The 57,671-nt window shown below is 48.9% G+C and carries 45 protein-coding genes and 3 tRNA genes (2 of these 48 only partly in view); 29 read left to right on the plus strand and 19 right to left on the minus strand.

Translation table 11 applies throughout. The features are described from left to right. Positions 1 to 1,480: the 3' portion of a 2-isopropylmalate synthase gene (gene leuA, locus LPA26_RS01765; protein ID WP_229007101.1), read on the plus strand. 206 nt of this gene lie to the left of the window's left edge; the window shows 1,480 of its 1,686 coding nt (coding positions 207-1,686); the start codon falls outside the window, past its left edge; its stop codon occupies positions 1,478 to 1,480. A gap of 36 nt (positions 1,481 to 1,516) precedes the next feature. Here leuA and LPA26_RS01770 read toward each other — a convergent pair whose 3' ends face one another. From LPA26_RS01770 to purB, 11 genes are all read right to left on the minus strand, one after another. Next, positions 1,517 to 1,864, minus strand: coding sequence for a hypothetical protein (locus tag LPA26_RS01770; protein ID WP_229007102.1), 348 nt, complete (start codon positions 1,862 to 1,864; stop codon positions 1,517 to 1,519). Positions 1,865 to 1,946: 82 nt separating this feature from the next. Beyond that, positions 1,947 to 2,825, minus strand: a complete 879-nt coding sequence (locus LPA26_RS01775; protein ID WP_229007103.1) for a M23 family metallopeptidase — start codon at positions 2,823 to 2,825, stop codon at positions 1,947 to 1,949. Continuing rightward, positions 2,822 to 3,496, minus strand: coding sequence for a protein-L-isoaspartate(D-aspartate) O-methyltransferase (locus tag LPA26_RS01780; protein ID WP_229008311.1), 675 nt, complete (start codon positions 3,494 to 3,496; stop codon positions 2,822 to 2,824). Before LPA26_RS01780 ends, LPA26_RS01775 begins: the two co-directional genes overlap by 4 nt. 5 nt (positions 3,497 to 3,501) lie before the next feature. Further along, positions 3,502 to 4,251, minus strand: coding sequence for a 5'/3'-nucleotidase SurE (gene surE / locus LPA26_RS01785; protein WP_055829249.1), 750 nt, complete (start codon positions 4,249 to 4,251; stop codon positions 3,502 to 3,504). 147 nt (positions 4,252 to 4,398) lie between these two features. Beyond that, entirely contained in the window at positions 4,399 to 4,776 is a 378-nt protein-coding gene (locus LPA26_RS01790) for a DUF2069 domain-containing protein (protein ID WP_229007104.1), read from the minus strand. Beyond that, the gene (locus LPA26_RS01795; protein ID WP_229007105.1) at positions 4,773 to 5,498 is read right to left on the minus strand and encodes a HugZ family protein; all 726 of its coding nucleotides are present in this window, start codon (positions 5,496 to 5,498) and stop codon (positions 4,773 to 4,775) included. The genes LPA26_RS01790 and LPA26_RS01795 overlap by 4 nt, the downstream gene beginning before the upstream one ends. Positions 5,499 to 5,518: 20 nt before the next feature. Continuing rightward, positions 5,519 to 6,109 carry an NAD(P)H:quinone oxidoreductase gene (gene wrbA / locus LPA26_RS01800; protein ID WP_229007106.1) on the minus strand — a complete coding sequence of 197 codons (591 nt, stop codon included), beginning with the start codon at positions 6,107 to 6,109 and terminating at the stop codon, positions 5,519 to 5,521. Beyond that, positions 6,106 to 6,894, minus strand: a complete 789-nt coding sequence (locus LPA26_RS01805; protein ID WP_229007107.1) for an NYN domain-containing protein — start codon at positions 6,892 to 6,894, stop codon at positions 6,106 to 6,108. Before LPA26_RS01805 ends, wrbA begins: the two co-directional genes overlap by 4 nt. A 14-nt stretch (positions 6,895 to 6,908) precedes the next feature. After that, positions 6,909 to 10,196, minus strand: coding sequence for a translocation/assembly module TamB domain-containing protein (locus LPA26_RS01810; RefSeq protein ID WP_229007108.1), 3,288 nt, complete (start codon positions 10,194 to 10,196; stop codon positions 6,909 to 6,911). Further along, positions 10,196 to 11,938, minus strand: a complete 1,743-nt coding sequence (locus LPA26_RS01815) for an autotransporter assembly complex family protein (RefSeq protein WP_229007109.1) — start codon at positions 11,936 to 11,938, stop codon at positions 10,196 to 10,198. The genes LPA26_RS01810 and LPA26_RS01815 overlap by 1 nt, the downstream gene beginning before the upstream one ends. 184 nt (positions 11,939 to 12,122) lie before the next feature. After that, complete coding sequence (gene purB / locus LPA26_RS01820) at positions 12,123 to 13,493, minus strand: adenylosuccinate lyase (RefSeq protein ID WP_055871320.1); 1,371 nt, start codon at positions 13,491 to 13,493, stop codon at positions 12,123 to 12,125. A 213-nt stretch (positions 13,494 to 13,706) separates the two neighbouring features. Here purB and LPA26_RS01825 point away from each other — a divergent pair, with 213 nt between their 5' ends. The 7 genes from LPA26_RS01825 to LPA26_RS01860 all read left to right on the plus strand — a co-directional run bounded on the left by LPA26_RS01825 (position 13,707) and on the right by LPA26_RS01860 (position 27,771). Then, positions 13,707 to 14,378, plus strand: a complete 672-nt coding sequence (locus LPA26_RS01825) for a transglutaminase-like cysteine peptidase (RefSeq protein ID WP_055871323.1) — start codon at positions 13,707 to 13,709, stop codon at positions 14,376 to 14,378. Positions 14,379 to 14,532: 154 nt separating this feature from the next. Continuing rightward, complete coding sequence (locus LPA26_RS01830) at positions 14,533 to 16,458, plus strand: EAL domain-containing protein (RefSeq protein WP_229007110.1); 1,926 nt, start codon at positions 14,533 to 14,535, stop codon at positions 16,456 to 16,458. Between the two features lie 137 nt (positions 16,459 to 16,595). Further along, positions 16,596 to 18,740 (plus strand): type I secretion system permease/ATPase, encoded by a 2,145-nt coding sequence (locus tag LPA26_RS01835; protein WP_229007111.1) that lies wholly within the window; start codon positions 16,596 to 16,598, stop codon positions 18,738 to 18,740. A 4-nt stretch (positions 18,741 to 18,744) separates the two neighbouring features. Beyond that, entirely contained in the window at positions 18,745 to 20,157 is a 1,413-nt protein-coding gene (locus LPA26_RS01840; RefSeq protein WP_229007112.1) for an HlyD family type I secretion periplasmic adaptor subunit, read from the plus strand. 3 nt (positions 20,158 to 20,160) lie between these two features. After that, positions 20,161 to 20,841: a response regulator transcription factor gene (locus LPA26_RS01845; protein ID WP_055829221.1), complete on the plus strand. Its 681-nt coding sequence runs from the start codon at positions 20,161 to 20,163 to the stop codon at positions 20,839 to 20,841. A gap of 214 nt (positions 20,842 to 21,055) precedes the next feature. Continuing rightward, complete coding sequence (locus LPA26_RS01850) at positions 21,056 to 22,864, plus strand: TolC family outer membrane protein (RefSeq protein WP_305080449.1); 1,809 nt, start codon at positions 21,056 to 21,058, stop codon at positions 22,862 to 22,864. A gap of 302 nt (positions 22,865 to 23,166) precedes the next feature. Continuing rightward, entirely contained in the window at positions 23,167 to 27,771 is a 4,605-nt protein-coding gene (locus LPA26_RS01860) for a retention module-containing protein (protein ID WP_229007113.1), read from the plus strand. A gap of 141 nt (positions 27,772 to 27,912) precedes the next feature. On the opposite strand, the gene LPA26_RS01865 is transcribed toward LPA26_RS01860, so the two are convergent. The 6 genes from LPA26_RS01865 to LPA26_RS01890 form a co-directional block, all read right to left on the minus strand. Beyond that, positions 27,913 to 29,373, minus strand: coding sequence for a bifunctional 2-methylcitrate dehydratase/aconitate hydratase (locus tag LPA26_RS01865; RefSeq protein WP_229007114.1), 1,461 nt, complete (start codon positions 29,371 to 29,373; stop codon positions 27,913 to 27,915). Between the two features lie 144 nt (positions 29,374 to 29,517). Then, complete coding sequence (gene prpC / locus LPA26_RS01870; protein ID WP_229008312.1) at positions 29,518 to 30,684, minus strand: 2-methylcitrate synthase; 1,167 nt, start codon at positions 30,682 to 30,684, stop codon at positions 29,518 to 29,520. An 18-nt stretch (positions 30,685 to 30,702) separates the two neighbouring features. Next, positions 30,703 to 31,581, minus strand: a complete 879-nt coding sequence (prpB, locus tag LPA26_RS01875; protein WP_229007115.1) for a methylisocitrate lyase — start codon at positions 31,579 to 31,581, stop codon at positions 30,703 to 30,705. Positions 31,582 to 31,605: 24 nt separating this feature from the next. Next, entirely contained in the window at positions 31,606 to 32,604 is a 999-nt protein-coding gene (locus tag LPA26_RS01880) for a CoA ester lyase (protein ID WP_229007116.1), read from the minus strand. Positions 32,605 to 32,606: 2 nt separating this feature from the next. Then, positions 32,607 to 33,665, minus strand: a complete 1,059-nt coding sequence (locus tag LPA26_RS01885; protein ID WP_229007117.1) for a MaoC family dehydratase — start codon at positions 33,663 to 33,665, stop codon at positions 32,607 to 32,609. Between the two features lie 37 nt (positions 33,666 to 33,702). Continuing rightward, entirely contained in the window at positions 33,703 to 34,584 is an 882-nt protein-coding gene (locus LPA26_RS01890; protein WP_200937006.1) for a CoA ester lyase, read from the minus strand. Between the two features lie 201 nt (positions 34,585 to 34,785). Here LPA26_RS01890 and LPA26_RS01895 point away from each other — a divergent pair, with 201 nt between their 5' ends. The 13 genes from LPA26_RS01895 (at position 34,786) to LPA26_RS01955 (ending at position 49,385) form a co-directional block, all read left to right on the plus strand. Then, positions 34,786 to 35,520 carry a GntR family transcriptional regulator gene (locus LPA26_RS01895; protein WP_055831433.1) on the plus strand — a complete coding sequence of 245 codons (735 nt, stop codon included), beginning with the start codon at positions 34,786 to 34,788 and terminating at the stop codon, positions 35,518 to 35,520. Between the two features lie 130 nt (positions 35,521 to 35,650). Then, a complete protein-coding gene (locus LPA26_RS01900) occupies positions 35,651 to 36,853 on the plus strand; it encodes a malic enzyme-like NAD(P)-binding protein (protein WP_229007118.1) in 1,203 nt (400 codons plus the stop codon). Positions 36,854 to 36,860: 7 nt separating this feature from the next. Then, complete coding sequence (sdhC, locus tag LPA26_RS01905; protein ID WP_229007119.1) at positions 36,861 to 37,253, plus strand: succinate dehydrogenase, cytochrome b556 subunit; 393 nt, start codon at positions 36,861 to 36,863, stop codon at positions 37,251 to 37,253. A 36-nt stretch (positions 37,254 to 37,289) separates the two neighbouring features. Beyond that, positions 37,290 to 37,643 carry a succinate dehydrogenase, hydrophobic membrane anchor protein gene (sdhD, locus tag LPA26_RS01910; RefSeq protein ID WP_229007120.1) on the plus strand — a complete coding sequence of 118 codons (354 nt, stop codon included), beginning with the start codon at positions 37,290 to 37,292 and terminating at the stop codon, positions 37,641 to 37,643. Between the two features lie 27 nt (positions 37,644 to 37,670). After that, positions 37,671 to 39,440, plus strand: a complete 1,770-nt coding sequence (sdhA, locus tag LPA26_RS01915) for a succinate dehydrogenase flavoprotein subunit (RefSeq protein WP_229007121.1) — start codon at positions 37,671 to 37,673, stop codon at positions 39,438 to 39,440. Between the two features lies 1 nt (position 39,441). Continuing rightward, on the plus strand, positions 39,442 to 40,188 hold the full coding sequence (locus tag LPA26_RS01920; RefSeq protein WP_055830957.1) for a succinate dehydrogenase iron-sulfur subunit: 747 nt from the start codon (positions 39,442 to 39,444) through the stop codon (positions 40,186 to 40,188). A 9-nt stretch (positions 40,189 to 40,197) separates the two neighbouring features. Next, complete coding sequence (locus tag LPA26_RS01925; protein ID WP_055830959.1) at positions 40,198 to 40,500, plus strand: succinate dehydrogenase assembly factor 2; 303 nt, start codon at positions 40,198 to 40,200, stop codon at positions 40,498 to 40,500. Next, a complete protein-coding gene (locus LPA26_RS01930) occupies positions 40,497 to 41,627 on the plus strand; it encodes a CoA ester lyase (protein ID WP_229007122.1) in 1,131 nt (376 codons plus the stop codon). The genes LPA26_RS01925 and LPA26_RS01930 overlap by 4 nt, the downstream gene beginning before the upstream one ends. Positions 41,628 to 41,840: 213 nt before the next feature. Then, positions 41,841 to 43,490: an acyl-CoA synthetase gene (locus tag LPA26_RS01935; protein WP_229007123.1), complete on the plus strand. Its 1,650-nt coding sequence runs from the start codon at positions 41,841 to 41,843 to the stop codon at positions 43,488 to 43,490. Between the two features lie 39 nt (positions 43,491 to 43,529). Then, complete coding sequence (locus LPA26_RS01940; RefSeq protein ID WP_229007124.1) at positions 43,530 to 45,035, plus strand: fumarate hydratase; 1,506 nt, start codon at positions 43,530 to 43,532, stop codon at positions 45,033 to 45,035. Between the two features lie 146 nt (positions 45,036 to 45,181). Beyond that, a complete protein-coding gene (locus tag LPA26_RS01945; protein ID WP_229007125.1) occupies positions 45,182 to 45,460 on the plus strand; it encodes a hypothetical protein in 279 nt (92 codons plus the stop codon). A gap of 174 nt (positions 45,461 to 45,634) precedes the next feature. Next, positions 45,635 to 48,214 carry a bifunctional aconitate hydratase 2/2-methylisocitrate dehydratase gene (gene acnB / locus LPA26_RS01950; protein WP_229007126.1) on the plus strand — a complete coding sequence of 860 codons (2,580 nt, stop codon included), beginning with the start codon at positions 45,635 to 45,637 and terminating at the stop codon, positions 48,212 to 48,214. A gap of 196 nt (positions 48,215 to 48,410) precedes the next feature. Further along, positions 48,411 to 49,385: a crotonase/enoyl-CoA hydratase family protein gene (locus tag LPA26_RS01955; protein ID WP_229007127.1), complete on the plus strand. Its 975-nt coding sequence runs from the start codon at positions 48,411 to 48,413 to the stop codon at positions 49,383 to 49,385. 42 nt (positions 49,386 to 49,427) lie between these two features. On the opposite strand, the gene LPA26_RS01960 is transcribed toward LPA26_RS01955, so the two are convergent. Next, entirely contained in the window at positions 49,428 to 51,656 is a 2,229-nt protein-coding gene (locus tag LPA26_RS01960) for an ATP-binding protein (protein ID WP_229007128.1), read from the minus strand. Between the two features lie 198 nt (positions 51,657 to 51,854). On the opposite strand from LPA26_RS01960, the gene LPA26_RS01965 reads away from it, so the two are divergent. Continuing rightward, entirely contained in the window at positions 51,855 to 52,970 is a 1,116-nt protein-coding gene (locus LPA26_RS01965; RefSeq protein ID WP_229007129.1) for a DUF2914 domain-containing protein, read from the plus strand. 4 nt (positions 52,971 to 52,974) lie between these two features. Here the strand turns inward: LPA26_RS01965 and LPA26_RS01970 are convergent, their stop codons facing one another. Then, positions 52,975 to 53,814: a 23S rRNA (adenine(2030)-N(6))-methyltransferase RlmJ gene (locus LPA26_RS01970; protein ID WP_229007130.1), complete on the minus strand. Its 840-nt coding sequence runs from the start codon at positions 53,812 to 53,814 to the stop codon at positions 52,975 to 52,977. 102 nt (positions 53,815 to 53,916) lie between these two features. Here LPA26_RS01970 and LPA26_RS01975 point away from each other — a divergent pair, with 102 nt between their 5' ends. From LPA26_RS01975 to LPA26_RS02005, 7 genes are all read left to right on the plus strand, one after another. Beyond that, a complete protein-coding gene (locus LPA26_RS01975; RefSeq protein ID WP_229007131.1) occupies positions 53,917 to 54,633 on the plus strand; it encodes a cation diffusion facilitator family transporter in 717 nt (238 codons plus the stop codon). 30 nt (positions 54,634 to 54,663) lie between these two features. After that, the gene (locus tag LPA26_RS01980; protein WP_055830975.1) at positions 54,664 to 54,843 is read left to right on the plus strand and encodes a 4-oxalocrotonate tautomerase family protein; all 180 of its coding nucleotides are present in this window, start codon (positions 54,664 to 54,666) and stop codon (positions 54,841 to 54,843) included. Between the two features lie 52 nt (positions 54,844 to 54,895). Further along, positions 54,896 to 56,695, plus strand: coding sequence for an excinuclease ABC subunit UvrC (uvrC, locus tag LPA26_RS01985; RefSeq protein ID WP_229007132.1), 1,800 nt, complete (start codon positions 54,896 to 54,898; stop codon positions 56,693 to 56,695). 36 nt (positions 56,696 to 56,731) lie between these two features. Next, positions 56,732 to 57,313: a CDP-diacylglycerol--glycerol-3-phosphate 3-phosphatidyltransferase gene (gene pgsA / locus LPA26_RS01990; protein WP_082488080.1), complete on the plus strand. Its 582-nt coding sequence runs from the start codon at positions 56,732 to 56,734 to the stop codon at positions 57,311 to 57,313. 107 nt (positions 57,314 to 57,420) lie between these two features. Further along, positions 57,421 to 57,496: transfer RNA gene (locus LPA26_RS01995), tRNA-Gly, on the plus strand. A gap of 61 nt (positions 57,497 to 57,557) precedes the next feature. Next, positions 57,558 to 57,631, plus strand: a tRNA-Cys gene (locus LPA26_RS02000). 5 nt (positions 57,632 to 57,636) lie between these two features. Continuing rightward, positions 57,637 to 57,671, plus strand: a tRNA-Gly gene (locus tag LPA26_RS02005); it runs 41 nt beyond the window's last position.

Below are 57,671 nucleotides of genomic sequence, written 5' to 3' on the forward strand. Positions count from 1 at the left end.
TGAAGTGGCGTTTCCTTCAGCCTCGCAAACCGATTTTAATTTTGTCCGCACACTGATTGAGCAGGATCATATTCCTGCTGATGTGACGATAGAAGTACTGACACAAGCGCGTGAGCACCTGATCCGTCGCACGATGGAATCAGTGCGCGGTGCGCGGCGTGTGATCGTGCATATTTATAATGCGACCTCACCGACCTTCCGCGAAGTGGTGTTCAATATGAGCAGAGAGGAAGTCAAAGCAATGGCAGTCGACTCGGTCAGGCTGGTGAAAGCGCTGGCTGCAGAAATGCCGGAAACGGAAGTCATCATGCAATATAGCCCTGAAACTTTTACTGCTACCGAGCTTGAGTTTGCCAAAGAGGTTTGTGATGCGGTGACCGAAGCCTGGGACGCAACGCCGCAACGTAAAGTAATTATTAATTGCCCGGCGACCGTGGAAGTGGCTACCCCCAATATTTATGCTGACCAGATTGAATGGATGCATCGTCATCTGGCGCGACGTGACAGCGTGATTCTGAGCCTGCATCCGCATAATGATCGCGGCACTGCGGTGGCGGCGACTGAGCTGGGTATGATGGCTGGGGCTGACCGTGTTGAAGGCTGCCTGTTTGGGCATGGTGAGCGTACCGGTAATGTGGATCTGGTCACGGTGGCGCTGAATATGTATACCCAGGGCGTACATCCAGGGCTGGATTTTTCTGATATGAATGCAGTGGGGCGTACGGTAGAGGAGTGCACCCAGATTGATATCCATCCGCGCCATCCTTATGCCGGTGACTTGGTGTTTACCGCGTTTTCCGGTTCACATCAGGATGCGATTAAGAAAGGCTTCGCCAGCCAGCAGGAAGATGCGCGCTGGAATGTGCCTTATCTTCCGATCGACCCTAAAGATCTGGGACGCAGCTACGACTCGATTATTCGCGTCAATAGCCAGTCCGGTAAAGGTGGCGTCGCTTACCTGATGGAAAGCCAGTATGGCGTGGTGATGCCGCGTCGCCTGCAAGTGGAGTTTTCCGGTGTGGTGCAGCAATTCACTGACGCGCATGGCAGCGAGGTGACAGCGAAAGATATCTGGCAGCTTTTTAACCGCACTTATATCGAGCCAGCGGCACCGTTTAGCTTTAAGGATTACCAGCTGCAATCGGAAGAGGGTGGCCAGGCCATCCGTATGACGGTTGAGGTGGATGGCGTTGCCACTATCCTGAGCGGGCACGGTAATGGCCCGGTGGATGCGGCGATTCATGCATTGCAAGGGATAGGTGTGTTTGCTCAGGTGCGTAGTTTTGAGGAGCGCTCGATTGGCGCCAGTGCATCAGCGGGTGAGGCTTCAGCGTGCGCATTTGTAGAAGTCGTATGCGCGGGTAAGGTCTGTTACGGTGTGGGGATCAACCCAGATATTGTGACCGCTTCAATCGAGGCGATTATTAGTGGTATCAACCGCAGCGGGTTTGTTTTAACCGCAATAGCAAAAACTGCTTGATTATGCTGGCCGGTATTTTAAAGGTATTGGCGCAGCTTACCAGTGTCCGGTAGTCAGCAACCGGTAGGTAAAATATACGCCTACCAGCATCATGATATACACGGGAAGGTTGCTGGCATTCCGTCGTTGCTGGTTGCTGATATGGCTGTTGTAGCGGTGGAAAACAATCACGACCACCACTGCCAGGATGGTCAAAGCCGCATTCATCGGTGAAGCGGTGATCCAGTACCACCAGTCGAATGGCGTGGTTTTGGAGCCAAACATATGCACCGCAATGCCAATGAGTCCGCAAATAATCAGGGCAACCGTTACTAAAGCCTGCAAGGTTTGCCAGCCGCTATCCGGACGGATGTCACGATTCTTGTCGAATTGTTTAGGATCCATACAGCTTTCCTTTCTCAAACATCATGCACATGGTGCGATTTGACTGCTTGATACATCCTCGGCGAAGGCGTGCTATGTTTAGCTAGCTATTACTGTTATTTGCTGCTGCATTGCCAGGCAAGTAGCTGACTGGATCAACCGGCTTACCTTTTTGCCTGATCTCAAAATGCAACATAGGCGGTTTGCTGTTAGCCGCCGCTGGCAATATTGCCAGTTTTTCACCCTGCGACACGAAAGAACCTTCTTTCACCAAAGAGTTTCCCTGATGTGCATACACAGACAGCAGGTTGCTGTTGTGCTTGATGATAATCAGCTTGCCATAACCGCGCACATCCATGCCGCTATAAATTACTTTGCCAGCGCCAGCCGCATTCACTGTTTGCCCTGCATTGCCCGTGATATTTAATCCCTTGTTCAACTGCGGGTCGAATCCGGCACTGACTTTACCAGCCAGTGGCCATTGCCATTGAATATCATTGTCGGCAACCGCGTCAATATCTTGCCCGTCTGCAGGTGCTTTCGCGCCGTCTGCGGCAGCGGCTGCGTTAGCCGCACCGCCACTGGCGGCATCACCGGCAGGCGCCAGTTCAGGGCGGGTAATGGCAGAAGTCACCACTTCTGCATCGTCCGTAGAGGCTGTGTCATTGGCTTTATTATTGGTTGAACCAGTAGAAGCTTTTATGTTTAAAACTTGGCCGACGTGAATTTCATAAGGCGTTTGTAACTGATTGATTTCAGCAAGTTTCAGGTGAGGGATGCCGAACTTTCTGCCGATGTTGTACAGATTGTCACCTTTTTGCACCATGTACTGGTTAGGGCCAACGGATACCGGGGCTGCAGGTTTGTTATCCGGTGTTTTAGTGGTGCTGCTAACGGGTGCGCGCGGCATGGGGGAGTTTAGCGCACACGCTGCCAATGTTGCAGCAGTCAATCCGGTAATGAGAAGCGAGCGTAATCTCATGATAATGCAGTTCCCCCTAATAATGGCACAAACTTGACCGGTTCCAGGGCGGTTTTCTGCACGCCTTGCGCGGTCCTTTCAATCAGATGCAATACTTGTTCAGCAGTGCCCACCGGAATCACCATACGGCCACCGACGGCCAGTTGATCTACCAATTCCTGTGGCACATGGCTGGAAGCAGCGGTGACCATGATGGCATCAAACGGACCGTAGTCTTTCAGGCCGATACTGCCATCCGCGTGATCCAGTTTGACATTGGTGCACTTTAACGCCCGCAAATGCGTCCTGGCTTTCATTACCAGCGGGCGGATACGTTCGAGTGAGAACACTTCATTGCTGACGCGTGATAATACAGCGGTCTGGTAGCCACAACCGGTGCCGATTTCGAGCACTTTGTTCAGCTGTTTACCGTTACGCAGAATCTGCGTCATTTTCGCCACAATATACGGCTGTGAAATGGTCTGGCCATAACCGATCGGTAAAGACACATCTTCATAAGCACGAATGGATAAAGCTTCATCAACAAAAATGTGGCGGGGAATCTCTGCCATCACGTTAATCACCACTTCATCCTGTATGCCTTGCTCGCGCAAGCGCGTCAACATGCGCTCACGTGTGCGGGAGGAGGTCATGCCAATGCCGGTTTTACTGGTGTTTCTTGGAATCGCCATCTTGCTTAATTCGTGTTCTGCAACCATTGTTGCAAGTGTTTGATTTGTGAATGCTTGGTCAGGTCTACCTGAATCGGCGAAATCGATACATATCCCTGGGATACAGCATAAAAATCAGTGCCTTCGCCACCATCATTGGGTTGACCGGCCGCACCTACCCAATAAACAGTTTCGCCACGCGGGGTTTTCAGTTGAATCACTGGCTCGGCTTTGTGACGCTTGCCTAAACGGGTCACCTGGCGGCCTTTGATTTCGCTAAAGGGGATATCCGGTACATTGACGTTCAACAAGGTCGGTTCGAGGATTTCGCTATGATTGAATTGCTTGACCAGGTCTACGATCACGCGCGCTGCCGTCTCAAAATGTGCAGGTTGGTGTTGTGACATAGAAACTGCAATAGACGGAATGCCTAATAAATAACCTTCTGTGGCAGCAGCGACTGTGCCTGAATAAATGGTGTCATCACCCATATTGGCGCCGTCATTAATGCCGCTGATGACCATATCCGGCATTTCTTGCATCAATCCGGTCAGCGCAATGTGCACACAGTCAGTCGGGGTGCCGTTCACATAAAAAAAGCCATTAGCGGCCTGTTTTACGCTTAACGGTCTATCCAGCGTGAGGGAATTGCTGGCGCCACTGCGATTGCGTTCCGGTGCGACTACGGTGATATCGGCCACTTTACTCAGGTGTTGCGCCAGTGCAGCCAGGCCTGGGGCCAGGTAGCCATCGTCGTTGGATAACAGAATTTTCATGCCGGATATTATATAAGGTTTACTGACCTTGTTTATGCCATATCCTGAAAGAATTTAGCATGAGAATAGTAATTTTTTCCTGCTAATGGCTGCAATACATACAGTGCATTCCGCCAGTATTTTTAATCTTAATCGCTGAGAGTGGTTTCACGCTGCATTTTGCAAAGACGTTTGGTAGCGCTGCCCGGTATATTTGGCATAAGCAATCGCGCTGGCAAAAAATACTACGCTTAATAATATCTCTGACCATGCCAGCATGCGTGTGACACCAGTCTCAGACCAGGCCCTGACCGCGCCTTCGGTAAAGTAAAACAGGATAAGCATGCCTGCCCATTGATAGGTATAGCGCTTGCCGCGCAGGATACCAAATAGCGGTGCCAGCAACGGCAAACTTTTCAGGAATAGCAAACTGCCATCGCTACGCAAGGGCGCCCAGAAAATTTCCCAGCCCAGGCACAATACGATTAAACCAATCAGGCTGATACTCGCGCCCAGGCGGCTCCATTTCAGAATAGCCGGGATCATGAGCGGCCAGCTTGTGCCAGAGCCACTAAAGCCTTGCGTGCATCCATCGCGTTGAGTACGGGTTGGTCAAAATTAAAACGCAACTGGCCATACACTTCTTCGCCATGCATATATTTCACATCAAAGCCCTCGGCATCCAGCCCTATCATTTCCGCCTGATCGGCCGTGACGCTATGCACGTGCTGACAATATTCCAGCATGCTGTCTATGTGGTCTTCATTCATATGCGAAACGATGCCCGATTCCTGCGAGGCCAGCATGCTATCTGCCAAGTCTTCATTCAGTGAATCACCCTCAAACCAGTCTAGCCTGCCAAGGCCTGCGATGTAGCGCACATGCTCGACGCGGATGCGATACAGGTGAAACTCTTCCAGGTCAAAATAAGTCACTGCATCAGGGAAGTAACGCAGATAGCGTGCGCGCAAATCCGAGTCATTTTTATCAGAGGGCAATGCCTCGCCTATCAATGTCAGTTGTGCGTGCGCATGCTGGTTTTGTGCTTCCGAAAATACCAGTAAGGATACTTTGGCGTTTTCATGCATATTTTTGGCATGTTCAGCATTGGCACTCACCAAAATGATTGGCTCAGCCTGCTGGCTACAGATAAATGGCGCAATGGCGCCAAAGGGATAGCCAGGGTATTTCATGGAGTAGGTGGACAACACGGCATGGCGTGTGGCAAACAGAAATTGGCGTGCTTCGCGGGTGAGGGCGGCAGACATACAGGTTTCCTAAATAACAGTTATTGCAATTTGAGTGCAGTTTCGGCCAGGCGTTTCCCTAACGCCATGCACAATTTCTTTTCATCATCGGAAATTGGCTGGTCATCCATCGCACCGCCGATATGGCTGGCACCGTATGGCGTACCGCCGGTTTTGGTAGTGCCCAGTTGCGGCTCGGAATAGGGCAGGCCCACCATCAGCATGCCGTGATGCATTAGCGGAATCATCATGGTCATCAATGTCATCTCGTTACCACCATGCAGGGAACCGGTTGAGGTAAACACAGCTGCCGGTTTACCGATTAATGCGCCTTTAAGCCAGAGACCTGAGGTGCCGTCGAGAAAGTATTTCACCGGTGCCGCCATGTTGCCGAAACGCGTAGGACTGCCCAGCGCAAGGCCGGCACATTGTTCGAGGTCCTGCAAAGTCGCGTAAGGTGCGCCGGAGGCTGGAATGTCCGGTTCAGTCGCCTCTGAGTTGGCAGAGACTTTCGGCACTGTGCGCACTCTGGCTTTGGCGCCAGTCACGCTTTCCACACCACGCGCAATCAGTTGCGCCATGTCTTTGACGGCGCCGCCTTGTGAATAATAAAGAATAAGGATTTCAGTCATTTTTTTCGTTTGTCGCGTAATTTCTGTTTTTGGTCATCTAACTCAAACAAGCCGATGGCATTTACCAGTTCACTGAATTTTGTATAACCGTAATTGCGTGAGTCAAAGGCGGAAAAGTTTTTAACGATATGGTTTTTGACCGCGCCCATGGCGGCAAAACCCGTCTCGTCAGACAGCCCTTCAATGGCTGAGCGGATCAATGATACCAATTTGGCATCATTCGCTAATTGCTGTTTGGTTTTTTTACCAATAGGCACAAGCGTAATTTGTTCTTCATCCGACTTGGATTTGGTCGTGGCTTCCACTTGGGCAGAAGATTCCTCCACGTTTTTTTCCTGGAGCAGGATTTCGAAATAAACAAACTGGTTGCAGGCCGCCCTCAGGGATTCCGGCGTTTTATTCTCGCCAAAGCCATACACAAATTTCCCTGCTTCACGCAAACGAATCGCCAGCCGCGTAAAGTCACTGTCGCTGGATACGATACAGAAACCATCGAGCGGAGCAGTGTAAAGCAAATCCATGGCATCAATGATCAATGCGCTATCAGTAGCATTTTTACCTTTGGTATTGGCGTACTGCTGAATCGGCTGAATGGCATGTTTAGGCAGCACAGGCTTCCATTGCTTGACATGATCAGAAGTCCAGTCGGCATAAATGCGCCTGACACTGATATCGCCGAACTTGGACATTTCTTCAAACAGCTCATCAATGATAGGAATAACCTTGAAGGTATTGTCAGCATCAATCAAGACTGCCAGTCGTGGATTTTTATTATCCTGTTGCATGCCATCCTCCTGGGTTAATCAAAGCTGAAACCGTAAAATATATCCAGCGCGTTATCCGAGCCAGTCCTGGTTTCAATCGAAATCCGGTTGGTCAGCTGGTAGGTGAGTTTACCAACATTTAATAGCCCGACAATGCTTTTTTCGTAGCCTACCACCAGGCGACTGTTGATGCGTTTGCCAACGCTGACTGCATAATTGGTCGACCCTGAGCCGCGCACGTCTATACTATCCAGGCCTATGGTTTGGGCGATTCTGGTTTGCAGTGAAACTGAATCGCCTTGCGATAGTAACGCGCTGGCAGCGACGGATAACATCGCCATATCACTGCTGCCGACTGCTGACATCGGTTGCCCAAGTACCAATAACGAGATTTTGTTTTCATTGCTGGTTTCAGGGGTGGAGACCAGTTTCAGTTGTGGCGTTTGCAGGCTGCCGTTGATTTGTATACCGACTTTGGTGTTTTCCACCTGCCGCGTCGCCAGTACATCCAGGCCAATATTAGGGATTTTGCCACTGAAAATAAGACGGCCAGTTTCGATATTGAGCGATTGGCCATAAGCCAGATAGGTGCCGGTCACTTCCAAAGTGCCACTGGCAGCGAGATCATCCAGCATGCCGTCAAGACGCATTTTCCCGTTCAAAGCACCATTCAGGCCTTGACCGCGCAGCATGAATTGTTCTGACTCCTTAAAAGGGAGGCCGGGTTTATCACCAAAATCGAGACCGAAATCCTGGAAGCTTATCTGGGATTTTTTAGCGGGCGCTGTATTTTCAGGCGATTGAATGATGACGTCGCTATCCAGCTGCGGTTTATCGCCTTTGGGCAATTCAAATAGCCCTTTGTGGATTTTAAGGTTGCCGCTGATGCTGGTGTTTGCACTGGTCAGTTTTAACTTGGTGTCGCCACTCAGTTGTACCCAGCGGTCCACGCGGGAAAGTGCCTGTAATTGATTGAGTTTGGCAGATAAATCCAGTTGCCAGTCAGGCTGCTTTAAAGACAAGCCCCCCGTTGCATCCAGCTCACCGCTCTTGCCGGCAAAATGAATCTGGTTGAAAGTAACTTGATCGCCAGCCATGGTCGCATTCAGGCGGCCTTGTTCCAGCCATACCCCATGCGAAGGTATTTGCAGTGCGAGCGCCTCGCCTGTCATCGAGCCTTTTAACTGTGGCTTGGACATCACACCGCTGACCTGCGCATCGATCGCCAGCCTGCCGGCAGGTTGAATATCCGAGAATAATCTGGAAAACCAGTTTAGCTGCCGGACATCCGCTTTCAGGCTGGCAGATACCGGCGCCGAATTTTTGATCACAAATCCAGTTGCTATAGGTGTGACGAGTGTGTTTGCTGACAATTGCAGGTTAATCGCATCAGCGGAGTTGATGGTGCTTTCAACACTTACCTTGTTATTGTCTGCTTTAACATTTGCAGTGAGTGTTTGTAGACCCAGGCCCTGCCATTTGGCATTGTTGATGTCATATACCTGCCAGTCACCCTGGCTGCGTTGTAGTTGCAGAAATCCGTTGAGGCGCTGGTCTAGCTGCAAATCCCACTGTGCAGATAATCGCAGATGATCCGCCGGTAACGGGGCTGATTGCTCAGGCACTAGCCACGCCATTAATGCTTGTAATGGAAAGTCTTTGAGCGTACCGCGAGTCTGTAATTGCATCATCTCTGCCGGTTGCGCTGAAAGGGTGCCTGCAGGTTTAGCCGGGCGGTAATGTAGCCGGTCCACTTGCATCTGGCCTTCGTATACATTTAATGCCAGTTGTTGCAGATCGAAACCTTGCGAAGCGCTCCAGGACATGTTCGCAGGATTAGCTAACCGGAACACTTTTCCGCTGGCATCCTGTAATTGCGTTAGCTGGGCTTGCCAGCGGTCATTCTGCCATGCGCCGTTGAGCGCTAATTGTATGTTGCGTTGCAATGAAGGATCAGAGTCTTTGATTTGCAACGCGAGTTGATGCTGTGCCAATGAGCCCTTTAAATTGAGTTCAGCCTCAATGGGCGGACTATCTGTGCCCTGGGTGTTTTGTTGCGACAAACCGTGTAGCTTGATCTGGTGGTCTAAAGAGGCCTGCACATTGTCAGAAGCTTGTCCCTGCACTTCAAACCCGGCTAATGCCAGACCTTGTGGTAATTGCAGTTGTTGACCTGATAAACGGTAGCTTGCATGGAAGCCATCTGACAGGTGCTGGAGCGTGCCTTCGCCTTTCACCTGGCCGGAAAAGCCCGGCATAAACTGCGCCAGGTTTGGCAAATTGGCCTGCCATGAGAGCTGGGTTGCCTGAGGTGTAGCGGCTTGCGTACTACGGATTGTGAATGTGTTTTTATCCAGTTGCGCCAGCAAATCCAGAGCGCTTAATTGCTGGCCTTGCAATGTGGCCGTCCCTCGGACTATCAACGGCTGCGTTTGCAGGCGGCTGTCTCCTGCATCCACTTTTACCTGGATAGTGCCGGTGTCGGTCAGGCTGCCATCGGCGGTCACTTTTAAATCCATATGTCCAGCCAGTTGCGGATGCACATGCCTGGCCTGGAATTGTTGCAGGTGAAACAGGAGATGGCTGTTGCGGGTGTCATCCAGGCCTATGGTGGCTTTCAATAACACCATATCTTCACCAGGCTGTGTGGCAGGCACAATAGCAAACGGTTTACTCTCTGGCTGATAGTGGTGGCTGGCGGCAATATCGACTTTAGTCAGGTCGCCATGTAATTCGGTGCGCAGGTGGTAGGGCAGATCACCTTGTGGTTGCTGGATATCCATCCAGCCATTTAATGGAAACGGTGCTGCATTCTGCATCTGGAAATGGGTGCTGATCTCCCCCCATGGGCTGTGCGCCTGCGCGATGCGGAATTGCATGGCTTTATTGTCAGCATCCAGGTCAAACTTGATCTTGTCTATATGGTAAGTGCTTGGCCCTTGGATAATGGTTAGCCGTTCAATGTTACCGGACAGTAAATGGAAAGGTAGCGGGATATTGATGCGGTTCGGCAAAGGCCCGCTTGCCGTTTTCGCGCCTGGGGCTGGCGTCACTGGCTGCGATTTAAACTGTAAAGTTACCTTTTTGGCCACAAAACTTGATACGGTCAATTCACCGCGTGGTGTGATGCCTAATCGCATATCCGATGCAATACCTTCGACCTTGAGGGTGGCATTACCCAAATCAGTTTCAAATTCTTTCAGGCTGGTGACCACCATGACATTGGCTGCCCATATCATTTGCGGTGTGATAATCAGACTAAAACAAAGCGTAGTCACCAGTAATAAACGGCATAATCTTGAGAGTGTGTGCATGAATAACATTAGAAATTCACTCCCAGGTTAAAGTGCAAACGGTATTCCTTGGTTTCTTCTCCATAGGCGATATCCACCCCTACCGGCCCGATCGGGCTACGGAAACGTGCACCCACACCATAACCCAGCACCGGATCATAATCTTTCCAGCTGTTAGCAGCGTTACCAAAATCCACAAACACTGCTGCACCCCAGGAGGGCGTCAGCCATTGCACTACCTCACTGCTGCCTGTCAGTAACACCCGGCCGCCAATCGTTGCGCCACCTTCATTCACCCCTAATGACTGGAAGGCATAACCGCGCACAGACTGATCACCACCGGCACGGAATAAATAAGTGGCAGGAACGTTGCTGGCAGAACCGGTCACACTGCCGACTTCAAGCCTGCCTAGCCATTGGGTAGAGCTCGTTAACGGGTAAAACACCTGCGCTCTGGCTTGTGATTGCAAAAAGCGCCCGTCAGAAATCTGTTCAAACGGTGAAAGCTGGAATTGGGTATTTAATATCCAGCCTTTGGTCGGTGCCTGCTGGTGGTCGAGATCGCGCAGGTTAAAACCGTAAGTGACCGTAAGCGCTTTATTGAATTGTGAAGTAACGTCATCCACTTGCAGATATTCATACAGCAGGTTGGCGCCAATGAACTGTTCAAATTTGCGCGGTTGGCCCCAATAACGACGTACCCCGTTTTGCAATGCGGTGGTGACTTGTCCTTCCAGGTCGGTGCGGGTAAGGCTGTTCTGTATGCTATCCCGGTAACCTTTTGCATCCATCAGGAAGTTGATATTCGAAGTAGCCGCCTGTAAACGTTGCTCAAGACGGATGCTGCTGTCCCACAGTAATCCGCGATCAAACAAATTGCGATCCGTGTAGTTAAACACAATGCGCGCACCTGTATTGGTGCTGGCGCCAACGCCTACACGGAAAGATTTTTCCTCCATCTCACGCACAGTGACATCTACATCAGCCGTGCGGTCCGGGTTCAATGCCTGGGTGTTGGCGACGACATCCACCTGGCTGAATTTGCCGGTGCTCATAAAACTGTTCTGTAAAAGCAGTAAGTCCGATTGACGGTATGGGTCACCGGCTTTAACGGTATTCAGCGGACGGATCAAGGTTTCCGGATAATGCTTCAAGCCGTGGATATTCACTTTGCCAAAACGCACTGCCGGGCCGGAGTCTACTGCAATGTTAATAGAGACTTCCTGTGTTTGCGGTTGGACCATCGCTTGTGATTGCGTGATTTTCGCATTGGGGAATTCTACCTGCAGCAATGAGGCTAACAGGTCACGTTTTGCTGCTGCCCAAGCCTGCTGGGTAAAAACATTATTCTCTTTTAAAGGCCAGCTTTTGTTGGCGTTTTCCAGAATCTCTTTATAGGTGGGCTGCTGTATTTCGCCTGTCAGCAGCACAGAGACTTTGCTGACTTTTGCTTGCGGCGGCAAGTGGATGCGAAATTCAACGACATGTGGGGAAGGCTGGTAAGCCACCGTTTTTACTTTGAAATAGCCTTCTGTAGCCAGCAGGTCAGCGATTTCCTGCGGCGTTTTCTGGATCAGCCGCCGCCATTCACCTTCGTTCATGCGCGGGTTTTGCATAGCTTCATGTAAGGTCAGGTGTTTTTCGAGCAACTCGCGCAACTGCGCTTTATTTTCAGGTGCTGATTCGTTATCTAATGAAAAGCGGGTTTGGTAAGTCTTGCCTTCTTTGAGCTGGAACCAATCGCTATCTTTTGCCTGAGCGAAAGGCGTCATAATGATTGTTGTCGTAAGCAATACACAAAAAAATATGAAGTACTGCGAAGAATGAGGTTTTAGAGAAATCAGGCGTAGCAGCCAGGGCAGTCCGCCCTGACCAACAAAAGAAATGAAACCAAAAGCGGGCTGCCTTAATGCAGTGTGTGAGAAATTAAAAACAGAACAATCCCTGAACAAGTCACTAAATATGTTTTACCAATTGACTCGCCTTACCGGTATAAGTTGCAGGTGTCATTGCCAGTAAAGTCTGTTTGGCTTCGGCCGGGATTTGCAGCGTTTCAATAAAGGCATGCAGCGATTGCTGATTAATGCCGCCTTTGCCGCGAGTCAGTTCTTTTAACTGCTCATACGGGTTTTCAATGCCGTAACGACGCATCACGGTCTGGATAGGTTCGGCCAGCACTTCCCAGCTATTGTCCAGGTCTTCCTGCAAACGTTGTGGATTGATCTCAAGCTTGTTAAGGCCGCGCAGGCAGGAGTCATAAGCCAGCAGCGAGTAGCCAAGAGCGACACCCATATTACGCAACACGGTTGAGTCTGTCAGGTCACGCTGCCAGCGGGAAATCGGCAGTTTTTCTGCCAGGTGACGCAGGATGGCATTGGCCAGGCCCAGATTACCTTCAGAATTTTCAAAATCAATCGGGTTAACTTTATGAGGCATGGTAGAAGAGCCGATTTCGCCAGCCTTGACCTTTTGCTTGAAGTAACCGACCGAGATATAACCCCAGATATCACGATTCAGGTCGATCAGGATGGTGTTAATGCGGGACAGCGTGTCATACAACTCAGCCATATAGTCATGTGGTTCGATCTGGATAGTCATCGGGTTGTAGGTCAAGCCTAATGATTCAACAAAGGTTTTGGCGAAGTTTTCCCAGTCGATATCAGGATAGGCGGACAAATGCGCATTGAAGTTACCCACTGCGCCGTTGATTTTCCCCAATATTTCATTGGCTTGCAGTTGTTTGAGCTGGCGTTGCAGGCGATATACTACATTGGCCAGCTCCTTACCCATGGTAGTCGGGCTGGCTGTCTGGCCATGTGTACGCGACAGCATTGGTTGCTCGGCCAGTGCATGCGCAAGCTCGGTTAAGCGGGTAACGACTGAAGAAAGGTTAGGCAAGATCACGCTGTCACGTGCAGATTTAAGCATCAATGCATGTGACAGGTTATTGATATCTTCTGAAGTACAGGCAAAATGGATAAATTCACTGGCTTTTTTAATGTCGTGATTGCCGTCAAACTTTTCCTTGAGCCAGTACTCTAGCGCTTTCACATCATGGTTGGTACGTGATTCAATCGCTTTTACCTGCATGGCGTCATCTTCACTGAAAGCCTTGATGGCTGTGTCCAGCTCAGCAATAGTGTCGGCACTGAAAGGCGCGATTTCTGCCAGTTTTGGTTCCGCGCTCAGTGCTTTTAACCATTCTACTTCCACCAGGGCTCGATGCTTGATCAGTGCATATTCGCTAAAAAATGGGCGCAGCGAATCAAGTTTAGTGTGATAACGGCCGTCTAAAGGGGAGAGTGCATTGAGGGTGGTAAGAGACATGAGTTTAAAGCGGTGTGGATTTGAAAGTCGACATTTTACCCAATCCGGCAGCGCTTGTCTTTTTCTATTCTTGTGCGGTTATGTGCCTTTTCACCCTAGGCATAGGTTAGAGTACCGTTACAGATGAGCGAATTTGCAGATGAAAACCACTTTGTTTGGCAAATTATGCTTGCCAGTGCCGTGACATAATCGCTCACTGGAAATCTATTGCACATGAGACGCCACTCTCCATCCTTCATTAGTATTGCGGCAGGCTTTTGCCTGTCGCTGTGTCTGCTATGGTCGCAGATACTGGCGGATGATTACGTGCTGGCGATGCTGGAGAAGGTCCGGCAACGTTACGGGGAAGAGGCATATCAAAATGTCATGCGTCTGAACGAGCTGTATAGCCAGCTGGCAAATGCCAGCGAAATGACCAAGATCGGCATGGTCAATGATTTCACCAACCAGCATGTATTATTTGTCGATGATATCAATTTATGGGGCGTAGACGATTACTGGGCAAGCCCGCTTGAAACCTTTGGTAAAGGCGCGGGCGACTGTGAAGATTTCAGTATCGCAAAATATACCTTACTCAAAAAACTTGGTATTCCGCAAGATAAGCTACGACTGACCTACGTCCGCGCGCGCATGGCCAGCGGCAACATCCGTCCGCACATGGTACTGGCCTATTACGCCATGCCGACCAGCGACCCGCTCATTCTGGATAACCTCAATTTCGAAATATTGCCGGCTTCCAGGCGCGGCGATTTATTCCCTGTGTTCAGCTTTAACGAAAAAGGCCTGTTTGTGGCCAATAACCCGAATATGCGTGCCGGGTCACCGAATAATATTTCCAAGTGGCGCGATGTGCTGACACGCATGCGGCAGGATGGACTGGAATAATGAGAATGCTTAGATACCTGAACCAACTGGAATATTTGAAAACCTTGGCTAAGATATGGTTAACGTGGAAAGTTAATGCTAGGCTTATGATTAAAGCCTGCATGAGAGCCGGGTTGTCGATGAGTTTACCCCAAGAAAAAAGAGGGCTTAGAACATGTCATTAATAAAACAAATACGCATAGCGATTTCTGTCATTATCCTGATGGTGGCAGCGGGGTGCCTGTTTCTGGGGGTGTACGACGACCACCGCTTTATGGCCGAGCAATTGCAGAAAAAAAATAACGATAATGCCAATGGGCTGGCGATTACCTTGTCCAATATCCAGAAAGATAATGTCACGGTAGAACTGATTATCAGTGCCCAGTTTGATATGGGCCATTACCGTCGCATCGCGATTATCTCGCCTGATAACAAAACCATGATTGAACGCGTCAACCGCAATCCGCACTCTGTGGCACCTGCCTGGTTTCAATCGCTTTTCTCCGTCAACATTCAGCCAGGTATCGCCAACATCCAATCCGGTTGGCAGCAGTATGGCACGCTGGAACTGGAGAGCGAACCTTCGCTGGCCTATGACCAATTATGGGAAACTTCACGCCATGCGGTGCTGTGGACGCTGATCGTCGCCTTTATGAGTTATGTGGTTTCCGGCTTTTGGTTGAGGAAAATCCTCAAACCACTGGATGATGTGATTGCGCAGGCAGAGTCTCTCGGTGAACGTAAATACATTACGATTAAAGAGCCGCAAACAGAAGAATTCCAGAAACTGGTGCGCACCATGAACACGCTGTCAGACCGTGTGAAATCAATGGTGACTGACGAATCTGAGCGCTTGAATGTGTTGAACCAGCAGATCAACTATGACGAAGTCACCGGTTTGATGAACCAGTCGCACTTTACCAATACTGCGTCAGTCGCCTTGAAAAACGACAGTTTTGTTGAGGGTATGTTGACCCTGGTGCAGTTGCGCAATCTGTCAGATATAGACAAACAGCTTGGCTATAGCGTGACGAATCAACTGATTAAAAAAGTAGGTGATGCGCTGGAACAACAGATGGCGCATTACCCTGATGTGGTGTGTGGCAGGCTCTCCGGCAGCGAGTTTGGTATTTTCAGTCGTCAACCGCTGGATGATTTCAGTGTGGCTTCAGAACTCAAATTGGTCCTTGAAAAACTGAATGCAGCGCAACAGATCGTTCAATTCCAGTTCGTAGTCACCCATACCAAAACCAAAAAAGGTGATGATTTTGTCGATATCCATCGTGTGATGCAGTTTATCCTCGACCTGGCTGGCGACCAGGCCGCCTTGCCTATGCGTGTGATGAATGCAAACAGTATTGTGACTTCGAGAAAGAATTACCTCAGCCAGTGGAAAGAACAGTTCCTGCATGCCATCGAGCATAAACAGATCAAGCTCGCGCGCTACCCGGTCATGCAAAAAGACAAACAGCTGCTGCATTATGAGTGCCCATTACGCCTGCATATCGATGAAGGCGATCAATGGCTGGCAGCGGGTGCCTTTATTGACTGGGCCAGCCAGCTCGATATGATCAAAACGCTGGATGGCCTGGCGCTGGAGTATGCTGTTGATATGCTGGATAAAAATAATGCTAACTTGAGTGTGAATGTCTCTGCTGCCGCAATGCGTAGCGATGAATATAAAGACAAGCTGCAAAGTTTGATCCTCAACGTCAAGCAGCCTGCCAGATTGAGTTTCGAAGTATCTGAAGAAGCGGCGTTTAGTGATTTTGTCCAATTTAAGCAATTTGTGCACTTGGTGAAATCGCTGGGCTGTGTAGTTGGTATGGAGCACGTGGCGACGCGTCTCGCGCAACTGGGCGACTTGCATGAGCTGGGCTTAGACTTTGTTAAATTTGATGCCTCACTGATACGCGATATTCATTTGCGTCCACAGCAGCAATCATTGTTACGCGGCTTGTGCATGATGGTGCGCACCATGGGCATCATGCCGATTGCAGAAGGGGTGCAAGATCAGCAAGAGCTGGATAGCTTAAATTCTGTGGGTATTGCAGCAGTGACGGGCCCATTTGTGCAGGAAAATCTGCAATTTGGGGAGTGATGAACATTGTCAATCTTTGTAATTCGCAGGATTTTTGCCATATACTCAACAGATTGACTGGGGTTGACACTACATATAATCGAAGCTGCTTATTATTAAGTATGAGCCGTTGATAAGGACAATAAAAAGCCAAAGCCATGGAAACGACGCAATATTTTAATCAAACTGACAAAGACGTTTTACTCGAGTGTCTGCTTTACATCTGCCGTCATAATCGACTGGCTACCACTCGGGATGCGTTAACCTCCGGCTTGCCTCTTGAAGATGGCAAGCTCAATCCCGAATTGTTTAAACGCTCTGCCGAACGGCTACGTCTCGACGTCACTGTCCAGCAAGCTGCAATCACGGCCCTGAACCAGCCGCAAACAGATATCACCCTGTTGCTGAAAAATCATCGCGCCTGCCAGCTCTTAAAAGTCGATGACAGCCATCATTTTGCCCAAGTGGTTTTCCCTGACTTGTCACCAGAGCCTGTGACCATGAGCATGGCCGATCTCGCTGCAGAATATACGGGCTACGCGCTGGTCACCAAACAAAACTATATTTTTGATGCGCGCACACCAGAGGTCGGCAGGGTGAAGATCCGGCACTGGTTCTGGGGCACGATTGCCGAGAATAAAGGCATTTATCGCGATGTGATGGTCGCAGCCTTGCTGATCAATATCTTTGCGCTGGCGATGCCGTTGTTTACCATGAATGTGTATGACCGCGTAGTCCCTAACAAAGCAGTTGAAACCTTGTGGGTATTGGGCATTGGTGTAGGCCTGATTGTGCTGGGTGATTTGCTGTTGCGTTCCATGCGCGCCTATTTCCTGGACTGGGCCAGTGCACGTATCGATGTGAAGCTCAGTGGGCAGATCATGGAGAAGGTACTGGGTACACGCTATGATGCCAAGCCAACATCAGTCGGCTCCTTCGCTTCCAACCTGCGTTCATTCGAAAGCGTGCGTGACTTTATCACCTCGGCCACGGTAGTGACGCTGATCGATCTGCCATTCGGAATTATTTTCCTGATTGTGATTGCCTGGATCAGTCCGTTTATGGTGTTGCCGGCCCTGATTGGCGGCGCAGTGGTATTGATCTACTCACTCAGCGTGCAAAGCAAAATGCATGACTTATCCGAGACCATGTACCGGGCCAGTGCACAACGTAATGCGACACTGATTGAAAGCCTGGTCGGCCTGGAAACGGTTAAATCCATGGGAATCGAAGGACAGATGCAGGGCAAATGGGAGCGTAGCGCGCTCTTCCTGTCTGAAGTGGGCAGCAAGCTCAAATTATTGTCTTCCTCAATCACAAATGGCTCTTATGCTTTACAACAAATCATCAGCGTAGCCATCATTATCCTGGGTGTATACCTGATTTCAAACGGCGACCTGACCATGGGTGGCCTGATTGCTTGTTCACAATTGACCAGTCGTGCATTAGCGCCGATTTCACAGATCGCCAGCCTGTTTACGCAATACCATACTGCCGCGACTTCACTGAAGTCGTTAGAGGCGATTATGGAAAAACCGGTCGAGCGCGGTAAAGATGTGAGCTTTCTCTCTCGTCCGGCTTTTAAAGGCGAAATCGAATTTAAAAATGTGTCTTTTAAATATCCCGGTACAGATGAGTTGGCATTAAATGGGATTTCTTTCAGGATTCGTCCGGGCGAGCATGTGGGGCTTATTGGGCGTATGGGCTCAGGCAAGACGACGATTAACAAGTTAATTCTTGGTTTGTATCAACCTACTGAAGGCGCGATTCTGATTGACGGCATTGATGCGCGCCAGATTGATCCGGCCGAATTACGCCGTAGTATTGGCTATGTGCAGCAGGATAACCACCTCTTTTATGGCACATTGCGAGACAATATTACGTTGCGTCATCAACATGCAGACGATAATGCTGTGTTGAATGCGGCACAAGTGGGCGGGATTGCCGAGTTTGTAAATGCGCATCCGAAAGGCTTTGACCTGGAAGTGGGTGAGCGGGGCGATACGCTATCCGGTGGCCAACGCCAGGGTGTGGGGATTGCGCGTGCTTTTGTGACCAGTCCGCAGATTGTGTTGCTGGATGAGCCCACCAGTGCGATGGATCACTCGGGCGAAGAAAACGTTAAAAACAGGATTGCTGAAGCATCCGCCAATAAAACCCTGATTGTGATTAGTCATCGTAACGGTATGCTGGAGTTAGCAGAGCGCTTAATCGTGATTGATTCCGGGCAGATTGTGGCTGACGGCTCTAAAGAAGATGTCACCGCGGCGTTGCGTGCGGGTAAAGTGGGTAAGGCAAGGTAACATCATGGCAAAAAAAATATTCGATAAGTTTGGTGACGTTACTAAAAATGACAGCATTTGGATGCGCATGGGCAAACCAGTGCATCTATTGGTCGACAAAATAATTAAAACAGATACATCAGAAAACCGGTCATGGTCTGAGCAGGCGCATGATGTGATGGTTGAAGACAGCATGCTGCATGCAAAATTAATCATGTACGCAATCCTGATTATTCTGGTGGTATTGCTGGTATGGGCAAATCTGGCTGAAGTTGATGAGGTGACTCGTGGTGAAGGCCGCGTGATTCCATCGCGTCAGATCCAGCTTGTGCAATCACTGGACGGTGGTATCGTGACGGATATCATGGTCAAGCTTGGAGATACCGTAAAACGTGGGCAACCGTTGATTAAAATTGATGAGACGCGTGCGATTTCTTCCCTGAAAGAAAATGAAAGCCAGTATCTATCACTCAAAGCCAAAGAATCACGTTTGAAAGCGCTCGCCAATGGCGGTTCTTTTAACCCACCTAGCGAAGTGCAGCAAAAAGTCCCTGATACTTATTTGCAAGAGTTGCAATTATTCAATGCAGGTCGTGCCGAGTTGGATTCACAAATTAATATTGCCAGGGATCAATTGTCTCAGCGAGAGCGAGAGCTTTCTGAAGTGCAGTTTAAAAAAGAAGTGGCGATTAAGACTTATGATTCCAATAGCCGCGAGTTGGCTGCCAATCGTCCTTTACTAAACAGTGGTGCGGTATCTGAAATTGAAATTCTGCGCCTGGAACGTGAGGCTAATCGGGCTAAAGGTGATATTGATCAAGCTTCAGCACAAATGGGTCGCATCACTGCGGCCATTTCGGAAGCTCGCCGCAAGATTTCAGAGGCACAACAGACTTTTACGAGTAAGGTTCGTACGGAACTGAATGAGACAACAGCCAAAATTAATAGTTTGACCCAGTCTAGTCTGGCACTTTCCGATAAGGTAAAACAATCAACACTGTTGTCGCCGGTCAATGGGAAAATTAGTAAGCTGTATTACAACACCGTTGGCGGTGTGATTCAGGCCGGCAAGGAAGTGATGGAAGTGGTTCCTTCGGATGATGCACTGGTGATTGAGGCTAAAATACAAACTAAAGATATTGCCTTTATCCGCCCTAAACAACCGGCAATTGTGAAGCTGACTGCTTATGATTATAGTATTTACGGCAGCTTGGATGGTGAAGTGCAAGATATTGCAGCAGATTCGACGATTGACGATAAAGGAAATGCTTTTTATGTCGTTAAAGTAAGAACAATAAAGAATAATATCGGCGACCATCTGCCAATTATTCCTGGTATGGTGGCACAGGTAGATATTTTGACGGGCAAGAAAACGGTAATGTCCTACTTGCTTAAACCTGTGCTTAAGGCTAAATCGTATGCATTAACCGAGCGCTAATCTATGAAACATATTTTTATTACTTCATTAAAGCAGCCTGTAGAAGCCTGGCTGAAAGCATTTCCTAAATTGGTCACCAGTGCGGAAGTAGTTTCTGCCGATGTAGCTGGTGCAACTGTAGTATGGGTACATGCGCAATTGGAAAGCAGCAACCAGTGGCGTACTCAGGTGCAACAAGTGTTGTCCTTGATTCCATCTGCGAAAGTCATTGTACTGTCTAACAACCCCGAGCAGGCTGAAGCTATGCAAGCGCTGGAGCTAGGCGTCGTAGGTTATTTGCATGCTTATGCGCATCATCAAGTCATGAAAGAAGTTTACAGTGTCGTTTCCCATGGCGGTATCTGGCTGGGGCGTGATTTGTTAAAGCACCTGATCACATTGACTGCGCGTGGCTCACGCCAAACTGTGGATGTGCTTGATGAGGTATTGGAAGGCCTTACCAAACGTGAGCGTGAGGTGGCGCTGGAAGCAGCCAAAGGAAACAGCAATAAGGAAATAGCCCGTACACTTTCAATTTCTGAGCGCACCGTTAAAGCCCATTTGACCTCTGTCTTCGATACTTTAAAAGTGAGGGACCGTTTGCATTTGGCGCTGGTATTACAAGGCCAGTCTCCTCAAGGACATTTCGAGCTGGATAAAGCCGTCAAAACTGGTACTTCAAACAAATCCCACCTGAATTCATAAAATTGATGTTTATTTGCATCAATTTTATGAAAATAAACAGGTTTTAGGAATTTTTATTCCCACCCGATAGTCTCAAAATTGGAATTTGTGACTTTTTCCCCTAAAACCCTAAATTAAAACCACTTTTATAGGGTGGATTACTCTTGTGCCTTAACAATACTGTAGTTATACTCACTTCAGGATAAATCGTTAATAACTTGTTAAGAGTCTGCACATGAAACTAAAAAAAATTGCCTCTGCACTAATAATAGGAGTGTTTTCCTACTCATCTGTGTCCTGGGGTGCAAGTCCGGAAACACTGGAAAAAATCATCGAAAAAGCGGTGTCTGAGAACCCTGAGGTTCAAGCCCGCTTTCATGCATATAAAGGTGCTGAATTTGATGAGGCTGCTGCTAAAGGTAGATACCTGCCAAATGTGACAGTTGATCAAGTATTTAGAAATCAGGAGCGTGTGGTTCCTGTAAATATTAATAATACTAACTCTCCAAACCAGCAATCCACTTTAACATTACGTCAAATGATTTTTGATGGTTTGGCGACCCCGGCAGAGGTTGGACGTCTTGACCACGTGGCCAAGTCCCGTTTTTATGATTTGCAAGGGCAGATGCAAAGTATTGCATTGGATACCGCCACCGCTTACTATGATTTGCTGCGTTATCGCCGTCTGGTTTCTTACGCTGAAGACAACTATGTTGTACACAAGCAAGTGCACGAAAAAATCAAGTCTCGTGTAGATGCGGGTGTGGGCAAGAAAGTCGACCTTGAACAAGCCACTGGCCGTTTGGCACTGGCTGAAGCTAATCTTCTGACAGAAACAACCAACCTGTATGACGTTTCTGCAAGATTTCAGCGTCTGGTAGGTGAACTGCCTCCAGCTAACGTTGTTGAAGTGCAGATGACAGGCGATGGCTTGTCCGAGAGTTCTGATCAGGTGCTTGATGCGGCCTACAAACAAAACCCTAACATCCTGGCTTCAATTGAAAACATTGTTGCTGTAGAGAAATCTGTGTCCGGACGTAAGGCCCCTTTTATGCCACGTTTGGATTTGCAGGGCCGTAAAGTCCTTGATGTGAATGATGCAAGCAGAAACAGCATACTGGCTGCAGATACACTTGAAGTTACCGCTAGCTGGAACATTTTCAATGGGTTCACTGATAAGAACAACCTGGATTCTGCTTCGGAAGAGCTTAATCGTGCGCACGATTTACGCGATAAGGCGTGTATCGATACTCGTCAGCTGGTATCTATTGCATACAACAATATCAAACAATTAAATGAGCAGGTCGCTTATCGAAAGCAGCATCAGGATTCTATCGAGAACGCGCGTTTAGCCTATCGCAAACAGTATGATATTGGTCAACGTACATTGCTTGACCTGTTGGATACAGAGAACGAATATTTTCAATCCCGCCGTAATTTCACAAATGCGGAAATGGATCTAAGTACTTCATATGCAAGAGCATATGCAGGTCAGGGTCTGTTGTTGCGTAAACTCGGTGTCAGTCGTGCGGACGTTGGTGAATATGCGCGTGAAGAGTATCTGGATCGTGAAAATGTATGTAAGGCTATTGCTCCAGCACAACTTGTCGTAGATAAAGCAGCTTTGCTGGCGAATGCCAAACCATGGGAAGGCGAAGCGTTTAAACCAAAAGGTCCTGAAAAAGCGACCATGAAGTTCACGCCACGCATCCTGTTCCAGGCCAATAGCGCCATTATCCTGCCTGAGTCTTACGCTGATCTGGACATCGTTTATGACGTAGTCAAAGAGTGGGGCAACGACAAGATAGAGATCGCTGGTCACACCGACAAGCGTAATACCTCAAAAGAGAAATACAACCTGTTGCTGTCAGAAAAACGCGCGAAAGCAGTTGCTGACTATCTGGCCAAAAAAGGCCTGGATGCCAGCCGTATCGTCGTCAAAGGCTATGGCTACTCACAGCCTATCGCTGAAAATGACCCGATCAATGGTAACGACGCAAACCGTCGCGTTGAAGTCATTCGTTATCAGTCAGTCGCTGATTAACAAGTTGTAAGGTTTGCCTGCTTGATTGCAGGAATATAAGGAAGGCGAAGCTGGTGACAGCTTCGCTTTTTTCTATTCAGTGGCAGGATTTCATCTTTAATTCTGCATCAGTGCATGCATGAAGGTCTGCACTGACTGAATTCTCCCTATAAAAGTGCAAATATTGTACTTCGGTACAATAGCTTTCCATTTTGAATTGCAGTTTAATACGCCACTATCTGAAAAAACCTGACAAAAACTGAAATGTTCCGACAGTGTTTTTCTGAACTGAATATCTCTCAACTTATAAGTGGGGCAAAAAAATGGCTACAGTGATTGGTACTGTTACAAGTGTTCAAGGTATGGCTATCGTGGTGGATGCCAGTGGCAACCGTCATATGTTACAAGTAGGCGAGGTGTTGCATGCGGGTGATAAAGTCATCACCGCCAGCGGCGCAAGCGTATCGGTAAAACTGGCTAACGGTGAAACTGTGAATTTCGCCGAAGCACAAACAGTCAAGATCACTGACAACCTGGCGCAGGTGGATGTCTCGGATGTCACTGAAAATGCAGTCAACCAAGCGGTATTTGATGCAGTATTAGTTGCTTTGAGTGAAGGCCGTGACATCACTGAAGTGCTTGATGCTCCTGCTGCCGGTGAAGCTGGTAGTGATGGTAATGCAAGCTTTGTTAACCTGGAACGTATCTCTGAAAGCCTGATCGGTGCAAATTACGATGGTGGAAATGGCTTTGTAGAAACAGCAGCTTTTTCACTTTTGCCAAACTATCAGTATTTTGCTGAAGACCCAACAATAGACTCCGTAGTGCCAAGCGTACCTGGTCCTGGAGGAAATACTGTAATCGAAGGTCAAAACCTTGTATATACGGTTACACTCAGTGCAACGACACAAGCATCTGCTACATATACTTTTGCACTTGGCGGAGGTGCAGCGCAAACACCAGATGACTATATCAATACACCAATCTTCAGCAATAATGTAGTGTTGAACGCCAATGGAACTATCACCGTGCCCGCTGGCGTTAGCAGTTTTACAGTGACAGTACCTACAGTTAATGACACTATTGTTGAGACATTCCTTGAAGATTTGCCGCTGACAATTGGTGGTGTGACAGGAACAGGCAAGATTCAAGACAACGACAAGCCGACTGTAGTGACAGTTGAGCCAGGTCAGCCTGGTGCTGGAGATGATGCTGTTGTTGAAGGTAACGACCTGGTTTACACAGTGACTTTGAGCACGGCAACCAACACCGCAACGACTTACAACTTCAGTTTGGGTAATGGTGGTACAGCGACTGCTGGCCTTGATTACACAGTGCCTCCTACTTTTAGTAACAATGTAGTGCTGAATGCCAACGGTACCATTACAGTGCCAGCTGGTGTGACCAGCTTCACAGTGACAGTTCCGACCAAAGATGACACGCTTGTAGAAGCACTGTACGAAACAGTACCACTGACGCTGAGCAATACTGATGGCAGCAACAGTGTGACAGGAACAGGCAAGATTCAAGACAACGACAAGCCGACTGTAGTGACAGTTGAGCCAGGTCAGCCTGGTGCTGGAGATGATGCTGTTGTTGAAGGTAACGACCTGGTTTACACAGTGACTTTGAGCACGGCAACCAACACCGCAACGACTTACAACTTCAGTTTGGGTAATGGTGGTACAGCGACTGCTGGCCTTGATTACACAGTGCCTCCTACTTTTAGTAACAATGTAGTGCTGAATGCTAACGGTACCATTACAGTGCCAGCTGGTGTGACCAGCTTCACAGTGACAGTTCCGACCAAAGATGACACGCTTGTAGAAGCACTGTACGAAACAGTACCACTGACGCTGAGCAATACTGATGGCAGCAACAGTGTGACAGGAACAGGCAAGATTCAAGACAACGATAGCGGTATCACAGTTGTGAATGGCAGCAAGTTTACCGTGTCTGAAGAAGGCTTATCCGGTGGCATCAAAGATACTGCCGGTAACACTGATACGACGGATTCGGCCGTGGCGACAGGTGCGTTCACACTGAATGCAACTAACAGTAGTGGTGCTGTATGGACATTGACTGCACCAACGGCAGGTACGTTGACTTCCGGTGGTATTGCTGTGACATGGTCCTTATCTGCTGATGGTAAAACATTGACAGGTTTTGCAGGTGCCGAAAAAGTACTGACTGCAACGATTAACAACAGTGGTGCTTATAACGTTACATTAAGCAAACCAATTGATCATCCGAATACTACGACCGAAGATACTTTGAAAACTGAAATTGGTGTCAAAGTCGTAACAAACGGTGTAACGCAAGTGACAACTTTGCCAGTGACGATTGAAGATGACTCTCCAGTTGCAATCAATCAGACAGTCTATGCTAGTAACTCTACAAACACTAATGTGATGATTACATTAGACGTTTCCGGCAGTATGGACGCTAGAGATGGTGTAGGTGGACAGAGTCGCCTGACAAGTGCTATTCAGTCAATCAAGACACTGTTGGCAAGCTATGATGATATGGGTGATGTTAAGGTTGCTTTGGTCGTGTTTGCTGGCGATGCACAAACCAGACAATTAGGCACAACGTGGTTAACAGTTGCTGAAGCCAACGCGCTGTTGAATACCTTGTCTGCTAATGGCAACACAAACTATGACTCAGCGCTTGAAACAGCAATTAATGCTTATGGATCTCCAGGTAAATTAGATAATGCACAAGCTGTGTCTTACTTCTTTACTGATGGTGAGCCTAACCGTGGCTTGGGTGGTACAAGTGATTTGGGTGGTAGCGAGAATGCATCTACCGCAGATGCAGGTATTCAAGCTGCTGAAGAAAAAGCCTGGATTCAATTTTTGGAAACCCACAACATCAAGTCATATGCACTTGGATTAGGCCAGAACACCTCTACTTCACAGCTAGACCCAATAGCTTATGACGGTGAGGCTGGTGTGAATACCGGTGGTATCAAAGTCACTAATTTTGACCAACTTGATGGCGTGTTGAGTGAAACTGTAGCTCCTCCTGTTTCTGGAGGTTTGACTACTGTCGGAGGTTTTGGAGCTGATGGCGGCTATGTTAAATCACTGGCAATCGAAGGTAGTACTTACAATTTTGATAGCAAAACAGGCGCAATTACTGTTACCGGAACTAACAACAGTACCTACAACACGACAACGCACGAACTGACAGTTCAAACTGCGTCAGGCCGCTTTGTTGTTGACATGGATAACGGTAAATATACATTTACCCCTGGCCAGACAAAAGTGACCTTGATTGATACGACATTTAATGCAAATGGCAATGGTCAAGATACTGCTTTGCCTGCAGGTTGGTTTACAAATAATCCAAGTGGGAAAATTGAAGTACAAGCCGCTACGATCTATGGATTATCCAGCAGCTATGGGAATGTCTTGGAAATCGAGAATTTTAAGGGGGATGGTAATTTATACACCCTAATTAACCCTGGAAAAGATAATACGGTAACGCTGAGTTTTGATTATGCTGCACGCTCGGGATATACCTCTGGAACAGACTCTGCTATTCAAGTACTTGTGGATGGCAAGGTGATTGACACAGTGAATACTAAGAGCCTGTCGATGAGTAATTTCACATACACATTTACAGGCACTGGTAATCAAATGCGTGTTGAGTTCAAGTCTCTGGATACCAACAGTACTGGTGGTTTGTTAGATAACATTAAAATCACGACTTCAAACACGACACAGCCCGCTGATAGTACCAAAGTCACCTATACCTTGAGCGACAATGATGGTGACACCAGCACTGCTGATTTGACTCTAAATGTTGTTAAAAACAATACTTACGTGCCAATTGCTCCTGCAGCACCTCAAGTAGGAAATGCATTGGGATCTGCTGGTTTACTGACATTGCCAGGTTTGTTAAATGTTGATTTGCTGAATTTCTCTAGCCGTCAAGCTTTTACTGCTAGTGATGTAAATAACAACATCAATAATGTAACTATTGCTTACAGCACCTTGCTTGGGGTAACACTGGGTTCTGCATATATGAGCTTCTCACAAGCAGTTGCGAGTGAACTAGGCTTGTCAGTTAACTACACGCAGAATAGTGGATTCCTTGGCTTGCTCGGCGCAAATGGCACCATGGTGATTACAGCTGCTGATGGTGGCACTGTGGATAACCTGGCATTGAACGAGTTCTTATCAACTGTGAGGGTTAATGAGCAACTGGTTGATGTTAGCTTGCTACAAAGCTTTACTATCACAGCGACAGACAGTACAAATCTGCAGGATTGGGAAACATCGGCCAATTTAATTAACATTGATTTGTTAAGTAGTGCCAATAACAGCAACGTTATCACTGGCGGGGATGCTAATAATAATGTACTGACCGGAACATCAGGCAATGACATTATTTACGGTTACGCTGGCAATGACACTCTCAACGGCGGTGCTGGTAACGATATTCTGCGTGGTGGTGCTGGTAACGATACCTTGAATGGCGGTGACGGTAACGACATCTTGATCGGCGGTAAAGGTAACGATACGCTGACTGGCGGTGCAGGCGTGGATGTCTTCAAATGGGATCGTGGTGATGATGGTGTAGCGGGCAACCCTGCACGTGACACTATCACTGATTTTAACAAGGCAACCCCATCACAAGGTGGTGATGTGCTGGATATCCGTGATTTGTTACAAGGCGAGAATCCGGGCAATCTGCAAAACTACCTGCACTTTGAAAAATCAGGTAGCGATACCATTGTTCATATCAGTTCCAATGGTGGTTTTGCCAATGATGCACACAATGTGTCAGGAAGCTTTAGCAGCGGCAATACTACTCAGCAGATCGTGTTGAATGGTGTCGATATTACTACCGGTCAAAGCAGTGATGCAGCGATTATCAATAGCCTGTTAGCACAACAAAAGTTGATTGTTGATCAGTAATTAACGTAGTTGAAATAAAAAAAGCGACCTTCGGGTCGCTTTTTTTATTTCTGAATTGGAATAACAATATTCCAAAAAGAAGCGTTGATCGAATAAGAAAAGGGCACAAATGTGCCCTGGTTAAATTAAATGCAGTTGAGTCTAAAGTGCCAGCATATCTACAAATTGGTGAACGGAGGTTTTTTCCAGTGCTTTCTGGTCCTGGCAAAGCGTTAATATCTCCGATTGTTTTTTTTCATCAAACCGACGAGCCAGATTCACTTTGAATTTCTTTACTAATTCGGGGATACCTTCTTCACGGCGGCGACGATGACCAATCGGGTACTCAACGGCAATATTGCTGGATTGAGTACCGTCTTTAAAAAAGATCTGGATGGCATTGGCGATTGAGCGTTTTTCCGGGTCCAGGTAATCGCGCGTGTACTCAGCTTTTTCCACACAAGTCATTTTATCGCGCAAGGCATCGATACGAGGATCAGCAGCTGCTTCATCTTCGTAGTCCAGAGCTGTCAGTTTACCTTTCAACAAGCCAACTGCAGCCATGTATTGGATGCAGTGGTCGCGGTCAGCAGGGTTATTCATCGGTCCCGATTTATCAATGATGCGTATGGCTGATTCATGCGTGGTGATGACGATTTTTTCAATATTACTGATATCTTCCAGGGATTGCAGACGGTTTCCAACTTCTTTATTTAACTGGAAAGCACTTTCCACAGCGGTTTGTGCATGAAATTCTGCTGGAAAAGAAATCTTGAACAGCACTTGCTCCATGACATAGCTCCCGTATGGACGCTGGAATTTAAAAGCATTACCTTTAAACAACACATCATAGAAACCCCAGGTTTTGGCGGTGAGCGCACTTGGATAGCCCATTTCACCTTGCAGCGTCATCCAGGCCAGGCGCACCGCACGAGAGGTGGCATCACCGGCAGCCCAGGATTTACGAGAGCCTGTATTCGGGCTATGTCTGTAAGTGCGCAGGCTCTGGCCATCGACAAATGCGTTGGAAACAGCATTGATAATATCTTGCTTTTTACCACCAAGCAGTTTGGTGACCACAGCGGTAGAAGCAATCTTAACCAGGATAACGTGGTCCAGTCCTACGCGGTTAAAGCTGTTTTCCAGCGCCAGTACACCCTGGATTTCGTGCGCCTTGATCATTGCTGTCAGCACCTCCTTCATGGTTAGCGGAGCCTTGCCTTCAGCTACATTTTTGCGTGAAATATAATCTGCTGAGGCCAGGATGCCGCCTAGATTATCGGAAGGATGTCCCCATTCGGCGGCCAGCCAGGTATCATTGAAATCCAGCCAGCGGATCATGGCGCCAATATTGAATGCCGCCAGAATCGGGTCCAACTGGTAGGACGTGCCTGGTACTTTTGCACCGTTAGGTACTATTGTGCCTGTAATCACTGGCCCCAGCAATTTGGTACACGCTGGATAATCTAATGCTTCAAACCCGCAACCCAGTGTATCCATCAGGCAGTTACGCGCTGTATCGTAAGCTTCGGCAGAGTCAATCTCAAAATCTGCCACGTAATTGGCGATATCGACAATCACCTGATCCGGATCCGGGCGTACATTAGAAATATGGGCTGACATAGTTATTACCTTTATCAATAGGTTAAAAGTGAATCAATTGCTGCTTGTGATTCGTTAATATTTAAATTTTGACGCACCTTGGTCTTGATGCTCTATGTGTTAAAGCAACGGGAAGAACTAAAGATGCAGGTCAAAAGTGCGTGATTAACGCTGTTTAATAGGAACAAAAGGCCTGTTATCCGGCCCGTTATATTCCGCATTAGGGCGAATAATTTTGTTATCAATACGCTGTTCAATGGCGTGTGCAACCCAACCGGTGGTGCGGGAGATCACAAAGATAGGCGTAAACATGCCGGTAGGAATGCCCATCATGTGATAGCTGGAAGCGCTGTACCAGTCCAGATTGGGGAACATTTTCTTTTCACGCCACATGGTTTCTTCAATGCGGGCAGAAATATCGAACAGTTTCAGATTGCCAGCGTCTTCTCCCAGTGAGCGGCTGACTTCCTTGATGGATTCATTCCTTGGATCGGCAATGGTATAGACCGGATGCCCAAAACCAATAATGATTTCCTTACGCGCCATGCGCGCCATGATGTCAGCCTCGGCTTCATCCGGATTGTTGTAGCGCTCGATGATTTCCATTGCCGCTTCATTGGCACCGCCATGCTTGGGCCCACGCAAGGCGCCAATCGCACCCGTGACACAGGAATACAGGTCAGACAAGGTGCCGGCAATCACCCGCGCGGTAAATGTGGAAGCATTGAACTCATGTTCCGCATACAGTACCAGGGATGTATTCATGGCTTTAATATGCAGTTCAGAAGGTTTTTTTCCGTGCAGGATATGCAGGAAATGTGCGGCAATCGAGTCATCATCGGTTTCTACCTCAATGCGTGTACCGCTCTGGCTGAAGTGGTACCAGTACACCAGAATAGAACCGAAACAGGCAATCAGCCTGTCGCCAAGTGCTTGTGCGCCTTCGATATTCCGGTCTGTAGCTTCCGGTTCCAGCGTGCCTAGCATTGAGCAGCCGGTGCGCATGACATCCATAGGGTGCGCATCGGCAGGAATCTGTTCCAGTACGGCTTTCAGTGCACTGGGCAGGCCGCGCAGCTTTTTGAGCTTTTGATGATATTGCGTGAGTTGTGCCTGGGTGGGCAGCTCGCCGTAAATCAGCAAGTAGGCGACTTCTTCAAAGGTAGCATGTGTTGCCAGCTCGATAATATCGTAACCGCGGTAGTGCAAGTCATTGCCACTATGGCCAACGGTGCAAATAGCTGTTGTGCCAGCCGCGACACCTGCCAGGGCAACACCTTTCTTGCGTTTGGGTGCTTCCGTAGACGTGTTTAAATCAGTAGGTGTATTCATCATGATCTCCAGGAGCCCTTATTGCTTGAAAAGGGCGTCGAGTTTTTCTTCAAAGGCGTGATAACCGAGATGGTTATACAGGTCGGCGCGCGTTTGCATCAGGTCCAGTACGTTTTTCTGTGTGCCATCCTTGCGCACACCCTGATAGACGGTGAGGGCTGCCTGGTTCATGGCGCGGAAAGCAGAGAGCGGATATAGCACCATGCCCACGCCTGCCGTTGCCAATTCATCTACCGTAAACAATGGCGTTGCGCCAAATTCGGTGATATTCGCCAGTACCGGCACTTTGACCGCTTCAACGAATTGCTGGTACATCTTCAAGTCGGTCATGGCTTCCGGAAAAATCATATCGGCACCGGCTTCTACACAAGCACTCGCGCGATCTATGGCTGATTGCAGCCCTTCCACCGCTAAAGCATCGGTACGCGCCATCACCACAAAATCATCATAAGGTTTGGCATCCACTGCTGCTTTTACGCGGTCTACCATTTCATCCAGACTGACGATGGCCTTGTTGGGCCTGTGTCCGCAACGTTTGGCGCTGACCTGGTCTTCAATATGCACTGCAGCCGCACCGGCTTTAGCCACGCTTTTAATGGTACGGGCAATATTGAAAGCACCGCCAAACCCGGTATCAATATCTACCAATAATGGCGTCTCCACCGCGTCAGTGATACGACGGACATCAATCAGCACATCTTCCAGCGTGGAAATACCTAAATCCGGCAAACCAAGCGAACCGGCCGCTACACCGCCACCAGACAGGTAAATGGCTTTAAAGCCGCTCTGCGTCGCCAGCATGGCGTGATAGGCATTAATCGCACCTATGATTTGTAACGGTTGTTCTGTCGCCAGCGCAGCACGGAAGCGTGCACCTGGCGTAAGAGATTGAATCATGATCAAGTTTTCCTGTTTGCCGGGTTAGAAAAAAGCTGTTTCAGCTTCAGCTGGCATAGCTACGCCGGTTTGCTTGGCTTTCTGCAACACCTCCCAGAAGTATCGGTAGGTGGCGCGGTCGTGTAATTCCCCGGCGTACTGAATCGGGCCCCAATCAGCGGCTTGTGCCGTAAGCAGGATATTAGCCGCATCACTGACTTCGTCAAAATTAGGTTTCATGGCATCGACAATGGCCTGGATCTGCGTCGGGTAAATACTCCACATGCGCATGAACCCGAATTCATTGCGGGCGCGGTAGGCATCGCTGTAAGTCACTTCCGCATTTTTTAAATCAAGGGTGACGTTATGCGCTGGCACTACCCCATTTGCCAGCGCGGCGGAAACGACTTCGCTTTTGGCGCGTGCTAGCAATTGATGGTCAAACTGCCCCGGACTACGCATGGCGGTGGCCGGAATCGCACCGTGATGGGCACTGACAAAATCCATTAAACCGAAATCCAGTACCTGCAACCATGGTAGTTGCGCAATCTCATGCACCTGGCGCAGGGCACCATGTGTTTCAATCAGCAAATGTACGGGAATTTCGCGCTCTATGCCGTGCTGTTTGGCAACCTGCTGAATATAGGCAATCATTTCCTGTGCCTGAGAGATATCCGTGCATTTGGGAATCGTCAGGTAGCTCAATACCTGGCCGGCACCACCAACCAGGATATCAATATCTTTTTTCCAGTGCGGATGAGTGTAGTCATGGATACGCGCGCCCGCCATCTTGTGCTGGTTGGCTTCAGAATTCAGGATACGCACTATCATTTCTGCATGTGCTTGTTCCTGGCCACTGGCAGCGCCATCTTCGCAATCGCAAGTGATATCGAATACCGGGCCTGCGCCATTTGGGTTCGCCGGGTCCTGCATGGACAATGCTTTTAAAATCAGTTTTTCACTGCCGGCAAAATGTTCACAGGCCGGGATCACGGGAAAGGGTTTTTCACCGCCAAACAAAGCCTGATTTGGATGGACCGCCATCATCAATTTCCTTTTCGTGGAATAAGTATCGTGTAATCGAGATCGAGCACCACATGCGGGTGATAGCCCTGCGTGGTTTTAATATTTTCCAAAGTGGTCGGCGGCATGTTTTTAACACCCACCATACGCAAGCGTAATGCACCCAGTTCAGGATGGGGCAAGGGCCATTTGTCCAATACCTTGGTCAGGCAGTAAATGGTGTCACCGGCATAACTCGGATTGGCATGAGTACCGCCATTGATCGCCAGAATGGAAATGGCATTTTCCAGGCCCTCATAACTGAGCGCGCGGCATGCGGAAATCACCACGCCACCATAGACCAGACGTTTGCCTTGTGGCGTGCTTTTCATCAGGTGTGCGTCAAAATGCAGGCGGGCATTATTCTGGTATAAGTGCGTGGCCAGGGTATGGTCGGTCTCATTGATAGTCAGGCCGGAAGGATGGCGCATACATTCTCCCACCTCGTAGTCATCCCACCAGTATTTGCCACCGGTGGCGACGCCCAGGTCATTTTGCAACTTGAAGTGAGTGGGCAAAGCCAATGATTCAGCGGAGACAAATTCCGGTAATTCTGGAACAGTGGTTTCCGGGGCAGGGGCCTCATGATTCTTTTTTTGTACCATGACCCAGCGTACCCAGCTGAGCACAGGTTGTTGATGCTGGTTGACAGTAGTGGAACGTACCCAGACCACGCCATTTTTACCGCTGGAATTTTGTTTCAGGCCTATCACCTCGCTGGAAGTTGCGAGTGTGTCACCTACATAGACTGGCTGCAGAAAGCGGACATCAGCATAGCCCAGATTGGCAACCGCATTGACTGACACATCCGGCACTGTTTTACCAAAGGCGATATGAAAAGCCAGTAAGTCATCAATCGGCGTTGTCGGATAGCCTAATGCCTGCGCCAGAGGCTCACAGCAATGCAGCGGGTTGCGCGCACCGGTCAGCGCGATATAAAGCGCGCTATCCCCTGCAGTAATAGTGCGAGGGGTCGCGTGCTGGATGACTTCGTGCAGTTTGAAGTCTTCGAAGAAACGGCCTGCAGAAATTTTGCTTTGCATGGTGTCCTCCTTTAAAACTTTTCAGTAGGGTTAAGCATTAAATAAACTCTTCTTCCAGTTCGCTGATGGCTTCTGCCAGCTGAATTAATCGTTGTGCTGCTTTGATATGGTGATGCTCAACCAGTTTATCGTTAACTACCACAGTACCTCGGCCCGCTTCATTGGCTTCTTTCAAGGCTTTAATAATCAGGCGCGCATGTTCAACTTCGCTGCGTTGTGGAGTGTAAGCGTCATTGCAATAAGCTATCTGCGCCGGGTGTACCAGGGACTTGCCATCCATGCCGATATCCCGGCCTATGCGACAGGCGTATTCAAATGAATGCATATTCTTGAAATCGCTGGTAATACCATCAATGACGCCTTTACCATAAGCACGTGCGGCAAGGATTACCAGTGATAATGAAGTCAGGATAGCAGAACGTTCGTGCGTGACACGTGCATGTAACTGCGAAATCAGGTCTGAGGTGGCCATCACCATGCAGATCACACGTTCGGAAGCAGCGGCGATTTCCTTCGCATTCAATACCGCCAGCGGGCTTTCTATCATCACCATCATGGGCACGTCTTTGCCACCGGCGGCGTCCAGTAATTGTTGCGCCCGCAATACATCTTCACGGGATTCTATATTAGGAAACAGGATGGCATCGGCGCCAACATTAGCCACGGCCTGGATGTCATCGTGACCCCAGATTGAATCCAGGTCGTTGACGCGGATGACGACTTCTCGTTTGCCGTAACCACCCTGTTTGACAGCCTGAACCACATTGTCACGCGATTGCAGTTTGGCATCGATCAGGATCGGGTCACCCAGGTCCAGGATGACTGAATCCGCCGCCAGTGTGCGTGCACGTTCCAGGTAGTGCGTATTGCATCCTGGCACATACAGCATGGAGCGTCTGGGTCTGAGTGGATAGGGCATTATTTTTCCTTGTTAGGGAGATTTCACTGAATTATTGATGATAAAATTTTGTCTGTCAATGAATATCTTATGTCTTATATAAGATATAAAACAGTGGACATCTGAGTTTTGTCTGTGGTATAAATTAATTAAGCATGGCGGAATAAAGTTTTTCGCATATCAGAAAATGAATATAGCGTTTACCTGGAGCGTTTACCAATGATGGATAAGCAGTTTGCATCGGCGAGTTACAGACCCTTATATGATCAGATTAAGGTGTTGATTACGCAAAGTCTGATAGGTGGTGAATGGCGCCCGGGCGATATGATCCCCAGCGAGATTGACCTTGCACAACGCTATAAAGTAAGCCAGGGCACGGTGCGTAAAGCCATTGATAGCCTGGCGACTGAAAATATCCTGATCCGCCGCCAGGGTAAAGGCACGTTTGTCGCTACCCATAACCAGGATGACGTGAAATTGCGTTTTTTAAGATTGACGGCAGAAAATGGCCAGAAAGAGTTGCTGCAAAACGAGTTTCTCTCCTGTATCAAGAGTAAAGCCAACGCGCATATCGGCAAAGTATTAGAAATCAAGGCTGGTGCAACCACTATTGAAGTAAAGCGTCTGTTAACGTTTTCCGGTCGCCCCCTGATTTATGACCATATTGTGGTGCCAGCTGCCCCATTCAAAGGCCTGAACCGTGCCAAGGTTGAAGAAAGCAATGGTTCTATGTATAGCATGTACGAGTCGCAATTTGGCATTCGCATGATACGGGCGGAAGAACGCATTAAAGCCGTGGCGGCAGATGCTGAAGTGGCGAAAGCGCTGGGTTTGAAAGAAGGGTATCCACTACTGAGTATTGAACGGGTGTCGTTTACTTATGGCGATAAACCTATGGAGTGGCGGTTCGGGTTGTGTCTGACTGATGATCACCACTATATGAGTGAGTTGGAATGATTAAAAATTCTTCATTAGCTGTGTTGAATTTCGCTGGCCGTGCTATTCGCACTGTCTGCGCTCATTCCTTGTTACTGAAATTTTTGAATCATTTTATTAATAAAGCCAGGGCAATATTAAGGAAAAATCAATGGACGATTTAAAAAAACGCGCACTGGATTACCATCAGTTTCCCAAGCCGGGAAAACTGAGCGTTGAATCGTCCAAACCATGCGCCACCCAGCAGGATTTGTCACTGGCTTATACGCCTGGTGTAGCCGAGCCGGTGCGTGAAATCGAGGCAGACCCAGCCAATGCTTACAAATATACCAATAAGGGCAACTTGATTGCCGTGATTACCGATGGTACGGCGGTGCTGGGACTCGGCAATGTGGGCGCACTTGCAGGCAAGCCGGTGATGGAAGGAAAAGCCGTATTGTTCAAGCGTTTTGCCGGGATTGATGTGTTTGATATAGAAGTGAATGCAGCAACGCCGGATGATTTTATCCAGACAGTAGTAAATATTGCCCCTACGTTTGGGGGCATTAACCTTGAGGATATTGCAGCACCGCACTGTTTCTATATTGAAAATGAGTTGAAAAAACGCCTGGATATTCCGGTATTTCATGACGACCAGCATGGCACTGCAGTCATTGTTGCGGCAGCATTGCTGAATGCCCTTGAACTACAGGGCAAAGCTTTGCCTAACGTCAAAATAGTGTTTTTAGGCGCAGGCGCGGCTGGTTGTTCTTGTGCGAAATTGCTTAAGTTAATGGGCGCGACAAATATCATCATGGTTGATCGCAAAGGGGTGCTGGATACTTCACGTGATGATTTGCATGATAATAATCATGAGTTGGCCGTTGCGCCAACAGATGCCAAAACATTGGCAGATGTCATACCCGGTGCCGATGTATTTATTGGCGTGTCCGCTAAAGATGGCCTGCCCCCAGCACTGGTTACCGAAATGGCGGCAAAGCCTGTGATCTTTGCACTGGCGAATCCGGATCCTGAAATCTTGCCTGACCAGGTATTTGCACTACGCGATGACGTTATCATGGCGACCGGCCGCAGTGATTTTCCCAATCAGGTAAACAATGCCTTGTGTTTCCCTTATCTGTTCCGCGGCGCGCTTAATGCACAAGCGAAACAGATTACAGAAGAAATGAAAGTCGCGGCCGCTAAAGCATTAAGCGCGCTGGCACGTGAGCCGGTGCCGCAACAGGTGCTGGATGCTTACCAGTTGAAATCACTCTCATTCGGTAAGGATTACATTATTCCTAAACCATTTGATCCTCGGCTAATGGAGTTTGTCGCTGGCGCTGTGGCGCAGGCGGCCAACTCAGGTAAATGAAGACAGTATGATTATTAAAAAACCAAAAAAACAACGGCCCAAAAACCTCAATCTGTTCACCATTCGTTTGCCAGTCAATGCGGTGGTGTCGATTATGCATAGGGCCAGTGGTGTAGTGCTGTTTCTGATACAGCCGTTGATGTTATGGGCACTGTATCTCTCGCTGCGCAATGAGCAAGGTTACTCCGATGTATCCATGCAGCTGCAGCAATGGCCGGTAAAGCTGCTGTTGACTGGTTTGGCCTGGGCTTTCTTTCATCATTTTTACGCTGGTCTCCGGCATTTGGCAATGGACGTGCACTGGATGACTACTTTGCAAAAAGCAAGATTCTCCAGCCGCGTGGTATTGGGTTTGGTGGCGGCGACCATGTTGTTTGTGATATTCGCTATCTGGAAATAAGTTTGGAATATTCTTTTTGCAGATTGAGTCTCAGCCATGCTTTTTGAACTGCTGACCGCAAAGTACCCTGGTATGCGGCTGTGGTTGACACAGCGCTTGTGTGCATTGTCCATGGTGGCGGGTTTACTGCTGTTTTGGATGCGTGTGTTATGGCTGGCACCGCAGGATTACGCTGGCTGGGTGGCTGTATTTGCACCTTGGTGGTGGCGTTTGCTCAGTGTTTGGTTTTTTATCTGTATGTTGCTGCATGCCTGGCTGGGCGTACGAGATGTATTGCGTGACTACGTACCGCATTTAGGTATTCGGGTGGTGTTGCAATGGGTAGTCAATCTCGCTGTGTCCGGGAACGCATTAGCAGTGGTATGGATTTTGTTTGCAATGAAGTTTTAAGGTGATGGGCATGACTGGGTTAACAATATGACTGCAAGTAATATTCAGCATCACAAGGTAGATGCCGTCATCATCGGTGGTGGTGGTGCCGGCTTGCGCGCCGCGTTACAGCTGGCTGAGTCTGGTGCAGATGTCGCTGTGCTATCCAAAGTATTTCCTACCCGGTCGCATACAGTGGCTGCACAAGGCGGCATTGCGGCAGCTTTGGGTAATGTCTCTGATGACAATTGGCTGTGGCATATGTATGACACGATCAAAGGTTCTGATTACCTGGGCGACCAGGATGCCATCGAGTTTATGTGCCGCAATGCCGCCAAGGCGATTATTGAGCTCGAACATTTTGGCATGCCGTTTGACCGGCTGGAGAATGGCCGTATCTTCCAGCGCCCGTTTGGCGGCATGACGCGTAACTTCGGCGAACAGCCGATTTCCCGCACCTGTGCTGTGGCTGACCGTACCGGGCACGCCATGCTGCATACCTTGTACCAGCGTAATGTGAAAGCCAACACCCAGTTTTTAATCGAATGGTTCGCGCTGGATCTTATCCGTGACAGTGATGGCGATGTACTTGGCGTCATCGCTTTGGAAATAGAAACCGGTGATATCCATGTCATTCATGCCAAGGCAACCATGCTGGCCACCGGCGGTGGGGGCCGTATTTTCCAGGCCAGTACCAATGCGTTTATCAATACCGGCGATGGCCTGGGGATGGCGGCGCGGGCTGGCTTGCCGTTGCAGGATATGGAGTTCTGGCAGTTTCACCCGACTGGTGTACTCAATGCCGGTGTGCTGATCACTGAGGGCGTACGTGGCGAGGGCGGTTACCTGGTTAACAGTGAAGGCGAGCGTTTTATGGAGCGTTACGCGCCAACCGCCAAAGACCTCGCCGGCCGGGATGTGGTTGCACGTGCAATGGCGACTGAAATCAAAGACGGTCGCGGTGTAGGTAAATATAAAGACGCTGTCTACCTTAAGCTGGACCATCTGGGCGAAGACATTATCAATAAACGTCTGCCCGGTATCCGCGAAATTGCCAAAACCTTTGCCGGGGTAGACCCGATAGTCGCACCTATTCCGGTCGTGCCGACCGCACACTACATGATGGGCGGAATTCCAACTAACCTGGATGGCCAGGTAGTGATCCACGATGGCGAATCTGAACGTGTGGTGAATGGCCTGTATGCGGTGGGGGAATGTGCCTGTGTATCGGTGCATGGTGCCAACCGCCTGGGTTCTAATTCATTGCTGGACCTGGTGGTATTCGGCAAGGCCGCTGGCGACAAAATGGCGGCAGATATTGCTAGCAGCCAATTACACAAACATTTGCCAGCCAATGCAGAGGAAGCCACCCTTGCACGCGTGCACCGCCTGGAAAGTCATTCAGACGGAGAGAATGTAGCCGACACCGGGCACGCCATGCGCCAGGTGATGCAAAAACATTGTGGCGTATTCCGCTTTCCGGAATTACTGGAAACTGGTGTCAGTGCGATTGAACAAGTCGCCAGGCAGGCAGCGCATCTGCGTATCACAGACAAGAGCAAAGTATTCAATACCGCCCGCGTGGAAGCGCTCGAACTTGATAACCTGATGCAAGTGGCAATGGCAACCATGAGTGCCGCACATGCGCGACAGGAAAGCCGTGGCGCACATGCGCGCGCAGATTTCCCGGAACGCGATGATACTAAATGGTTAATGCATTCACTATATTTTGCCAGTGAACAAAAGCTGATTTATAAACCGGTGCGCTTGCAGCCGCTGAGCGTTGAAACATTTGCGTTGAAGAAAAGGGTGTATTGATATGCGCTTCTCCATCTACCGGTTTAATCCGGACGTAGACAAAAAACCTTACATGCAGGACTACGATATTGCACTGGAAGACAGCGACCAGATGCTGCTGGACGCACTCATGCGTGTGAAAGCGCTGGATGATACGTTGAGTATGCGTAAATCGTGCCGCGAAGGCGTATGCGGCAGTGATGCCATGAATATCAATGGCAAAAACGGACTGGCCTGTATTACCAAGCTGGAAGATTTGCAGGAGCCGGTAGTGTTGCGCCCTATGCCGGGCTTGCCGGTAATCCGCGATCTGGTGGTCGATATGACGCAGTTTTTTGAGCACTACAACTCGGTGATGCCCTATCTGCAAAATCACGAGTCGCCGCCGGAAACCGAGCGCCTGCAAAGCCCTGAAGACCGGGCCAAGCTGGATGGGCTGTATGAATGTATTTTATGCGGAGCCTGTACCACCTCATGTCCCAGTTTCTGGTGGAATCCGGATAAATTTGTTGGCCCTGCCGGATTATTGCAAGCCTATCGTTTTATTGCTGATAGCCGCGATCAGGAGCAGGAAGCGCGTTTGGAAAACCTGGAAGACCCTTACCGTTTATACCGCTGCCATAACATCATGAACTGTACCGATGTCTGCCCGAAAAAACTCAATCCGAATGCCGCGATTGCAGCCATCAAGGATTTGAAAATCGAGAATGTTAAAGCGCACAAGCAGGATGCGCCGGGCAAAAAAATCTTTGGTATCAAAGTGCTTTAAGGAGTGGACATGTTGAATGCGGAAATCTTACGAGAGGCAGAACAACGACGACTGGCCTGGCGCTGCCGCCGTGGCATGCTGGAACTGGATATCGTATTGCAGCGTTTTGTCAGCGAACATTTTAATGGACTGACCCTCGCAGAAATGGCACAGCTGGATACGCTCCTGGAATTGCCGGACAACGTGTTCTGGGAGTTGATACAAGAGGTAAAAACTCAAGCATCAGCCACAAAATCACTGGCTAAAGAGTACACAGCCGTGTTGCAGAAATTAAGGGAAAGCCGGCCATCGGCAGAACAGGAAACTGCATGATTCAGCATATGGGGGAAGAGCCAATCGCGCTGGACGCCAGCGCCTTGGGTGATTACTGGCCCGGGATCCAGTTGTATTATCCGCCGGTGAAATATGCGCCCAGCCTGGGTATTTATGAAGATATGGAGCAGGCAGCTAACCGTATGGTCAAGCATGCCCATTTCACTAATGCGCACACCCTGATTTTTGACCTGGAAGATGGCTGTAGACAGAAGGAAATGAGCCGGACTTTATTACGTCAGGAACTGCCAAAGCTGCGTAAAGTTAACGAGCGCGTGACAATTGCGATTCGTGCCAATTCTTTCCGTACTGATGAGTATGAAGAGGACATGAAACTGGTGCGCGACATGGACGAGTATATCGATGTCGTGATGCTGGCTAAAGCAGGGGAGTCCTATGGCGCAGCAGAAGTACGCGACTTATCCAGTTTCCTGATCAGCATTAACCCACACATCACTATCCAGCCGATTATCGAGCACCCTAAATCGCTCAAAATCGCGCCTGACTTGATGCAGTACGACACGGTAAAACATGTGGTATTCGGTATCCATGACTTCTCCAAAGCCCTGGGCATACACATCACGCCGGAACACTGGATAGAAGAGCTGTTTTACTTTATCAACCAGATGATTTTTGAAGCCAGGATTGCCGGTAAAGGGGTGATTGGGGGCGTGGAAACATTAATAGGCAGCAATATCATGCCGGACAAGTTTGTTGAGCCGCATGATGTGCGCCGCTGGCTGGACCTGCATGGTGATAACGAGTCGAGAGTGGTGTACAAGCATGCTTGCCAGGAAGCCGCGATGGGCCTGACCGGTAAGCAGGTGATACATCCTGGCCATATTCATTTATGCAAAACCGCCTACACGCCGTCACCTACTGAAATTAACAAGAAAGTGGCGATTTTAAAGGCAGCGATTGAAGCGGATGCTTTACTGGGTGGCGCAATCAAGTTTGATGGTGAAATGCTGGATCCACCTATGTTTGGTAAGGCCTTGCAGACATTGTTGCGGGCGCATGCATTAAGGGCGTTGAAGACCAGTGATATGGAGTTTGCTTTGCATGTACTGCAATTGATGCCGGCGCAAGTAGTACGCCAGAACTGGCCCTATGGCATTCTGCTTTAATCAATGGCTGCGCAGGCGAATCACGGCGTTGCGCGGTACTCGAAATCCTCATGTACTCGAGTACATTCCGGTTTCTGCGTGCCGTGCGTCTTGTGCTTCATCCCGCTCGCTCATTGATAGGAGTGATGATTATTTAAAAGGCATTTCCAAAAGAAATGCGTATGACGCGTGATAACAACCCTGCACGCTTAGAGATTCAGGAAAGGTTTTGAGATGACACAGTTAGCACCTTATCCACAATGGCAATGGGATATCCCCGAGCTGTTCAATATTGGCGTCGCTTGTAGCGACCGCCATTTGGGAACTGCCAAGGCTGACGAGATTGCCATGATTGTGGAGGATGATACCTTCGGTACCAGCACGATTACCTTTGCTGAACTGGCGGAGCAGACGGACAGGTTTGCGCAAGTGTTGCGTGACCTTGGTGTTACCGCAAGGGATCGCATCCTGATTCGTTTGCCAAATAGTCTGGATTATCCGATAGCCTTTTTGGGGGCAATGAAAACCGGAGCGATTTCGGTGCCGACATCGACATTGTTAACTGCTCAAGAAGTGGCTTATTTAGCTAAGGATTCAGGAGCTGTCGTCTTGGTCACGGATGCTGCTGCCTGGGCAACCATGTCTGCCAAAATGCAGGAAAATATCGCACAGACGCCTAACCTCAAGCATATTCTGCTGACACAATTGACTGATGAGGCAGTTGCTTCAACTGTTGTCAATGTATTGTCATTACAAACCGCTTTGGCTGAAGCCACAGAAGCACAGGCTGCTTATGCTACGCGCGCTGAAGACCCTGCTTACCTGGTCTATACCTCAGGCACGACCGGTTATCCTAAAGGCGTGTTACACGCGCACCGTGCCTTGCTTGGGCGCCAGCCAGCGGCAGATTACTGGTTTAATTACAGTGACCAGTTGCAAGACCGCATTATGCATTCCGGCAAATTCAACTGGACTTATGTGTTAGGCACCGGCCTGATGGATCCTTTGTATCTGGGTAAAACCGTGATTGTGCATGAAGGTAAGAACGACGCACAAAAATGGCTGGACTTGATTGCCAAGCATAAAGCGACCATTTTTATCGGTGTACCAACGATTTATCGCCAGTTATTGCAGAAAACCACCGCTACACAAGCGGATATTCCAAGCGTTCGCCACTATATGAGCGCTGGTGAGCATTTGTCCGATGAAGTGTTGGTGCAATGGCGTGAACGTTTTGGGCTGGATATCTATGAAGCGGTGGGTATGAGCGAGTTTTCCTATTACTTGTCGCAAAGTATTTACCGGCCCATACGCGCGGGATCGGCTGGTTTTCCGCAGCCTGGGCATGATCTGGTGTTGTTGAATCCGGAAACACGGGAACCGGTCGTGGCAGGTGAAGAGGGCATGATTTGTGTGCCTGAGTCTGATCCCGGGCTGTTCCTGAGTTATTGGAATCTGCCGGAAGAAACCGTCAAATACAAACATGATGGTTATTTCTTCACCGGTGACTATGCTAAATACGACGCTGATGGCTACATCTGGTTCCTGGGGCGCAAGGATGACATCATCAAGAGCTTTGGCTACCGCGTCTCGCCTTACGAGATTGAGCGAGTTTACAAAGGCCATCCTGCCGTGGCGGATTGTGCCGCGATTGGTGAAGAGATTGAGAAAGACAAATTGCTGGTGGTGATCTATGTGATACCTAAGCCGGAGTGTGAAGTGCATGCAGATGAACTGATCGCCTTTGGCAAGCAACACCTGGCCGCTTACAAAACACCGAAAACGGTTTACCTGGCTAAGGAATTTCCACGCACTAAAAATGGTAAAATTCTACGTAAAGATGTTGGACCGGCGATTGCCTACATGAAAAGCAACGCCCGCTAACGATAACAATCATTTCAAGAACACCTATATCGAAAAACCATGGCCCTGATCAAGACCCAGGATTTTATCGAGAGTATTGCAGACGCCTTGCAATATATCTCCTACTACCACCCGGAAGATTACATCCGGGCCTTGGCCGTGGCTTACGAAAAAGAGCAGTCGCCTGCCGCGAAAGATGCGATTGCACAGATTTTGACGAATTCTCGGATGTGCGCAGAAGGCAAGCGTCCCTTGTGCCAAGATACCGGCATTGTGGTTGCTTTCGTGAAAGTCGGTATGCAAACGCAGTTTGAAGGCGATATGACAGTTGCAGAAATGGTGAACGAAGGTGTGCGCCGTGCTTACCTGCATCCGGAAAATACCTTGCGGGCTTCTATTGTCAATGATCCGGCCGGCGCGCGTAAAAACACTAAAGACAATACACCTGCCATTACCCATATTGAAATGGTTGCAGGCGACACTGTCGATATCCAGATTGCGGCCAAAGGCGGCGGCTCGGAAAATAAATCCAAATTGGCAATGCTTAACCCTAACGACAGTATTGTCGATTGGGTGATGGAAGTAGTCCCAAAGATGGGTGCTGGCTGGTGCCCGCCTGGTATGCTGGGTATAGGCATAGGTGGCAGTGCGGAAAAAGCCATGCTGCTTGCTAAAGAGTCATTGATGGAGCCGATTGATATCCAGGAGTTACAAGCCCGCGGCGCCCAAAATAAAATCGAAGAACTGCGGCTGGAATTGTATGAAAAGGTCAACCAATTAGGTATAGGCGCGCAAGGCCTGGGTGGCTTGACCACGGTGCTGGATGTGAAAATCCTGGATTACCCGACCCATGCCGCCAGTTTGCCGGTGGCGATTATTCCGAATTGTGCAGCCACACGCCACGTGCACTTTACGCTGGATGGTTCCGGTGTGGCAGAATTGGTGCCGCCAAACCCTGATGTATATCCGGATGTGCATTGGGCACCAAGCCCGCAAGCTATCCGTGTTAATCTGGAGACGGTGACGCAAGAAGAAACCCAAACCTGGAAAAACGGCGATACATTGCTGCTGACCGGTAAAATACTGACCGGGCGCGATGCCGCACACAAACGCATTAAAACCATGCTGGAAAAAGGCGAGCGACTACCAGTAGATTTCAACAACCGTTTTATTTATTACGTCGGCCCGGTTGATGCGGTCCGTGATGAAGCCGTTGGCCCGGCTGGACCAACCACTGCCACGCGTATGGATAGTTATACGAATATGATGCTGAATACCGGCCTGTTAGGTTCGATCGGCAAAGCGGAGCGTGGTGAACAGGCGCTGAAAGAAATCGCCAAACATAAGTCCGTTTATCTGATGGCTGTAGGCGGTGCCGCGTATTTAGTGAGCAAAGCCATTAAGAAATCCCGGGTACTGGCCTTTGCAGACTTGGGCATGGAAGCGATTTATGAGTTTGATGTGGTGGACATGCCGGTGACTGTTGCTGTGAGTGCGAATGGCGAGTCTGTGCATAATACCGGCCCGGCACACTGGAAGAAAAAAATTGCCCTGCTTGCTGTGTAAGACATACAAAAACATTGTGAGTGATATCACTGAACATAAGCACGATTTGGTAAAAGATACGTCATACAACTAAGCGCATAAATGAGGGTGGTATGATAAAAATGAACACTGGGGTTTTACAATATTCACTTGCATGGGCAGGGCTGATGTTCATATTTAGCCTGCCCGGGCATGCCGAATCGGCGCTGGATTATTTCACAGATAAAGATGGGCGCTACAGCGGACCATCACTCGAACAACAGGTAGCTTTAATGGATACGGATCGCAACGGCTTTGCCGATGTGTTTGAAGTACGTGCCTATCTGGAAAAGCAGCATGGCAAAGGCTACCAGAAAGAATTGCTGGATAAATGGGAGTCATCTGCCTATGGAAAAAGTTGCAGTACCCCGTTTGCCAAAGAGTTATATGGAGACCGCACTCAATAGTCAGTTCGCTTAAGTGCAGATTTATTAACGGCTGAAAGAATGTTACACACAATTAACATTATGCCGAGTGGGCTGAATTATAATGACAAGCTACTTCGCGGTTAGCCAATAACGCTGGCCCAGCATAACCAGTTTCAAGCATTACAACTTAAGTTTATTGATAGAGCTCACATCATGTTACAAGCATACGACACCCACGTAAAAGAACGCGCCGCGCAAAACTTGCCTCCCTTACCCCTCAATCCCGAGCAGGTAGCCGGACTGGTGGAGTTATTAAAAAGTCCGCCAGAAGGTCAAGAGGCATTATTGGTTGATCTGCTTGAAAACCGTATTCCTGCAGGGGTAGACCAGGCAGCGTATGTGAAAGCGGCATTCCTGGCCGATATAGCCAATGGCAAAGCGCATTCTCGTTTGGTTAGCCCTGAAAAAGCGGTAGAGCTACTGGGCACTATGCTGGGTGGCTACAACGTGCAGGCCCTGGTTGCACTGCTGGATACCCCCTTGGCAGCCCATGCCGTGAAAGCGTTATCAACCACTATCCTGATGTTTGATGCCTTTCATGATGTAGAAGAGAAAATGAAGGCGGGTAACCTGCATGCAAAAGCATTGATCACTTCATGGGCCAATGCTGAGTGGTTCACCAGCCGGCCAGCGCTGGCAGAAGAAATCAAGCTGGTGGTGTTCAAGCTGGATGGCGAGACCAATACTGATGACTTAAGCCCGGCGCAAGATGCCTGGAGCCGTCCGGATATTCCTTTGCATGCCAAAGCCATGCTGGTGAATCGCATGACTGACGGTCTCACTGTGATCGAAAACCTCAAGCAAAAAGGTTTGCCATTGGCTTATGTAGGTGACGTAGTCGGTACTGGCTCTTCACGTAAATCTGCCATTAACTCAGTGCAATGGTGGATGGGTGACGACATTCCATTTATCCCTAACAAGCGTACCGGTGGCGTGGTCATCGGCAGCAAGATAGCGCCTATCTTTTTTAACACCGCTGAAGATTCCGGTGCCTTACCGATTCAATGTGATGTTTCCGAGCTGAATACTGGTGATGTGATCGTGATTAAACCCTATGAAGGCAAAGTACTGTCTGAGGCGGGTGCATTACTTTCTACTTTTGAAATGAACCCGATTACCTTACCTGACGAAGTGCGTGCTGGTGGCCGTATTCCGCTAATTATTGGTCGCGGCCTGACTTCTAATGCACGCAAGGCCTTGAGCCTGCCGGACACTGATGTTTTCATCAAATCGATTCCAGCCAAAGATACTGGTAAAGGTTATACCCTGGCACAGAAAATGGTCGGCCGTGCGTGCGGTTTGCCAGAAGGCTTCGGCGTACGCCCGGGCACATATTGCGAACCAAAAGCGACCACGGTGGGTTCTCAGGATACCACTGGAGGTATGACGCGTGATGAGTTGAAAGAACTGGCTTGCCTGGGCTTTAGTGCCGACCTTGTTATGCAGAGTTTCTGTCATACCGCAGCTTATCCAAAGCCGGTCGATATCAAACTGCAACACGAGTTGCCCGAGTTTATGTCCAGCCGTGGTGGCGTCAGTTTACGCGCTGGTGATGGCGTCATTCACTCCTGGTTAAATCGCTTGATTTTGCCGGATACGGTCGGAACCGGTGGTGACTCACATACCCGTTTCCCGATTGGCATCAGTTTCCCGGCCGGTTCAGGCCTAGTGGCATTTGCCGCGGCTACCGGCGCGATGCCCCTGGATATGCCAGAATCGGTACTGGTGCGCTTTAAAGGTGAAATGCAACCTGGGATTACCTTGCGTGACCTGGTGAATGCAATTCCTTATGCCGCGATCAAAGAAGGCACATTGACCGTAGGCAAACAGGGTAAGAAAAACGTATTTAATGGCCGTGTGCTGGAAATTGAAGGCTTGCCAGACCTGAAAGTCGAACAGGCTTTTGAGCTGGCGGATGCTTCAGCCGAGCGTTCTGCCAATGGTTGTACCGTGCTGCTGAATAAAGAACCGGTGATCGAATTCCTGAATTCCAACATTGTGCTGATGCAGAACATGATTGAAAACGGTTATGCCGATGCTCGCACACTGGAGCGCCGTATCGCCAGCATGAAAGCGTGGCTGGCGAAACCGAAACTGTTGCAACCGGATAGCGACGCCGAATATGCACATGTGATTGAGATTGACTTGGCAGACATCAAAGAGCCATTGGTGGCATGCCCGAATGACCCTGACGACATCAAACCATTATCCGCTGTCGTGGGGGACAAAATTGATGAAGTCTTTATCGGTAGCTGCATGACCAATATTGGCCACTACCGCGCCGCCGGTAAAGTGCTGGAAGGCGCTGGCAGCATCCCAACGCGCTTGTGGATTGCCCCGCCGACACGTATGGATGAAGCACAATTACGAGCAGAAGGTGTGTATTCCACCTTTGGTGTTGCCGGCGCGCGTACTGAAATCCCGGGTTGCTCGCTATGTATGGGTAACCAGGCGCGCGTGGCCGATAAAGCTACGGTATTCTCTACCTCTACCCGTAACTTTGATAACCGCATGGGTAAAGATGCACGCGTCTACCTGGGTTCTGCCGAGTTGGCCGCGGTGTGCGCAAAATTAGGCAGGATGCCGACGGTACAAGAGTACCTGGATACATTGGGTTCCAAACTCAGCAATACCGCCGAGATTTACAAATACCTTAACTTTGACCAGATGACACAATACGCAGACTCACTGCAAAATGTGAAGAAAATCATACCGATACAAGAAACAGCCTAGCCGTTTCAATAGTTATGCAAAAAGGGAGCCCAGGCTCCCTTTTTTGTTTTAAATCGAACGCATCCTTGCAACTGTAAAACCTGTATAGCCCACTTCAGTTTTGATTATGATGTATTTACCGGCGTAAGTTATCTGATGCGCACGCGTCACCTTATGTTGAGTTTATTCACCACTTTTCACTGTCAAGGAGAAACACATGAAACCGTTTGAACAAGGATTGGTTAATTATCAACATCGTTTATTGGCACATGATTATGGCCAGGTGTTTTGCCGTTTTGATGCCGTGCAACAAACTTTGTGGAGCTATTTGCATCAGCCACAGCGTATCCCTTGCATCAACCATGACTTACTACTCAATCTGCATGCACATCATGAAGATATTCAGCGTAGCGGGGGTTATGTACAGACCGACGATGAAGAGGTGCTGCCTATTCGTTATTCAGTATTTGCTTCGGCCACACCGGGTTATTTCAATATGGGCGGTGATCTGCAGAAAATGGCCATGGCCATCCGCAATCAGGATAGGGCCCAATTGCAGGAATATGCAAAGCTGAGTATTGATGTTGTGGCGCAACGTGCCTTCCGCTTTAACCTGGATCACGTGACTAAAATATCGTTACTTCAAGGTGAAGTATTAGGGGCAGGGATAGAAGCCGCAATGACCAGCGATGTACTGATTGCTGAACGCCAATCCGTCTTCTGCTTCCCGGAATTATTTTTTAACATGATTCCTGGTATGGGTGCTTATAGTTTTATTGCGCGCAAAGCCGGCATGGCTGTGGCCGATAAAATGATTCTGGGTTGTGAGCGTTTTACGGCTGAGCAATGCCTGGAAATGGGCCTGATCGATATAGTGGTGGATGAAGGGGAAGGCGAGCAGGCGGTGCAGGCGTTTATCCAGAAAAACAGCCGCCAGGCAGAAGGCTTTTTATCTGCGCAAAAAGCTAAAGCCAGAATCAACCCGTTAACCTATAGCGAGCTGGAAGATATCGTCAACGTATGGGTAGAAAATGCATTGCGGCTGACAGAGCGCGATTTAAAAGTAATGGATCGTTTTTGTCGTGCCCAGACACGATTGTTCCCGGAGCAGGAGGCAGCCAAAGAGCAGGTGATATTAAATGATCAGCAGCAGACTGGGGAGTTACTGCAACAGCAGGTCGTAAATCAATAGGTGTTAAGCACTATTGAGGGTGCCTTCAGTTATCAATGCCAATTATTTGTTTGAACGCTTAGAAGAAAGCTTGCTGCGATATAAGTGCAACTGCACGCGAGTTTCTTCATAAGCATCAAAAACTGCTTGATACAGACTGGAAATTGTTTGGGCATCCTCCATACTCAAGCCCAACAGGCGACGGCTGCGCTTGCTTAGTGGAATCAGGCCCATATTGGCTGATTCCCCGGCCAGTGTGTGCGCCAGCTTATGAACTTGTTCAAGTTTAAGGTCTAGCGTTTCTGTGCGCAAATCACGGATCAAGTCGTCGGTAGTTTCGATAAATTCGGTAATTAAACGATACAAGAATGCTTCGCTGCCGCCCAGTTTCAGCAAATGTTCCATACGATTAATATCAATCAATGGCTCATTATAAGCTGCCATGTTCGCCACCCGTTCAGGGGCCTGCTCAATGGGCACGCTAACCGGTTTCACAGACTCTTTTGCAGGTGCTGCACGAGCAACGCGTGTCGCCGGTTTGGAGGTTGGCTTGACTGTCTCACCGGTTTCAATGGTCTGGGCAACCGCTTCTATCAAAGTTTGGATCTGCCGGGAAATCACTGGTTTGGTCAGTACTTGATAGACGCCAGCGTTTAAACAGCGGTCTTGAGTCGCTTTGGTTGCATCTGCGGTCAGGATCACCGTGCGCAAAGGTTTGCTGCCAGGCAAGGAATGGTAAATATTGAATACTTCCAGGCCATTCATTTCCGGCATGTTGTAGTCAAGAATCATCAGGTCAAACTGGTGATGTTCCAATGCATCCAGCGCATCATCGCCATTGTCGGCGGCTTTGACTACGCAATGCATCCGCTGCAATGTTTCATTCAAAATCATGCGATTAACTACATTGTCATCTGCAATCAATACGCGTATTTTCTTGCGGAACCGGGTGTGGCTGCTCAATGGCACCACGTTAGAGTTCACTTCTAGGTTGATCTCGTTTGTCGCCTGTTGCGTTGACGGCTCAGCATGTGCGAGAGGCAGCATTACTTCAAAGCTGGTGCCATTGGTTTCGTCGCTGGTAACATGAATTTTACCGGCCATCAGTTCAACCAATTGTTTGGCGATGGATGTACCCAAACCTGTTCCGCCATAACGCCTTGTGATGCTGCTATCCGCCTGGGTGAAGCTATCGAAGATATGTGGCAATGCCTCGGGCTTGATGCCGATACCAGTATCGCGGATCTGGAATTTGAGCATGCTCATATTGGCATAGCGCTCGGCCACAGACACAACCACATCGACGCCGCCATGTTGGGTAAATTTGATCCCATTGGCGACCAGGTTCATTAATACCTGCTCGATATGATGCATGCTGCCGACATAATGACGTTCTACGCCAGGGTCTAGATCAAAGTGCAACCATAATTGTTTACGATCAACTTCAATCTGGAACATCAATTGAAGCCGCTGAAACATGTCAGGAAGGTAGAACGCGATTTCTTCCAGGTCAATTTTGCCTTTTTCAATTTTGCTGATATCAAGCACATCATTAATCAGCTTTTTCAGGCTGGTGGCGGAAGCGCCTACCATTTGTAACAACTCGGATTGTTTGATATCGAGTTTGGATTGAGCCAATAACTCACTTGCACCAATAATGCCGTTGAGCGGCGTGCGCATTTCGTGGCTGATATTCGACAGGAAATTAGTTTTGGCCTCATTGGCTTCACCGGCCTGTTTGGTTGCTTTTTCCAAGCTGATCTGCAAGCGCAAGGTATGTGGCGGAATCAGCAATAATGTCAGCAGGAAACCATAAGCCAAGTGCTGGTGCTGGTTCCAGTAAGGGTTAAGGTATAAGGTAATGCTAAAACCGATCAGGCTTAATACATAACAGCCCTTAAAGAACTTGGTGCCGTAGCGCAGGCCATAGCCGATAATCAGCCATAAATAGATGCCGATAAACACACCTGCCATCGGTCCGGAAATCATCTGTTCGACGGAGGTGGCCGTGATATCCATCACCATTGCAATCCACTGGCGTCTTTCGTTTTTCTGCGGGTTGCGCAGCGTATTTAAAAGCATCAGGAAGCCGCAGCACAAATACACCAGGCAAACGCCAACCGGTTGATAGCTACTGCCATTGAATAACAGGTAAAGCGTGATGAAACTAACAAAAGTAACGCGAATCAAGGCCTGCTCAGTTTCGTTACTGACGGACTTGATTTCGATTAACTTATGTTTAATTTTTCTAATTAGATCGCGCATACCTGATGACGGCCAGAATTGTTGCATACAGATGCCCTTACATGGAGAACATCTTCTAAGATATATAACGGACAACTCTTAAGATAACTTAAAGTTTAACAGGCCCGATTTGATAATCAAAGAAAGTTTACCTTTGTAGCTGCCAAGCAGTGACAGTTGCTGCCATATATGATAAAAATACCGATGGTTTTTTAAGCTTTACCCTTCATTATGACTGATCCACTCATGTCTACCCCTGTTCCAGATCAACCCTCTTTCATAGCCCGCTGTCTCGGGCGCACGCGGGCCGTGCTGCCGATTACATTTTTTATCGGCGGATTTGCCTGGGATGCAATCACTATAGGAAAGAAAGTCGCCATTCTCGATATGGTGATTTTTGCCATTTATTTACTAATGGCTGCGATTCTGATGTATCAATTGGCCGAACCGAGCGCCAGCGCACGCCGCGTCCGTGAAAGGTTGCTGGGCTGGCAGTGGATACAGAACAGAGTGTCGAGCTGGCCCGTGCACGACTGGCCTTACTGGATATTGCAGTTTTTGTTCGGCAGTGTATTAAGCGCGCTATTCATTCTCTATTTCAAAAGCTCAAGTTATGGCCTGGCTTGGGTGCTTACTTTGGTGCTGGGTGCGCTGCTGGTCGCTAATGAGTTTATGGAAAGCGAATACCGGCGCCTGAGTCTGTGCTGGAGTATGTTCGGTTTATGCTCAATTCTGTGGTGTAACTTTGCGTTTCCTTTCCTGTTTGGTAGTGTGCATGCCGTATGGTTTTATTTAAGCACCCTGTTAGGTGCAGCTATTACATATGTGCTTTATAAACGTGCACCCAGCCATGCCGGACGCATTTGGCCGGTATGGGTGATTGCTGCTTTATTGATGGTCGCTTATCGTGCGGACATGATTCCGCCGGTTCCGCTGGTGAAGCAGGCAGTCGTGGTTGCTTATGATTTAGAAAAATCACCTGAAGGCTACTGGATGACAGTAGAGAAATCGCCGTGGTGGAATTTCTGGCGGGTGGATACTGATCATTTACGCCTGGCGCCAGGCCAGAGGCTGGTCTGTTTTTCTTCGGTATTTGCACCACAGGGGTTGCATACCAAATTAGTGCATGACTGGCAGAAAAAGGTAGCAGGGCGCTGGGTTAGTGTATCGACCGCTGGATTTTCGCTGGTGGGAGGGCGGGATAATGGTTACCGCGGTTATACCTATAAAAGCAATGTCACAGCCGGCGAATGGCGGGTAAAGATACAAACGGCTACCCGGCAAACGATTGCCGTGAGCACTTTTGAAGTGAGTGTCGGCACGCAGTCTGATTCAGACCACCGCGTTCGTATCCGCTACTAAGCGCTTATTTCTGCTGGCCTTCACACCAGGCTCGCGCATGGTCATCTTGCGCTAATATCTGTGCTAACCACTCTAATTGCGGCTCTACAGATTGGCGCAGTGTCCAGGGTGGGTTAATTACCCACATGCCGCTGCCATGCATGCCAAACCCATTAGCGCCAGGCTGCTGCACATCGAGGCAGATATGCAAATAATCCGTATTCAGTTCACGCAGTTTATCCAGCATTTGCTGCGGTTCAGGTCGTTGCAGTCGCGGATACCAGATCAGGTAAGTCCCGGTAGAAAAACGCTTTAGCGCTTCTTTGATACAGCTGACTACGCGCGCATAGTCATCTTTGACTTCATACGGCGGGTCGATAAGCACCAGGCCGCGCTTGGTAGGCGGTGGTAAGCAGGCTTTGATTCCTTCAAATCCATCCTTGGCTTGAATCGAAACCTGTCTTTTGCGATGATCAAATTGCTGTTCAAGCAGGACAGCATCTGCAGGATGCAGTTCAAACAAACGTAACTTATCGTCTGCTCTTAAAAAGTGATCGGCGATACAAGGTGAACCAGGGTAAGAATCCTTGCCTGCGATGTTGTGCGTTTCTGAGACTGATTGTAAGTAACTGTCGAAAGCATCTGGTGGGCTGGTTTGCTGCAGTCTGGTAATACCGCCAAGATACTCAGCGGTTTTATTAGCGATTGCCGTATCCAGTCGATAAATACCTGCCCCGGCATGAGTATCTACAACCCAATAAGGTTTGTCTTTTTGATTGAAATATTCCAGCACCAGGCTGTAAACCCAATGTTTGAGAACATCGGCATGATTGCCGGCATGAAAGGCGTGTCGGTAACTTAACATGGCATAGCTCTTGAGGAGCCGCTATAAAACAATTCAATATTATAAGTCCATTTTTGTTGCGGCCTATTGTGGAATCACGCTAAATTGTTTTAGCATGCAGACATGGACAAATCTCATACAAAACACGCTGCAACGCATGACTGCTGTGGTTCAGCTCAGCAAAAACACCAGGCAAAAGATGATCACCATCACGATGACCATGTTCATGGTGACCACGAGCACACTAACCCGTTTTTAATTCCTTTTCTGGCAATCACTGTTTTTGCAATAGTCGAGTTTGCGGGGGGGCTCTGGACGCAATCCCTGGCATTACTCAGTGATGCCTGGCATATGTTATTTGATGTGCTGGCGCTCGGGTTAGCCATGTGGGCCGCGCACCAGACGCGTAAAAGCCCGGAAACCAGCCGCCTGGAGTTACGCGTTTCCATGGTGAATGCTGTCTCCATGCTGGTGGTCGCGGTCTGGATCATTATCGAAGCAATTGAGCGGCTTAAAAATCCAGTGCCTGTAGCCGGCGGCTATGTCAGTATCATTGCTGTATTGGGTTTGCTGGTGAATATCTTTGTTGCCAAGCATATGCATCATCAGCACCAACATCATGGGGGTGATGCCAGCCTCAATCACCGTGCCGCTTTTTTACACGTTCTGGGTGACCTGTTAGGCTCTGTCACAGCAATCGTCGCTGGCGTAGTGATTTATTTCACTGGCTGGGTGACCATAGATCCCATATTATCGATTGTGATTTCAGTTTTACTGTTTGCCGTCACCGTTAATTTAATCAGGGACATACGACGCGGCACTGTTAATCATCCACATTAGCTTGTACTTTAAATTGATAGGAGAACACTCATGCCATACGTGAATGTCAAACTGGCTGGTTCTGTGACTAAAGAGCAGAAAAAGCAAATCGCCAAGGAAATCACAGAAACCCTGACCAGGCATGCGCAAAAACCTGCCAGCTACACCTATATAGTATTTGAAGAAGTCGAGTACGAGGATTGGGCGATTGGTGGGGAGTTGCTGGGTTGACGCCTTCAAAGTTAACGTCTTGAACCCATGCACATGCGTGTAAAATACACGCATGTTTGATCCCAAACCCATACTCAAGAATTTACCGAATTTGCCGGGTGTCTACCGCATGCTCAATGCGGAAAACACGCCTATTTATGTCGGCAAAGCCAAAGACCTGAAAAAACGGGTTTCCAGTTACTTCAATAAAAATATCAACAGCCCGCGGACCAAAATGATGGTGTCGCAGATTGCGGCTATTGAAACCACAGTGACCCGCTCAGAGGCGGAAGCCTTGCTGCTGGAAAATAACCTGATTAAAGGCTTGATGCCGCGTTACAACGTGTTGTTCCGCGATGACAAGTCCTATCCCTACATTTGCCTCACTGGCGACGCGTTTCCCAGGCTGGCGTTTCATCGGGGCGCGCAGCGTAAAGGACATCAATACTTCGGGCCTTTTCCTAGTGCATTGGCGGTGCGCGAAAGTATTCAGTTGCTGCAGAAGGTATTTAAATTACGCACATGTGAAAACACCGTATTTGCCAATCGTTCCCGCCCATGCCTGCAATACCAGATTGCACGTTGTACTGCGCCATGTGTGAACCTCATCTCGGAAGAGAATTACGCGAGCGATGTCCGGCACGCTGCCATGTTTTTGCTAGGCAAAACCAACGAAGTGATCGATGCGCTGGGTAGCGAAATGAATAAGGCCGCCGAAGCGTTTGAGTATGAGCATGCCGCGATTCTGCGTGACCGTATGCAAGCCTTGCGCCAGGTGCAGGCCAAACAGTTTGTCAGTGACTTCAGTGTTAGTGATGCCGATGTGATCGCCTGTGCCGAGACACAAGGTCAGCACTGCATTAACCTGGTGATGATCCGTGGCGGAAGGCATTTGGGCGATAAAAGTTTTTTCCCAAAAAATAGCCAGGATGCAGAACTGGTAGAAACGGTAGAAGCGTTTCTCACACAGTATTACATTTCGCAAAACACGCCGCCATTACTGGTCTGCGGGGCTGAGGTAGCCAAGGATGAGTTTGAAGAAATATTAAGTGAACAGTCTGGCCGTAAAATCAGAGTGTTAACTAATGCCATTGGCGATAAGAAGGTCTGGCTGAAAATGGCGCAAACGAATGCTGAGCTGGCGCTACAGCAACGATTGGCAACTTCAGCCAATCAGCAAGCGCGGCTGGTTGCATTGCGTGAAGCACTGCATCTATCAGAAGGCACAGAGCGCATCGAGTGTTTCGATATCAGTCACACCATGGGCGAGGCGACTGTTGGCAGCTGCGTGGTGTTTGACCGCGGCGATATGCAAAATAGCGAATACCGGCGCTACAACATCACCGGCATTACGCCAGGCGATGACTATGCGGCCATGCGGGATGTATTAACCCGGCGCTATCGCAAAGTGGCGGCGGGTGAGGGCAAGCGGCCTGACCTGGTGTTTATCGATGGCGGCAAGGGTCAGCTAGGCGTTGCTATCGAAGTCATGCAGGAAGTCGGTCTGGACGATATCTTGCTGGTCGGCATTGCCAAGGGCGAGGAACGTAAGCCCGGGCTGGAAACCATGATCTTTTCGGATACGGGTGAAATGCTGAATTTGCCGACCGATAACCTTGGTTTGCATTTGCTTCAGCAAATCCGCGACGAAGCGCATAGATTTGCCATTACCGGCCACCGTGCCAAACGAGCTAAAGCGCGAATTACATCCAGCCTGGAAGAAATCGAAGGCATCGGTGCCAAGCGGCGCAAAGCCTTGCTGATGCGTTTTGGTGGCCTGGATGGGATAAAAAGTGCTAGCATAGATGAAATTGCCCAAGTCGAAGGCATTAGTCAGGCATTGGCGCAAAGCATTTATGAACGCCTGCATTGATTACTTTCAAGCGACATCAATAAGAAACAGATATCTATGTGGACTATCCCCAACCTGCTAACCTTGCTGCGTATCGCCATGATTCCGGTGTTCGTCGGCATGTTCTACTTTCCAGCCAATGCAGTGACAGCACAAGGTTTACCCGCCCATTGGGTCAACCTGGCGGCTTCTTCCGTATTTATGCTGGCCGCATTTACCGACTGGCTGGATGGCTACTGGGCACGCAAATACCAGCAGATGTCAAAGTTCGGCGCATTCCTGGACCCGGTAGCAGATAAATTAATGGTTGCTGCAGCACTCATCGTGTTGGTAGAGTTAAATCGGGTAGGGGCCGTGGTTGCCCTCATCATCATAGGTCGTGAAATTGCGATCAGTGCTTTACGCGAGTGGATGGCCAGTATCGGTAAAGGTGCAAATGTTGCAGTGGCCGTGGTGGGTAAAGTGAAAACTGCAGCACAAATGCTCGCCATTATCCTGTTGCTTTGGTACGACCCGCTGTTCGGGGTGAATATCCAGTGGTTGGGCGAGTGGTTAATCGTCATCGCTGCATTATTGACCCTGATTTCGATGGGTTATTACCTTAAAGCAGCATGGCCTGCCATCCGCGAAACCATCTGAAAAATCATTCCTGCTAAAAGTCTGGTTTTTTCATAAATCTTCCTTGACACAGGGTCAAAAATCATTAAAATGCCAGCTTCCTTACGACGCATGGCGCAAGGAAATACGCGGGAATAGCTCAGTTGGTAGAGCGCAACCTTGCCAAGGTTGAGGTCGCGAGTTCGAGACTCGTTTCCCGCTCCAAATTCAGGGGAAAGCACTGCTTTCCCTTTTTAACATAAGTGGTTTTTATGTTGTTGGTTCTGGCGCGATAGCAAAGCGGTTATGCCGCGGCCTGCAAAGCCGTTTAGGCCGGTTCGACTCCGGCTCGCGCCTCCAGATATGCGGGAATAGCTCAGTTGGTAGAGCGCAACCTTGC

The sequence above is a fragment of the Methylophilus sp. Leaf408 genome, assembly GCF_916856905.1.
GTDB lineage: Bacteria > Pseudomonadota > Gammaproteobacteria > Burkholderiales > Methylophilaceae > Methylophilus.

What these genes read in the sequence shown, in the direction of transcription:
- LPA26_RS01770 (WP_229007102.1), bottom strand. Translation starts at nt 1,864, where the DNA reads ATGGATCCTAAACAATTCGACAAGAATCGTGACATCCGTCCGGATAGC.
- LPA26_RS01900 (WP_229007118.1), top strand. Translation starts at nt 35,651, where the DNA reads ATGGACGATTTAAAAAAACGCGCACTGGATTACCATCAGTTTCCCAAG.
- sdhD (WP_229007120.1), top strand. Translation starts at nt 37,290, where the DNA reads ATGCTTTTTGAACTGCTGACCGCAAAGTACCCTGGTATGCGGCTGTGG.
- LPA26_RS01895 (WP_055831433.1), top strand. Translation starts at nt 34,786, where the DNA reads ATGGATAAGCAGTTTGCATCGGCGAGTTACAGACCCTTATATGATCAG.
- LPA26_RS01795 (WP_229007105.1), bottom strand. Translation starts at nt 5,498, where the DNA reads ATGTCTGCCGCCCTCACCCGCGAAGCACGCCAATTTCTGTTTGCCACA.
- LPA26_RS01960 (WP_229007128.1), bottom strand. Translation starts at nt 51,656, where the DNA reads ATGCAACAATTCTGGCCGTCATCAGGTATGCGCGATCTAATTAGAAAA.
- LPA26_RS01825 (WP_055871323.1), top strand. Translation starts at nt 13,707, where the DNA reads ATGAGACGCCACTCTCCATCCTTCATTAGTATTGCGGCAGGCTTTTGC.
- LPA26_RS01935 (WP_229007123.1), top strand. Translation starts at nt 41,841, where the DNA reads ATGACACAGTTAGCACCTTATCCACAATGGCAATGGGATATCCCCGAG.
- LPA26_RS01830 (WP_229007110.1), top strand. Translation starts at nt 14,533, where the DNA reads ATGTCATTAATAAAACAAATACGCATAGCGATTTCTGTCATTATCCTG.
- prpB (WP_229007115.1), bottom strand. Translation starts at nt 31,581, where the DNA reads ATGATTCAATCTCTTACGCCAGGTGCACGCTTCCGTGCTGCGCTGGCG.
- LPA26_RS01835 (WP_229007111.1), top strand. Translation starts at nt 16,596, where the DNA reads ATGGAAACGACGCAATATTTTAATCAAACTGACAAAGACGTTTTACTC.
- LPA26_RS01860 (WP_229007113.1), top strand. Translation starts at nt 23,167, where the DNA reads ATGGCTACAGTGATTGGTACTGTTACAAGTGTTCAAGGTATGGCTATC.
- LPA26_RS01815 (WP_229007109.1), bottom strand. Translation starts at nt 11,938, where the DNA reads ATGACGCCTTTCGCTCAGGCAAAAGATAGCGATTGGTTCCAGCTCAAA.
- LPA26_RS01965 (WP_229007129.1), top strand. Translation starts at nt 51,855, where the DNA reads ATGTCTACCCCTGTTCCAGATCAACCCTCTTTCATAGCCCGCTGTCTC.
- purB (WP_055871320.1), bottom strand. Translation starts at nt 13,493, where the DNA reads ATGTCTCTTACCACCCTCAATGCACTCTCCCCTTTAGACGGCCGTTAT.
- LPA26_RS01840 (WP_229007112.1), top strand. Translation starts at nt 18,745, where the DNA reads ATGGCAAAAAAAATATTCGATAAGTTTGGTGACGTTACTAAAAATGAC.
- pgsA (WP_082488080.1), top strand. Translation starts at nt 56,732, where the DNA reads ATGTGGACTATCCCCAACCTGCTAACCTTGCTGCGTATCGCCATGATT.
- LPA26_RS01845 (WP_055829221.1), top strand. Translation starts at nt 20,161, where the DNA reads ATGAAACATATTTTTATTACTTCATTAAAGCAGCCTGTAGAAGCCTGG.
- LPA26_RS01920 (WP_055830957.1), top strand. Translation starts at nt 39,442, where the DNA reads ATGCGCTTCTCCATCTACCGGTTTAATCCGGACGTAGACAAAAAACCT.
- LPA26_RS01945 (WP_229007125.1), top strand. Translation starts at nt 45,182, where the DNA reads ATGTTCATATTTAGCCTGCCCGGGCATGCCGAATCGGCGCTGGATTAT.
- LPA26_RS01880 (WP_229007116.1), bottom strand. Translation starts at nt 32,604, where the DNA reads ATGGCGGTCCATCCAAATCAGGCTTTGTTTGGCGGTGAAAAACCCTTT.
- uvrC (WP_229007132.1), top strand. Translation starts at nt 54,896, where the DNA reads ATGTTTGATCCCAAACCCATACTCAAGAATTTACCGAATTTGCCGGGT.
- wrbA (WP_229007106.1), bottom strand. Translation starts at nt 6,109, where the DNA reads ATGACTGAAATCCTTATTCTTTATTATTCACAAGGCGGCGCCGTCAAA.
- LPA26_RS01865 (WP_229007114.1), bottom strand. Translation starts at nt 29,373, where the DNA reads ATGTCAGCCCATATTTCTAATGTACGCCCGGATCCGGATCAGGTGATT.
- LPA26_RS01805 (WP_229007107.1), bottom strand. Translation starts at nt 6,894, where the DNA reads ATGCAACAGGATAATAAAAATCCACGACTGGCAGTCTTGATTGATGCT.
- sdhA (WP_229007121.1), top strand. Translation starts at nt 37,671, where the DNA reads ATGACTGCAAGTAATATTCAGCATCACAAGGTAGATGCCGTCATCATC.
- LPA26_RS01790 (WP_229007104.1), bottom strand. Translation starts at nt 4,776, where the DNA reads ATGATCCCGGCTATTCTGAAATGGAGCCGCCTGGGCGCGAGTATCAGC.
- LPA26_RS01980 (WP_055830975.1), top strand. Translation starts at nt 54,664, where the DNA reads ATGCCATACGTGAATGTCAAACTGGCTGGTTCTGTGACTAAAGAGCAG.
- LPA26_RS01810 (WP_229007108.1), bottom strand. Translation starts at nt 10,196, where the DNA reads ATGTTATTCATGCACACACTCTCAAGATTATGCCGTTTATTACTGGTG.
- LPA26_RS01930 (WP_229007122.1), top strand. Translation starts at nt 40,497, where the DNA reads ATGATTCAGCATATGGGGGAAGAGCCAATCGCGCTGGACGCCAGCGCC.
- LPA26_RS01975 (WP_229007131.1), top strand. Translation starts at nt 53,917, where the DNA reads ATGGACAAATCTCATACAAAACACGCTGCAACGCATGACTGCTGTGGT.
- acnB (WP_229007126.1), top strand. Translation starts at nt 45,635, where the DNA reads ATGTTACAAGCATACGACACCCACGTAAAAGAACGCGCCGCGCAAAAC.
- LPA26_RS01955 (WP_229007127.1), top strand. Translation starts at nt 48,411, where the DNA reads ATGAAACCGTTTGAACAAGGATTGGTTAATTATCAACATCGTTTATTG.
- LPA26_RS01850 (WP_305080449.1), top strand. Translation starts at nt 21,056, where the DNA reads ATGAAACTAAAAAAAATTGCCTCTGCACTAATAATAGGAGTGTTTTCC.
- LPA26_RS01885 (WP_229007117.1), bottom strand. Translation starts at nt 33,665, where the DNA reads ATGCAAAGCAAAATTTCTGCAGGCCGTTTCTTCGAAGACTTCAAACTG.
- LPA26_RS01925 (WP_055830959.1), top strand. Translation starts at nt 40,198, where the DNA reads ATGTTGAATGCGGAAATCTTACGAGAGGCAGAACAACGACGACTGGCC.
- LPA26_RS01775 (WP_229007103.1), bottom strand. Translation starts at nt 2,825, where the DNA reads ATGAGATTACGCTCGCTTCTCATTACCGGATTGACTGCTGCAACATTG.
- LPA26_RS01780 (WP_229008311.1), bottom strand. Translation starts at nt 3,496, where the DNA reads ATGGCGATTCCAAGAAACACCAGTAAAACCGGCATTGGCATGACCTCC.
- LPA26_RS01890 (WP_200937006.1), bottom strand. Translation starts at nt 34,584, where the DNA reads ATGCCCTATCCACTCAGACCCAGACGCTCCATGCTGTATGTGCCAGGA.
- LPA26_RS01940 (WP_229007124.1), top strand. Translation starts at nt 43,530, where the DNA reads ATGGCCCTGATCAAGACCCAGGATTTTATCGAGAGTATTGCAGACGCC.
- sdhC (WP_229007119.1), top strand. Translation starts at nt 36,861, where the DNA reads ATGATTATTAAAAAACCAAAAAAACAACGGCCCAAAAACCTCAATCTG.
- LPA26_RS01970 (WP_229007130.1), bottom strand. Translation starts at nt 53,814, where the DNA reads ATGTTAAGTTACCGACACGCCTTTCATGCCGGCAATCATGCCGATGTT.
- surE (WP_055829249.1), bottom strand. Translation starts at nt 4,251, where the DNA reads ATGAAAATTCTGTTATCCAACGACGATGGCTACCTGGCCCCAGGCCTG.
- prpC (WP_229008312.1), bottom strand. Translation starts at nt 30,684, where the DNA reads ATGAATACACCTACTGATTTAAACACGTCTACGGAAGCACCCAAACGC.